Annotated in this window: 53 protein-coding genes, 1 tRNA gene and 1 riboswitch (1 of these 55 cut by a window edge); of the genes, 10 read left to right on the top strand and 44 right to left on the bottom strand. The window is 43.1% G+C overall.

What is annotated here, in order from left to right:
- Nucleotides 1-300 precede the first annotated feature (300 nt).
- Both QQL60_RS11020 and QQL60_RS11015 read left to right on the top strand, forming a co-directional pair.
- Nucleotides 301-2,172: a sulfatase-like hydrolase/transferase gene (locus QQL60_RS11020; protein ID WP_284723319.1), complete on the top strand. Its 1,872-nt coding sequence runs from the start codon at nucleotides 301-303 to the stop codon at nucleotides 2,170-2,172.
- A gap of 188 nt (nucleotides 2,173-2,360) precedes the next feature.
- Nucleotides 2,361-3,116 (top strand): lipopolysaccharide kinase InaA family protein, encoded by a 756-nt coding sequence (locus QQL60_RS11015; RefSeq protein ID WP_284723318.1) that lies wholly within the window; start codon nucleotides 2,361-2,363, stop codon nucleotides 3,114-3,116.
- Between the two features lie 7 nt (nucleotides 3,117-3,123).
- Here the strand turns inward: QQL60_RS11015 and QQL60_RS11010 are convergent, their stop codons facing one another.
- Both QQL60_RS11010 and QQL60_RS11005 read right to left on the bottom strand, forming a co-directional pair.
- Nucleotides 3,124-3,495, bottom strand: coding sequence for a cupin domain-containing protein (locus tag QQL60_RS11010; protein ID WP_284723317.1), 372 nt, complete (start codon nucleotides 3,493-3,495; stop codon nucleotides 3,124-3,126).
- A 1-nt stretch (nucleotide 3,496) separates the two neighbouring features.
- Nucleotides 3,497-4,288: a class I SAM-dependent methyltransferase gene (locus QQL60_RS11005; RefSeq protein ID WP_284723316.1), complete on the bottom strand. Its 792-nt coding sequence runs from the start codon at nucleotides 4,286-4,288 to the stop codon at nucleotides 3,497-3,499.
- Between the two features lie 117 nt (nucleotides 4,289-4,405).
- Between QQL60_RS11005 and QQL60_RS11000 the strand changes: the two genes are divergently transcribed.
- Both QQL60_RS11000 and QQL60_RS10995 read left to right on the top strand, forming a co-directional pair.
- On the top strand, nucleotides 4,406-5,188 hold the full coding sequence (locus QQL60_RS11000; protein ID WP_284723315.1) for a helix-turn-helix transcriptional regulator: 783 nt from the start codon (nucleotides 4,406-4,408) through the stop codon (nucleotides 5,186-5,188).
- 161 nt (nucleotides 5,189-5,349) lie between these two features.
- Nucleotides 5,350-6,078: an alpha/beta fold hydrolase gene (locus QQL60_RS10995; RefSeq protein WP_284723314.1), complete on the top strand. Its 729-nt coding sequence runs from the start codon at nucleotides 5,350-5,352 to the stop codon at nucleotides 6,076-6,078.
- Nucleotides 6,079-6,097: 19 nt separating this feature from the next.
- On the opposite strand, the gene cysK is transcribed toward QQL60_RS10995, so the two are convergent.
- The 24 genes from cysK to QQL60_RS10875 form a co-directional block, all read right to left on the bottom strand.
- A complete protein-coding gene (gene cysK, locus QQL60_RS10990; RefSeq protein WP_007147061.1) occupies nucleotides 6,098-7,054 on the bottom strand; it encodes a cysteine synthase A in 957 nt (318 codons plus the stop codon).
- A gap of 71 nt (nucleotides 7,055-7,125) precedes the next feature.
- Entirely contained in the window at nucleotides 7,126-7,341 is a 216-nt protein-coding gene (locus QQL60_RS10985) for a putative signal transducing protein (protein WP_007147060.1), read from the bottom strand.
- Nucleotides 7,342-7,394: 53 nt separating this feature from the next.
- Nucleotides 7,395-7,856, bottom strand: coding sequence for a CBS domain-containing protein (locus QQL60_RS10980; RefSeq protein WP_007147059.1), 462 nt, complete (start codon nucleotides 7,854-7,856; stop codon nucleotides 7,395-7,397).
- Between the two features lie 22 nt (nucleotides 7,857-7,878).
- On the bottom strand, nucleotides 7,879-8,076 hold the full coding sequence (gene nqrM / locus QQL60_RS10975) for a (Na+)-NQR maturation NqrM (protein WP_284723313.1): 198 nt from the start codon (nucleotides 8,074-8,076) through the stop codon (nucleotides 7,879-7,881).
- Entirely contained in the window at nucleotides 8,077-9,294 is a 1,218-nt protein-coding gene (gene nqrF / locus QQL60_RS10970; protein WP_007147057.1) for an NADH:ubiquinone reductase (Na(+)-transporting) subunit F, read from the bottom strand. It abuts the gene before it with no gap.
- Nucleotides 9,294-9,902, bottom strand: a complete 609-nt coding sequence (gene nqrE / locus QQL60_RS10965; RefSeq protein ID WP_007147056.1) for an NADH:ubiquinone reductase (Na(+)-transporting) subunit E — start codon at nucleotides 9,900-9,902, stop codon at nucleotides 9,294-9,296. The genes nqrF and nqrE overlap by 1 nt, the downstream gene beginning before the upstream one ends.
- A complete protein-coding gene (locus QQL60_RS10960) occupies nucleotides 9,903-10,565 on the bottom strand; it encodes an NADH:ubiquinone reductase (Na(+)-transporting) subunit D (protein WP_007147055.1) in 663 nt (220 codons plus the stop codon).
- A 3-nt stretch (nucleotides 10,566-10,568) separates the two neighbouring features.
- A complete protein-coding gene (locus QQL60_RS10955) occupies nucleotides 10,569-11,393 on the bottom strand; it encodes a Na(+)-translocating NADH-quinone reductase subunit C (protein ID WP_007147054.1) in 825 nt (274 codons plus the stop codon).
- Between the two features lie 4 nt (nucleotides 11,394-11,397).
- Complete coding sequence (locus tag QQL60_RS10950; RefSeq protein WP_284723312.1) at nucleotides 11,398-12,606, bottom strand: NADH:ubiquinone reductase (Na(+)-transporting) subunit B; 1,209 nt, start codon at nucleotides 12,604-12,606, stop codon at nucleotides 11,398-11,400.
- 3 nt (nucleotides 12,607-12,609) lie between these two features.
- Nucleotides 12,610-13,959 (bottom strand): Na(+)-translocating NADH-quinone reductase subunit A, encoded by a 1,350-nt coding sequence (locus tag QQL60_RS10945; RefSeq protein ID WP_284723311.1) that lies wholly within the window; start codon nucleotides 13,957-13,959, stop codon nucleotides 12,610-12,612.
- A gap of 130 nt (nucleotides 13,960-14,089) precedes the next feature.
- A complete protein-coding gene (locus QQL60_RS10940; RefSeq protein WP_284723310.1) occupies nucleotides 14,090-15,247 on the bottom strand; it encodes an MFS transporter in 1,158 nt (385 codons plus the stop codon).
- 9 nt (nucleotides 15,248-15,256) lie between these two features.
- Nucleotides 15,257-16,354 (bottom strand): chorismate synthase, encoded by a 1,098-nt coding sequence (gene aroC, locus QQL60_RS10935; RefSeq protein WP_007147050.1) that lies wholly within the window; start codon nucleotides 16,352-16,354, stop codon nucleotides 15,257-15,259.
- A gap of 25 nt (nucleotides 16,355-16,379) precedes the next feature.
- On the bottom strand, nucleotides 16,380-17,738 hold the full coding sequence (mgtE, locus tag QQL60_RS10930) for a magnesium transporter (RefSeq protein ID WP_284723309.1): 1,359 nt from the start codon (nucleotides 17,736-17,738) through the stop codon (nucleotides 16,380-16,382).
- 180 nt (nucleotides 17,739-17,918) lie between these two features.
- Complete coding sequence (gene ptsP, locus QQL60_RS10925) at nucleotides 17,919-19,667, bottom strand: phosphoenolpyruvate--protein phosphotransferase (protein WP_007147048.1); 1,749 nt, start codon at nucleotides 19,665-19,667, stop codon at nucleotides 17,919-17,921.
- Nucleotides 19,664-19,933, bottom strand: a complete 270-nt coding sequence (locus tag QQL60_RS10920) for an HPr family phosphocarrier protein (RefSeq protein ID WP_007147047.1) — start codon at nucleotides 19,931-19,933, stop codon at nucleotides 19,664-19,666. The genes ptsP and QQL60_RS10920 overlap by 4 nt, the downstream gene beginning before the upstream one ends.
- Entirely contained in the window at nucleotides 19,930-20,337 is a 408-nt protein-coding gene (locus QQL60_RS10915) for a PTS sugar transporter subunit IIA (protein ID WP_284723308.1), read from the bottom strand. The genes QQL60_RS10920 and QQL60_RS10915 overlap by 4 nt, the downstream gene beginning before the upstream one ends.
- A 117-nt stretch (nucleotides 20,338-20,454) precedes the next feature.
- The gene (locus QQL60_RS10910) at nucleotides 20,455-20,973 is read right to left on the bottom strand and encodes an HPr kinase/phosphorylase (protein WP_284723307.1); all 519 of its coding nucleotides are present in this window, start codon (nucleotides 20,971-20,973) and stop codon (nucleotides 20,455-20,457) included.
- Between the two features lie 2 nt (nucleotides 20,974-20,975).
- Nucleotides 20,976-21,437, bottom strand: coding sequence for a PTS sugar transporter subunit IIA (locus QQL60_RS10905; RefSeq protein WP_284723306.1), 462 nt, complete (start codon nucleotides 21,435-21,437; stop codon nucleotides 20,976-20,978).
- Between the two features lie 13 nt (nucleotides 21,438-21,450).
- Nucleotides 21,451-21,777, bottom strand: coding sequence for a ribosome hibernation-promoting factor, HPF/YfiA family (gene hpf / locus QQL60_RS10900; protein ID WP_007147043.1), 327 nt, complete (start codon nucleotides 21,775-21,777; stop codon nucleotides 21,451-21,453).
- A gap of 35 nt (nucleotides 21,778-21,812) precedes the next feature.
- Nucleotides 21,813-23,267 (bottom strand): RNA polymerase factor sigma-54, encoded by a 1,455-nt coding sequence (locus tag QQL60_RS10895; RefSeq protein WP_007147042.1) that lies wholly within the window; start codon nucleotides 23,265-23,267, stop codon nucleotides 21,813-21,815.
- 94 nt (nucleotides 23,268-23,361) lie between these two features.
- Nucleotides 23,362-24,213, bottom strand: a complete 852-nt coding sequence (gene metF, locus QQL60_RS10890; RefSeq protein ID WP_007147041.1) for a methylenetetrahydrofolate reductase [NAD(P)H] — start codon at nucleotides 24,211-24,213, stop codon at nucleotides 23,362-23,364.
- Between the two features lie 62 nt (nucleotides 24,214-24,275).
- Nucleotides 24,276-25,586 carry an adenosylhomocysteinase gene (gene ahcY / locus QQL60_RS10885; protein WP_007147040.1) on the bottom strand — a complete coding sequence of 437 codons (1,311 nt, stop codon included), beginning with the start codon at nucleotides 25,584-25,586 and terminating at the stop codon, nucleotides 24,276-24,278.
- 21 nt (nucleotides 25,587-25,607) lie between these two features.
- Nucleotides 25,608-26,768 carry a methionine adenosyltransferase gene (gene metK, locus QQL60_RS10880; protein ID WP_284723305.1) on the bottom strand — a complete coding sequence of 387 codons (1,161 nt, stop codon included), beginning with the start codon at nucleotides 26,766-26,768 and terminating at the stop codon, nucleotides 25,608-25,610.
- A 91-nt stretch (nucleotides 26,769-26,859) separates the two neighbouring features.
- Nucleotides 26,860-26,939, bottom strand: a riboswitch (S-adenosyl-L-homocysteine riboswitch).
- 71 nt (nucleotides 26,940-27,010) lie between these two features.
- The gene (locus tag QQL60_RS10875) at nucleotides 27,011-27,703 is read right to left on the bottom strand and encodes a M48 family metallopeptidase (RefSeq protein ID WP_284723304.1); all 693 of its coding nucleotides are present in this window, start codon (nucleotides 27,701-27,703) and stop codon (nucleotides 27,011-27,013) included.
- A gap of 72 nt (nucleotides 27,704-27,775) precedes the next feature.
- Here QQL60_RS10875 and dusA point away from each other — a divergent pair, with 72 nt between their 5' ends.
- On the top strand, nucleotides 27,776-28,768 hold the full coding sequence (gene dusA / locus QQL60_RS10870; protein ID WP_273178568.1) for a tRNA dihydrouridine(20/20a) synthase DusA: 993 nt from the start codon (nucleotides 27,776-27,778) through the stop codon (nucleotides 28,766-28,768).
- Here dusA and QQL60_RS10865 read toward each other — a convergent pair.
- Nucleotides 28,765-29,547 carry an ABC transporter permease gene (locus QQL60_RS10865; protein WP_007147036.1) on the bottom strand — a complete coding sequence of 261 codons (783 nt, stop codon included), beginning with the start codon at nucleotides 29,545-29,547 and terminating at the stop codon, nucleotides 28,765-28,767. The genes dusA and QQL60_RS10865 overlap by 4 nt on opposite strands.
- 5 nt (nucleotides 29,548-29,552) lie before the next feature.
- A complete protein-coding gene (locus tag QQL60_RS10860) occupies nucleotides 29,553-30,467 on the bottom strand; it encodes an ABC transporter ATP-binding protein (protein WP_284723303.1) in 915 nt (304 codons plus the stop codon).
- A 70-nt stretch (nucleotides 30,468-30,537) separates the two neighbouring features.
- On the opposite strand from QQL60_RS10860, the gene mutH reads away from it, so the two are divergent.
- Both mutH and QQL60_RS10850 read left to right on the top strand, forming a co-directional pair.
- Nucleotides 30,538-31,209, top strand: coding sequence for a DNA mismatch repair endonuclease MutH (mutH, locus tag QQL60_RS10855; protein ID WP_007147034.1), 672 nt, complete (start codon nucleotides 30,538-30,540; stop codon nucleotides 31,207-31,209).
- Nucleotides 31,210-31,269: 60 nt separating this feature from the next.
- Nucleotides 31,270-32,583, top strand: a complete 1,314-nt coding sequence (locus tag QQL60_RS10850) for a GGDEF domain-containing response regulator (protein WP_007147033.1) — start codon at nucleotides 31,270-31,272, stop codon at nucleotides 32,581-32,583.
- Here the strand turns inward: QQL60_RS10850 and prmB are convergent.
- The 7 genes from prmB to hxlA (QQL60_RS10815) form a co-directional block, all read right to left on the bottom strand.
- The gene (gene prmB / locus QQL60_RS10845; protein ID WP_284723302.1) at nucleotides 32,580-33,506 is read right to left on the bottom strand and encodes a 50S ribosomal protein L3 N(5)-glutamine methyltransferase; all 927 of its coding nucleotides are present in this window, start codon (nucleotides 33,504-33,506) and stop codon (nucleotides 32,580-32,582) included. The two genes, QQL60_RS10850 and prmB, sit on opposite strands and share 4 nt — an antisense overlap.
- On the bottom strand, nucleotides 33,503-34,912 hold the full coding sequence (gene leuC / locus QQL60_RS10840; protein WP_284723301.1) for a 3-isopropylmalate dehydratase large subunit: 1,410 nt from the start codon (nucleotides 34,910-34,912) through the stop codon (nucleotides 33,503-33,505). Before leuC ends, prmB begins: the two co-directional genes overlap by 4 nt.
- Before the next feature lie 144 nt (nucleotides 34,913-35,056).
- Nucleotides 35,057-35,596, bottom strand: coding sequence for a 6-phospho-3-hexuloisomerase (gene hxlB, locus QQL60_RS10835; protein WP_007147030.1), 540 nt, complete (start codon nucleotides 35,594-35,596; stop codon nucleotides 35,057-35,059).
- Nucleotides 35,597-35,607: 11 nt separating this feature from the next.
- The gene (gene hxlA, locus QQL60_RS10830) at nucleotides 35,608-36,243 is read right to left on the bottom strand and encodes a 3-hexulose-6-phosphate synthase (protein ID WP_007147029.1); all 636 of its coding nucleotides are present in this window, start codon (nucleotides 36,241-36,243) and stop codon (nucleotides 35,608-35,610) included.
- Between the two features lie 166 nt (nucleotides 36,244-36,409).
- Nucleotides 36,410-37,393 carry a transaldolase gene (locus QQL60_RS10825; RefSeq protein ID WP_007147028.1) on the bottom strand — a complete coding sequence of 328 codons (984 nt, stop codon included), beginning with the start codon at nucleotides 37,391-37,393 and terminating at the stop codon, nucleotides 36,410-36,412.
- A 144-nt stretch (nucleotides 37,394-37,537) separates the two neighbouring features.
- Nucleotides 37,538-37,852: a hypothetical protein gene (locus QQL60_RS10820; protein WP_284723300.1), complete on the bottom strand. Its 315-nt coding sequence runs from the start codon at nucleotides 37,850-37,852 to the stop codon at nucleotides 37,538-37,540.
- Nucleotides 37,853-38,163: 311 nt separating this feature from the next.
- A complete protein-coding gene (gene hxlA, locus QQL60_RS10815) occupies nucleotides 38,164-38,805 on the bottom strand; it encodes a 3-hexulose-6-phosphate synthase (protein ID WP_007147026.1) in 642 nt (213 codons plus the stop codon).
- Nucleotides 38,806-38,998: 193 nt separating this feature from the next.
- On the opposite strand from hxlA (QQL60_RS10815), the gene QQL60_RS10810 reads away from it, so the two are divergent.
- Together QQL60_RS10810 and dhaK are read left to right on the top strand one after the other, a co-directional pair.
- Nucleotides 38,999-39,844 (top strand): HAD-IIA family hydrolase, encoded by an 846-nt coding sequence (locus QQL60_RS10810; RefSeq protein ID WP_284451675.1) that lies wholly within the window; start codon nucleotides 38,999-39,001, stop codon nucleotides 39,842-39,844.
- A gap of 24 nt (nucleotides 39,845-39,868) precedes the next feature.
- Nucleotides 39,869-40,855, top strand: coding sequence for a dihydroxyacetone kinase subunit DhaK (dhaK, locus tag QQL60_RS10805; RefSeq protein WP_284723299.1), 987 nt, complete (start codon nucleotides 39,869-39,871; stop codon nucleotides 40,853-40,855).
- Here dhaK and dhaL read toward each other — a convergent pair.
- The 9 genes from dhaL to QQL60_RS10760 form a co-directional block, all read right to left on the bottom strand.
- Nucleotides 40,852-41,481, bottom strand: coding sequence for a dihydroxyacetone kinase subunit DhaL (dhaL, locus tag QQL60_RS10800; protein WP_284723298.1), 630 nt, complete (start codon nucleotides 41,479-41,481; stop codon nucleotides 40,852-40,854). The genes dhaK and dhaL overlap by 4 nt on opposite strands.
- A gap of 84 nt (nucleotides 41,482-41,565) precedes the next feature.
- A complete protein-coding gene (nikR, locus tag QQL60_RS10795; protein WP_007147022.1) occupies nucleotides 41,566-42,015 on the bottom strand; it encodes a nickel-responsive transcriptional regulator NikR in 450 nt (149 codons plus the stop codon).
- 86 nt (nucleotides 42,016-42,101) lie between these two features.
- A complete protein-coding gene (glnT, locus tag QQL60_RS10790) occupies nucleotides 42,102-43,472 on the bottom strand; it encodes a type III glutamate--ammonia ligase (protein ID WP_007147021.1) in 1,371 nt (456 codons plus the stop codon).
- A 26-nt stretch (nucleotides 43,473-43,498) separates the two neighbouring features.
- Nucleotides 43,499-44,263, bottom strand: a complete 765-nt coding sequence (locus tag QQL60_RS10785) for a creatininase family protein (RefSeq protein WP_284723297.1) — start codon at nucleotides 44,261-44,263, stop codon at nucleotides 43,499-43,501.
- The gene (locus QQL60_RS10780) at nucleotides 44,263-45,171 is read right to left on the bottom strand and encodes an ABC transporter ATP-binding protein (protein ID WP_284723296.1); all 909 of its coding nucleotides are present in this window, start codon (nucleotides 45,169-45,171) and stop codon (nucleotides 44,263-44,265) included. Before QQL60_RS10780 ends, QQL60_RS10785 begins: the two co-directional genes overlap by 1 nt.
- 9 nt (nucleotides 45,172-45,180) lie before the next feature.
- Complete coding sequence (locus QQL60_RS10775) at nucleotides 45,181-46,128, bottom strand: ABC transporter permease (protein WP_284723295.1); 948 nt, start codon at nucleotides 46,126-46,128, stop codon at nucleotides 45,181-45,183.
- 107 nt (nucleotides 46,129-46,235) lie between these two features.
- A complete protein-coding gene (locus QQL60_RS10770; protein WP_284723294.1) occupies nucleotides 46,236-47,201 on the bottom strand; it encodes an ABC transporter substrate-binding protein in 966 nt (321 codons plus the stop codon).
- A 469-nt stretch (nucleotides 47,202-47,670) separates the two neighbouring features.
- Nucleotides 47,671-48,867, bottom strand: a complete 1,197-nt coding sequence (locus tag QQL60_RS10765) for a porin (RefSeq protein ID WP_284723293.1) — start codon at nucleotides 48,865-48,867, stop codon at nucleotides 47,671-47,673.
- Nucleotides 48,868-49,186: 319 nt separating this feature from the next.
- Nucleotides 49,187-49,262, bottom strand: a tRNA-Phe gene (locus tag QQL60_RS10760).
- 139 nt (nucleotides 49,263-49,401) lie between these two features.
- Between QQL60_RS10760 and QQL60_RS10755 the strand changes: the two genes are divergently transcribed.
- Nucleotides 49,402-50,163 carry the 5' portion of an efflux RND transporter periplasmic adaptor subunit gene (locus tag QQL60_RS10755; RefSeq protein ID WP_284723292.1) on the top strand. 330 nt of this gene lie beyond the right edge of the window, so the window shows 762 of its 1,092 coding nt (coding positions 1-762); it begins with the start codon at nucleotides 49,402-49,404; the stop codon falls past the right edge of the window.

Here is a 50,163-nt window from a genome sequence, read left to right as displayed (position 1 = left end):
ATAAGCATTTTGAATGAGTGAAGTGAAACTGAAGGGGCGCTTACAGGGATATAAGCAATAAAGTAGATCACCGACAGGCTTTTGGATAATAGAAAAGCTCATCCTGTATGTGGCTGGTCATTCTTATTGCCTCGTACTCTGCCAAGCTGATCGGAGACTGCTGCAATATTGCGCCTTTCAGATAATCTGTACTTAGACGATGATAACTGAAAAGGTGCTTTGTTCAGCTCATCTAAACTACTTAATATCTTGTTAAGCAAAGTCGATTATCGTAACGACCATCATTTATGGACTGTTACTATGCTGAATCATGCCCATCAACTTAGATTATTTTTTGTTGTAAGTTATCTGATTTTATTTTCTATCACCTGCTTATTTTGGCCATACGCAAAAACTGATAGCAACTGGTTAAATAGCTATCTATTTTTCTCATCTGCAATCTATGCCTTCTTGTATTTATTGCCAGCATTAGTGATCACAAAACTGATTGATCTCCTGGCATTTTTTAACAACCGTTATGAGAAAAAGTGGTTGCTGGTGAGTAGGCAGGTTGCTTGGATACTGACATCAGTAATATTTCTAGCATTATACGCAGACTATGAAATCTATACGCTTTATGAATATCACTTTAACGGATTTGTGTGGAATCTGATAATAACCCCTGGTGGTATTGATGCCCTAGGCGCCACGATCTCGACCAAGGTGACTATAGCTATTGAAGTTATCGCTATTATTGTATTTACGTATTTATTGATGTGGCTATCTGGTAAATTGGGATATCGAACCCATTTTACAGTTTCACGACGTGTTTACATAAGCGCTTTAGCGATCTTATTACTGCTGGCCCCATTAGAAGAAAGTGTTTACGCCTACAGTATTTATACGGGCAAAGACGACTTTATCCAAGTCTCTAGTGTTATTCCCTTCCATCTCAAATCGAGTGCCCATAGCTTTTTCAAAAACATGGGTATTGAACAAGGTGGGCTTAAAAAGCTGAGACTAGCTCATGGAAAGATACATTATCCATTGGAGACGATTGCAACAGAACAGTTAGCAACATATCCGAACATCATTATGCTTGTTGCAGAGTCATTTCGTTGGGATTTACTTGATCCGGAAATAACACCTAATTTATGGAAATTGTCTCAAAAATCACTCACATTCGATAATCATTACAGCGGTGGTAATCGGACAAGGATGGGATTGCTATCGATGTTTTATGGCATTGATGCACCATACTGGTATGGTTTTCAGCAACAGAAGATTTCGCCTGTGCTGCTGAATGTTTTGCGTGATAAAGGTTATCAGTTTGATTTGCACACAAGCCAGAGTTTTGATTACCCAGAATTACGCGATACGGTTTTTCATAATATGCCTGAATCTGTGATGGAAGAATTAAAAGATGGGGAACCATGGGCACGCGATCATCAGAATATCAGTCATGTCATCAGTAATATCGATACACGTGTGAAAAATAAGCCTTTTTATAGCTTTATGTTTTTTGAGTCCACACATGCCCCTTATGCATTTCCTGAATCAATGGCTATCAGGAAAGATTATCTTAAAGATATGAACTATGCTGATCTCAATCTCAGGGATAATATTGAGCAAATCCATAATCGGTATATCAATGCTGCACACACCATCGATGCTGAAGTAGGGCGTTTGCTGAATTATTTAGAAGAAAACAAGCTATTAGATAATACGATTATTTTATTCACTGGCGATCATGGTGAAGAATTCATGGAAAATGGACATTGGGGCCATGGGCATAATGAAATGTTTCCTGAGCAACAAATCCATGTCCCACTTATATTATCTATTCCAGGTACCAAGCCAGAACATATACGACATACAACCTCTCATATCCAGATTCCTGCCACGTTGATGGAGAAACTGGGTGCGACAACAAATGCTGATAAATATGCGCTTGCAGGCGATTTAAACTCCATACTGCCGTATCTAGTTGTTGGTAACTATAATTATCTTTCTGTTATAGATAACAGCCACAAAATTACCTTTCCTTTTACCTCAACAGATTATTTTCACTATACCGTCTTCACTCGTGATGACCAAAGTGTCAATGCCGATGAAAAGCAGGAGGTAATTAAGCAAATCCAGCCTTTGATAGATGATGTTACAAAGGATTGTCAGCGCTTTGTCAGCCATTAAATAAGGAAAATCACTTTAAATCATCGTAATCTGTTGTATTTATCACAAATAAATAAAAAAAGGTCTCTATCTGATGTAAAATAACAACAAATTCTGTCTGTACGTAAAGCTCATTAATGCCTTTACCTATAACCACTATAAATCAGCAGAATAACGTGTTGATTTAAAGATTAGAGGATTGGCGAGCATTGATTAAAGAAGTCTGGTCTGCGAGTAATACTGAAATCGCGACAAAGTTCTTAGATTATTTCCCAACATTAGAAAGTATATTCGACTATCAAGCGACAATCATTTCTAAGGGAACACAAAGTGAAGTAATGCGATTTAATATAGAGGGTACAGGCTTTTATATTAAACGCTATTTTAGAACCAAGGGTCTTAGAAGTCACTTAGGCTATTCACGTTTGCGGATGGAAATTCGTAATCAAAAGCGTTTCTTAAGATGGGGACTCAATGCTGCAGCTGTGATTGCCTATGGTGAGCGCTATCGCTTTTCACGTACGCTGAAGGGTGCATTAGTTACTTTAGCTGTGAACAACAGTTCTAATCTTGAAGATATTTCCCGTAATTCACCTGAGTTATTTAAAAATAAGGCTTGGCTGAGTCAAGTGATAAAGCAGGTTGCTGAGATGGCACGTATTCTCCATGAGCATCGGTTTTGTCATAACGATTTATTCTTACGAAATTTGCTAATACAGCAGAATAGTGACCAGCCAAAGCTGTTTCTTATTGATTGCCCATCTGGTTGTTTTTGGTTCGGCACTTTTCTTTCAAAACGTAAAGTTAAGGATATTGCTAGTTTGGATAAACATGCATCGCTTTACTTATCCAGAACACAGCGTTTAAGTTTTTTGCTCTATTATCGTCAGAGTAAACGTCTTACAAAAAGTGATAAACGATTCATTAGAGATGTGTTGGCATATTCTCGACGAAAAAATGGATAATCTCTTCCTAGCTCAGCTCAGTATAGTTTGATTCAGTAAACCGTGGTGAGCAGATAGCTAAAAATATCAGATCGTTTTCACCGTTATTACTGATACGCTGCCGTGTTAAAGGGGGAATAATAACTACATCACCAGTTGATACAACTTGTGATAGCTCTTCGCCTATTTCAACGATACCCTGACCTGCGAGAATTACATAACGCTCAGTTGTTTGGTTTAAATGATGCCATTGTGTTGTGACTCCAGGCCTGACTCTGGCTCGAGCAATTGACACATCCGGATCTGATGCATGATTAGATAACTCATTTATATAACATCCCTCAATAAAGAAATACTCTTTATCAGGATCATAGTGCTGGATTATTGGTTTATTGATCATCTTACTTATAACCGTTAGTTGATGGTTTATTGTTTTTTGCCCAGTAAAGTCCAGTTTGTAAGGTAAAGCTAGCATCTTTCTCTATCGATAATGCTCGCTTTACTTCCTGGTTAGCATCTAACTGTAATTGCTTGAGTATGCCCACTTTATCTGCTGGTGTGTTCATTCTGCTTACCCATGAGTCAAATTGTAGCCTGGTTGACCAGCTTTTATATTTTTCAATGGTGAAGCCGGCATTTTCAATTACTTCCCGCCATTCAGTATGATCGCGGTTTCGTACATGTGATGGATCACGTAGATACTCGATAGTTTGTAAGTGCGTGTCGACAATTTTATTTATGTCGCCCTCAATATCGATAATAAGCAAATAGCCACCTTTTCTGACTATATTTCCTATGTGCTCAATCGCAGAATTAAAATCTGACCAGTGATGGGCACTGTAACGGCTACACACCAGATCAATATCAGAGAAATGGTGAGCTAGTTCTTCGGCTCGACATTGTTTTGCTTCAAGATTAATAAATTGTTTTGAGTGAGCCTGTTCCTTGACGATTTTTAGCATTGCAGATGATGAGTCTGTTGCAGTGACATTATCTACTAATGGCGCAAGCATGTAACTAAGATGGCCTGCACCACAGCCAATATCAACGGCTGATTTTATGTCTGTGCGATGATGTTCGATAAGTAATTTTGCAAAAGATAAATCAGGTCCTTGACTATGCACTGGGCTTGTTAAATATTCATTCGCTTGAGGATCGAATTGCTTTCCTACGCTTTGGTAATGTGTAGTCATTTTCTGTCTCCATTTTGTAGAAAGCAAAGCATATACGTCTCATTATAGTGTTACTAGATAGGTATTTATCCTATTATAAGAACTGATAGCTAATGATTTAAATTAACGGGTGGAGCGATGAGCAATAATCGCGATAATAGTTTGGGTGCATTTTTGAAATCGGCAAGAGAAAGAACATCACCTGAGCAATTCGGTATAAAGAAAGGACGAAGACGAACGCCAGGACTTAGAAGAGAAGAAGTTGCACAATTAAGCGATATAAGCACGACTTGGTACACCTGGTTAGAGCAGGGTAGGACAACTTCTGTGTCAGCCCAGTTATTAGCACGATTGGCACAAACATTAAAACTATCTCACGCAGAACGGCATTATTTATTTAAATTAGCCAATCAATTAGATAAAGATGAAATAACACAGCTATCGCCACAACTAGAGCAGCATTTGTTAACGTTAACTGAAACAGTATCAGCACCAACATATGTCATGGATCGTCACTGGGATCTGGTCGCTTGGAATGATGAATGCAAAAAATTGTTTGGTGGATGGCTCAATACCGACAAAAATAAAAATTTACTACGATTTTTATTTTTGGACCCTGTAGCTAAAACACTAATTAGTGATTGGCAACAACGTGCAGAGCGCTTAGTGGCTGAGTACCGGGCAGATAGTGTTGACTGGCATTACGATAAGGTGCATTTGGCATTGGTAGATGAACTCACTGCATTATCTGAAGACTTTAAAACAGCCTGGAGCAAGCAGCATGTATTACCTAGAGAGGGTGGAAAAAGAGGTTTTTTCCAAGATGGTAATGAGTGTTTCTATGAACAATTTACTTTACGAGTTGCCGATAATCTCGATATGAAAATGGTAATATTACGCCCTATAAATGAGAGTGGTTAAGGTCTATGCACTAAAATGTAGCGCATAAGATAAATTGTAACCAATTGATTTAACGGCTTACATCTCTCGACTATAGTCTATATCAGGCTTTCGGTCACTGACTTATAAGCTGGCATCTGTTATGCAAGACATTATCCGACATCTGTCATAGGGAGGCCTCTATGAAACTGTTAATGATAGTTTTGCTTCTACTCAGCTCTAAAATGGCGGTTAGTGATACCTCGGCATCATGGAACCGTATTATTTTATCTGGCGGTGCATATACACTATTGGGCTTAGCCCCACCGGAACTCAGAGCTGCGGACACACTCAATATCTTTCTCGAAGGTGATGGCGCGCCTGGTACAGCATTAGAATTAGCTGAATTCATTGGTGGTAATAGCGTTTATATCGCCAGACCTTGCCAGTATTTTTCGCGTCAACAATTCACCAATTGTGACAAAGCTTTATTGACATCACACCGCTATTCACTGGCTGTGATTGACTCTATCAGTAGAGCCATTACAGCAATGAAAATTCGCTATCAAGCAAGTCGAGTACGGCTTATCGGATTTTCAGGAGGCGGAGCTATTGCAACGATTATTGCTGCACAACGTGATGATATCGACTTGCTTGTTACCGTCGCTGGCAATCTTGATCACAAGCGCTGGACTGAGTTTAATGAGATTGACCCTTTAATCGGCTCATTAAACCCGGTAGATTTCAGCGGCTCTCTTGAGGGTGTGAAACAAATTCACCTCATTGGTGAGCGTGACAATGTGGTGCCTGGCTCTGTACTAAGCTCTTATTTAGCTCACATGCAAAAACTGGATAATGTGAAGAGCTATATTATTTCTGGTGCTGACCATCTTTGTTGCTGGTCAATGGCACTTGCAGATGTCTTGGATTGACGCAGATGTTTTGGCTAGCTTAACCCAAGCTAGCCAGCCACTCATCATCTGAGCCTTCGTTCATCCCCTCAAAAAGGTATGTGGAAAGATAACGTTCTCCCGTATCAGGTAACATGGCCAAAATAGTACTTCCAGGCGTAGCTTTTTCAGCTACCTTCATGGCCGCCGCTAGGGTGCCACCGCATGATAAGCCAACGAAAATACCTTCTTCTCGAGCAAGGCGTTGTGCCCAATTTTTAGCTTCTTCATCTGTCACAGGATAGAGTTCATCATAGATGTCACGATTTAATACATCAGGAATAAAATCTGGTGTCCAACCTTGGATTTTATGTGGCGCCCATGCATTACCTGCCAGCATGGAAGCAGCGGCAGGTTCAGTTGCGATAATTTTTGTTTCTGGGCGTGCAGCTTTAATGATTTCACCTGCACCTGTTAAGGTACCGCCGGTTCCCCAACCCGATACCCAGTAGTCAAGAGGTTTACCTGCAAAATCAGACAGAATTTCTGGTCCTGTAGTATTTCGGTGATAGGCCGGGTTCGCTGGGTTCTCAAATTGTCTGGCTAGAAACCAACCATACTTTTCAGCAAGTTCTTCTGCTTTTTTGACCATGCCTTTGCCACTTTCAGCTGCTGGGGTCAAAATGACCTTAGCTCCAAGGGCCCGCATAATCTTACGACGTTCCACGGAGAAGGTTTCAACCATGGTCGCAACAAAGGGATAGCCTTTCGCCGCACACACCATCGCGAGAGCAATACCGGTATTGCCTGAAGTGGCTTCAACGACTGTTTGACCCGGTTTCAGAACCCCACGTTTTTCTGCATCATTAATAACAGCATATGCCAAGCGATCTTTGACGGAACCCATCGGGTTAAACGACTCAACTTTCACATACATATCAACGTGGGCTGGAGCTATGTTGTTGAGTTTGACTACTGGTGTATTGCCGATGGTATCGAGAATGCTGTTGTAAATCATAATGTGTTTTCGCTTCTTTATGCTGATCAAAAAGCTTACATGAAATCTATCAATCAGAGGCGTGTCGTAAGCTAGAGAATGTTATTTTCGTAATCGTTAATAATTGACTGTGCAAGATTCACTTTACTTTGCTCAACGAACACATGAGCGAAATCAGTGGCTGGAAGATCGCCGACAGCGCCTTGTAAATAGTGGCCACCAACGTGACAGTCAATGTCATGGCTTTTCAACAAGCCAGCTACAATATGAGCTTCTAAAATATTATTAGCACGAAACATCAATTGCATATGTTTCTCCAATGCTGTTGAGGCTTTAGCTAGCAAAATTCGCTGCGTCGTGTTTATTTTGTCGTAACGTGAATCTGTTGTTTAGTTGATTGCTTTGCAGGTTTCTTGCTGCTCTCGATATTTGAGGAGGTTTGCAATGCACGTAGAATATTCTGACGTGTTATTGAACCAACTAAACGATTATCTTTGATGACAGGTAAACACTTATATGCAGTACTGAGAAATGTCTGAGCAACATCGATAATAGAGTCATCAACATCAACTGTTGCACATGTTGTGTTCATAAACTCGCCAACTTGTCCTGCAGCTTCCCCTTGATAAGCTGCATTTAAAGCTACTTTCATACAATCTTTTTCAGATAAAAAGCCAATCAGGTTGCCATGATGATCGATGACAGGAGCACCAGATAACTTGAACTCTACCAATTGATTGATCGCCCGCAGAATATCCATATCCGGTGTGAAGGTAATTTTAGTACCATTCATATGATCTTTGACTTTTAACGGCGCTAACATATTTAGCTCTCCTCAATATGCGTTATTGTTGTTGGGCTTTCCGTTTTGCACATTCATCCCTTTCCTGGGCTGAGCAAGCTCCACCACAACTTCCACTTAAGCCAACTTGATTGAGACCACCACAACTACCTTTAATGGCTGAGCGACCAAACAACACGCCGATTGCCATTGTAGCAACCACGACAAGTAACAGAACAAATGCGGCGATAAAAGTTGTCATCTAACCCCCAAAGTCATCCAGGAATATGTTTTCTCTCTCTACTCCAAGATCTTCTAGCATCCTGATTACTGCAGCGTTCATCATTGGTGGTCCACACATATAGAATTCACAGTCTTCTGGAGCGGGATGATCTTTAAGATAGTTTTCATACAGTACATTATGAATGAAGCCAGTGTAACCCTGCCAGTTATCTTCTGGCAATGGATCCGATAGAGCCACATTCCAAGTAAAGTTCTCATTTTCGGCAGCCAGCTCATCAAAATCTTCAGTGTAGAACATTTCACGCAAGCTACGGGCGCCATACCAGAAACTGATCTTACGGTCGGTTTTAATTCTACGAAGCTGATCGAAAATATGTGAACGCATCGGTGCCATACCTGCACCACCACCGATAAAGACCATTTCTTTATCAGTATCTTTGGCAAAGAATTCACCAAAAGGTCCTGAGATAGTGACTTTATCACCTGGTTTTAAGTTGAATATATATGATGACATTTGACCTGGTGGAATATCATCGTTGTCTGGTGGCGGGGAAGCGATCCGCACATTCAGCATAATAATGCCTTCTTCTTCAGGATAGTTCGCCATAGAATATGCGCGGATAACATCCTCTTTTACTACGGATTTATAACGCCACATATCAAAGCGGTCCCAGTCGCTTCTGTATTCATCTTCTACATCAAAACTTTTGTATTCAACCGTATGAGGTGGGCACTCAATCTGAATAAAACCACCGGCACGGAAATTTACATTTTCACCAACAGGTAATTCCAGTACTAATTCTTTAATAAACGTAGCAACATTGTGGTTAGAGCGAACAGTACAATCCCATTTTTTGACACCGAAAACTTCTTCGGGGACTTCAATTTTCATGTTCTGTTTAACGGCAACCTGACAGGATAACCGGTCACCTTCTGCTGCTTCACGCTTGGTGATATGAGATTCTTCTGTGGGCAGGATTGAGCCACCACCCTCAAAGATTTTAACTTTACACTGCCCACAAGTACCGCCGCCGCCGCAAGCTGATGACACAAATAGATCTGCATCAGCAAGAGCACCTAACAGTTTACTGCCAGCTTTAGTTTTGATGGTTTTTTCCTCATTGATGACAATTTCAATATCACCAGTTGAGACTAATCTTGAACGTGCCCCAAGTATTAAAAATACCAAGGCCATGATGATAAGGGTAAATAGTACGATGCCGAGTACGATTTCCATCACAATTGAATCCCAGAAAATGCCATAAAACCAAGTGCCATGAGACCTGCAGTGATAAAGGTAATCCCTAATCCTTGCAGCCCATCAGGTACATCTGAATATTTGAGTTTTTCACGTATGCCAGCGATAGCGGTAATCGCCATTGCCCAGCCAAGACCACTACCAACACCATAAACAGCACTTTCAGATAGATTGTAGTCACGTTCAACCATGAACAAGGTTCCGCCCAGAATGGCACAGTTCACCGTGATTAATGGCAGGAATATACCCAATGCGTTGTACAAGGCTGGAGCATATTTATCCATGGCCATTTCAAGAATCTGTACCATCGCAGCAATAACACCAATGTAGCTGATAAGACCAAGAAAGCTTAAATCAACATCAGGTAAACCTGCCCAGGCAAGTGCACCATCTTTAAGTAGGTATTGGTAGATTAAGTTATTTGCTGGGACTGTAATGGCTTGAACCATGATGACGGCAATACCAAGACCAAGGGCTGTTTCAATTTTTTTCGACACAGCAAGGAAGGTACACATGCCTAAAAAGAATGATAAAGCCAGGTTCTCAATAAAAATTGAGCGTACGAACAGGCTTAGATAATGTTCCATCTACAATACCTCCGTACGATGAACTTGGTGAATTTGATAGTCTGGCGCTTCGACTTGTTCTTTTTTCCAGCTACGCACAGCCCATATGAGCAGACCAATGACAAAGAAGGCACTTGGTGGTAAGAGCATTAATCCGTTTGGTATATACCATCCACCATCATTGGCGACAGGAATCACTTGGTAGCCAAATAATTTTCCCGCACCTAAGAGTTCACGACAGAAAGCAACCAACATAAGAATGAGACTATAACCTAAGCCATTACCAATCCCATCCAGGAAACTCAGCATGGGCGGGTTTTTCATTGCGTAAGCTTCAGCACGGCCTAACACGATACAGTTGGTGATAATCAAGCCGACGAACACCGACAATTGTTTGCTGGCCTCAAATGCATAGGCTTTGAGAATCTGGTCAACAATAATGACCAGCGAAGCAATGATCGTCATTTGCACAATAATCCGAATACTACTCGGAATATGTTTACGGATAGCACTGATACAGGCACTCGAGAAGGCTGTAACCGTGGTCAAAGCCAATGACATGATAAGTGCGGACATCATATTGGTAGTGACTGCTAATGCAGAACAAATACCAAGAACTTGTAGTGTAATTGGATTGTTATCAATGAGAGGATCGATAACATTATTTTTTGCTTGGCTTGCCATAAGTTATTTCCCCAATTCAGAATGCATTTTTTTCAGGTAAGGCCCAAACCCCTGATCGCCTAACCAGAACTGTAGAAGGTTGGTGACACCATTACTAGTTAAGGTCGCTCCTGATAAGCCATCTACCTTGTATTCGGCGTTAGCCGTATTTGGCTCAACATGACCACGAATCACACGAATTTCGACATTACCATCAGCATCAAAAATTTTCTTGCCAGCCCACTGAGCACGCCATTTAGGGTTATCAACTTCACCACCAAGTCCCGGTGTTTCCGCCTGTTCGTAAAAACGTAAACCACGAACCGTATTGAAGTCACCTTCCAATGCTAAAAATCCATATAACGTGGACCATAGACCATAGCCATGAACGGGCAGTACGACTTGTTTAATCGCATCGCCTTCTTTCAATATATACACAGGTGCATAGTTGGCACGTCGACCGATGCTGGCAATATCATCTTTGTCGTCTATATTGATACTCATTTGTGGATCAGCTGATGCCGCACGCTGGTCATAACTGACAGGGTCGATGTTATTGTCAGCATAATTACCTGTACTCAAGTCGACCAGCTTAACTTCAAACTGACTAAAAATTTCATCAACAGTACCAGCTTGATTACTCATTCCTGTGACAGCAAGAATATTCTTCTTTATATCGTCTTTTTTATTGTCGTCCTGTATGGGACGTAAATAAACAGCCGCTGTCGAAACCATCACTGAACAAATCAGACACAACAGAATAGCAATAAAAAGAGTTTTTTTCGGATCATCATTAGGCAAGTTGAGTAATCCACCTAACAATCCTTTTTTTGTATTAGTTTCAGCCATGATATTAAGTTCGCTTCATTCTGCGTTTGATATTGGCCTGAACAACAAAATAGTCGATCAGGGGCGCGAAAATATTGCCAAATAATATGGCTAGCATAATACCTTCTGGGAAGGCGGGGTTCACAACACGAATCATCACCGCCATAAAACCAATCAATGCACCATATATCCAGCGCCCTTTATTTGTCATCGCTGCAGAGACCGGATCTGTTGCCATAAAGACCATACCGAAGGCGAGGCCGCCCATGGTTAAATGCCAGTACCATGGGACACTGAACATCGGATTAGTATCACTGCCAATCAGGTTGAATAATAATGAGGTAGCAACCATACCAAGGAATACACCCAGAATGATTCTGAAGTTAGCCACTCGGGTATAAATTAGAAATGCTGCACCGATGATTATCGCTAATGTGGATGTCTCACCCAGCGAGCCTGGCATCATTCCAAAGAAGGTTTGTGACCAGCTGTAACCAGCTTCTTTCACCGCCTCGATACCACCTGATGCGGCCAGAGCAAGAGGCGTCGCTCCAGTGTAGCCATCAACTGCAGTCCACACCGCGTCTCCAGACATTGCTGCCGGATACGCAAAATAAAGAAACGCACGCCCAGTCAGGGCAGGGTTCAAGAAGTTTTTACCTGTACCACCGAAGACTTCTTTACCCAGAACAACACCGAAAATGATACCAAGTGCGACCATCCACAGAGGTGTTGATGGTGGCAAGGTCAGGGTGTAAAGCATCGAGCTGACCAAGAAACCTTCATTAACCTCATGGTTTCTTACAGCGGCAAAGATGACTTCAAAAATACCGCCAGCGACCAATGTCGTTATATACATGGGTAAAAAGTAAAGTAAGCCATGAAACATATTGGCGAATAAACTGTTAGGGTCATATGCGATACCCAGCGTACTCATTATCCAGTTACGCCAACCATCCAGGCCTGTCATACCCATTTGGCTGATCGCATTATTCGCCTGAAAACCCGTATTCCAAAGCATCAATAATAAGACGGGGAATGTCGCTACTACGACATAACTCATTACCCGTTTTAGATCGATGGCGTCCCGCACATGTGGAGAACCTCGTGTTACATCAGCGGGTGAATATATAAAGGTATCCACCATCTCATATAACGCGAAATACTTTTCGTATGGGCCGCCTTTTTGAAATTGTGGCTCGATACGATCAAGAAAACGTCTTAAGCGTGCCATCAACTATCCTTCTATCTCAATTTGTGTCAAGTTTGATCTGAGTGCAGGGCCATAGTCATATTTGCCTGAACAGACAAAGGAGCATAATGACAAATCTTCTTCATCAAGCTCTAAACAACCAAGCGCTTGTGCTGTATCGGTATCTTTGACCAGCAACGAACGGAGTAACTGTGTTGGTAAAATATCCAGTGGCATAACGCGTTCAAACACACCGACAGGCACCATTGCCCTGGGGCTACCATTTTGTGATGTAGTCAAGGCCACTTCTTTTTGACGGAAAATGCTGGAAAAGAAAACATTGAGTGAAGAAAATTTACCTTTACCGCCTGGACGAATCCAACCTAATAATTCTCGTTCAATACCTTCTGCGATCACAGAAATTTGATTATGAAATCTGCCTAAGTAGGCTGCCCAGTTATTGGCTGTATGGCCATGCAAAACCGAACCAGAAACAATACGTGATGGAATATTTTGTACTTCACCCAATACAAGATCCTGGGTACTTGCGCCTAAACGTGTACGTATCAATCGTGGTTTATTCACTAAAGGCCCAGCAAAAGCAATAATGCGCTCAACCCAAAGACGACCTGTTGTAAATAGTTTTCCAATAGCTATTACATCCTGATAACCGACCGTCCATACTGATTTACTGGCGTTGACAGGATCAAGCAGATGAATATGTGTTCCAGCTAAACCAGCAGGGTGTGGACCTGAGAAAGTATGAACTTCGATATTACTTTTCTGGTTAACCGGCAGGGCTGTATCAGGGGCCTGACAGACATAGACTTTGCCTTCTGTCAGTTGACTGAGGATGGTTAGACCATGTTTAAAATCTTCAGCGTGTTCGTTGATGATAATGCTTGGGTCAGCAGCAAGAGGATTGGTATCAATGGCTGTGACAAAAATGGCATGTGGTACGGCATCAACAGCTGGAGAGCGACTATACGGGCGGGTGCGGAATGCTAACCATAAACCGGAGTCAATTAAATTTTTGGTGATATCTGATCTTTTCAGATTGTCGAGCTTGTTTAAATCGTACTGCTCGAATGTGATCTCATCGTCACCTTCCAACTCAATGACGACGGATTGTAATGCGCGCTTGGCACCGCGGTTAATGGCTTTCACTGTTCCTGCGCCTGGAGAGGTGAACTGCACGCCAGGGTTTTTCTTATCAGTAAATAATGGTTGTCCGAGTTTGACCTTCTGGCCTTCTTCAACCATCATCGTAGGCCTCATACCTACATATTCATTGCCCAATATGGCTACCGAATTGACTTTATTGCCATCGTAGATAGTTTGTTCGGGTTTCCCCGAAATGGGCAAATCTAGCCCTTTCTTAATCGAGAAATGCATACTTCACCTGGTCAGGAGACAACGGACGTACCTGCTATCTGTGTTACGTTAAATTCCCAGTCTGTAAGTATAAGTATTGTTTTCAATGAAAGAAAGAACAAATCCAGATAAATATTAGCTCAAATCCTACTTATCTCATGATGCTATCCGTTTCTTTTAGCCATCTATAAGCAACAATAAAGCCTAAAAAGCTGAGTACGCTGGCAATGATGAATGTCCAGGCCGCGCCAGGACTATCCCATAAATAGCCGCTGAATAAGCTACCTATAACCCCGCCAATTCCAAAACTTGCGCTGCTATACAGCGCTTGTCCTCTGCCTTGTGTGTTGCCAATAAAATGACGATGAACCCAGGCAATAGCTGAGGCATGAAAACTGCCGTAGCTGGCTGCATGTAAAAACTGAGCCATAATCAGTGCAGGTAGGTTTTGCGGAAAGGCTGCTATCAAGAGCCAGCGAAGTGATGTTAATAATAGACTGACCATAAATACATTACGCAGTCCAAACTTGGGCAGCCAGCGATGCATTACAAGAAAAATAATGACTTCGGACATAACACCCAGTGCCCAAAGTTGGCCTATAACACTACTGCTGTAATCATGCTGCTCTAGATAGATGGAATAAAACGTGTAGTAAGGGCCATGACTAGCCTGCATTAATAAGCAGATCAGTAAAAAAGCAATCACACTGGGCCGCTTCAGTATGGTTTTTAATGAGATGGTGCTGTGCTCTGACGTGTTTGATGATTCAGGCACGCTGAGACTGAATAGCCATATACCAGTAATGCTGATTAATAATGCGATGGGAATAATCTTTGGCTCAAACTGCTCAAGTAAATTACCCAACACCATGACGATGACAATAAAACCGATGGAACCCCATAAACGAATCTTGCTGTAGTGATGACTGTGTTCACCGAGATGTTGCAGTGTGGTGACTTCAACTTGGGGTAGTGATGCGTTCCAAAAGAAGCTAAATAACATCAGAACCAGTGCGACACTGAGATAAGATTGATCAATGAAAATTGCTGCAAAGACAATGATGGTGGCAAAACTGGCGAGTCTTACAATTCGCATGCGACGGCTATAATAATCTGCTAACCAACCCCAGATATTGGGCGCGATAATTCTGGAGGCCATCAGAATGGCGGTTAGTTCACCAATCTGACTTGGGCTAAAGCCTTCCCATTTCAGGTAAAGGCTCCAGTAAGGTACTAATATGCCGAGACAAGCAAAATAAAAAAAATAAAAGCCAGACAGGCGCCAGTATGGCAATTGAGATAAAGGCACCTGAATGAGTTAAGCCTGAGCAGGAATGATCGGGGTATCAGTAGTGACGTCCATATTTTGAGCACGATGTCTCAACACATGATCCATTAAAACTAATGCCAGCATAGCTTCTGCTATAGGTGTCGCTCGAATACCGACACACGGATCATGGCGACCTTTCGTCACAACTTCAATGGCATTACCTTGTGTGTCAACACTTCGGCCTGGTAATCGCAGACTGGAAGTGGGTTTCAGCGCGATGCTGACAAGTAAATCCTGACCACTGGTAATACCACCGAGCGTGCCGCCCGCATGATTACTGAGAAACCCGTCAGCGGTAATTTCATCACGATGTTCAGTGCCTTTTTGTGTGACCGAATCAAAGCCGGCACCAATCTCAACACCTTTGACGGCATTAATGCTCATCATAGCGTGAGCGATATCCGCATCAATACGGTCAAAAATCGGCTCTCCAAGTCCAACCGGTACATGGCGAGCAACAATATTAATTCTGGCACCTACCGAGTTGCCTTCTTTACGTAAGGCATCCATATAGGCCTCGAGTTCAGTTTCTTTGTCTGGATCCGGCGAGAAAAAGGCACTTTTCTCTATGTGTGACCAATCTAGTTTTTCTGTTTTTATAGGACCGAGTTGCGATAAATAAGCATTTATTTCAATACCATAACGCTGACGAAGATATTTCTTTGCAATACCACCAGCGGCGACACGCATGGCCGTCTCTCTGGCAGAAGAGCGACCACCGCCACGATAATCACGCACACCGTATTTTTGGTGATAGGTGTAATCAGCATGAGCAGGTCTGAACTGATGCATGATGTTGCCGTAATCTTTGGAGCGTTGATCAACATTTTCAATCAACATACCAATGGGGGTGCCAGTTGTCTTACCTTCAAAAACCCCAGACAGAATTTTGACCTGATCGGGTTCGCGGCGTTGCGTTTCATGACGAGTTTTACCTGGACGGCGACGATCCAGATCGCTTTGTAAATCTGCTTCAGTTAATTCTAGTCCGGGAGGGCAGCCATCAACGATACAACCTAAAGCCGGGCCATGACTCTCGCCAAAGGTGGTAACAGTGAAGAGTTTTCCAAAGGTATTACCTGACATATCTCGTTCCGCTTTCGAGTGAAGATTAAACAATAAATAATTTGGCGAAGCCTAAAAAGGCCATAAACCCGACCACATCTGTGACAGTGGTGAGTAGTACGCTGCCTGATAAGGCTGGATCAATACCTATTCGCTTCAACCCCAACGGTATAGTTACGCCAGCAAGGGCTGCTGCCACTAAATTAATAATGATGGCAGTACCAATAAGTAGTCCTAAAGACAGGCTATTAAACCAGATCACGGTGACTATCGCGATAGCTGTGGCCCATATCAAGCCATTTGTCGCACCAACCAGCATCTCTTTGCGCAATAACCAGCGTTCATTGTTACTATTCAGTTGGCCCAGAGCCATAGAGCGAATAACCAATGTTAAGGTCTGGCTTCCGGCTATGCCACCCATACTGGCAACAATGGGCATTAGGACTGCAAGGGCCACTTGTTTTTGTATTGTAGTTTCAAATAAACCAATAACCCATGACGCGAGAAATGCTGTCAGTAAGTTTACGGCAAGCCACACCGAGCGGCGATGAACACTGCGTTTGACGGTGGCAAAGGTATCTTCATCTTCACCCAAACCTGCCATGCTCAGCATCGAATGTTCTGCGTCATCACGGATAACGTCAACGACATCATCAATGGTGATACGACCGAGTAGGCGATTATCTTTATCGACAACAGGCGCGGAAATCAAATCATGTTTTTCAAATCGTCTGGCGACATCCCGATCCGTCATATTCGCTGGAATCGGATCGACCTGGTGCGACATAACTTCACTTACCAGAAGTGAACGGTTTCGGCTCACCACTTGTGATAAACGCAATGTGCCCAGGTAATGATCATTATGATCCACCACATACAAACTATCGGTATTTTCTGGCAGTTCTCCCAGCATGCGCAGATAGCGTAGGACAACCTCAAGCGTGATATCTGTGCGTACCGTGGTGACGTCTGTATTCATCAAACCACCGGCACTTTCTTCATCGTAGGCTAAAACAGCCTCAACACGACGCCGGTGTTGAATATCCATCGCACGCAAGACTTCATGGACGACATGATCCGGGAGATCTTGCAGAATATCGGCGATATCATCGGCATCAAGATCTTCGGTGGCATTAATCAGATCGGCGGTGTCCATATCTGTCATCAGATCGGTACGGACTTCCTCACCGATATATGACAAGACTTCACCACGTAAGTCAGGATTAATTAATGGCCAGCAGATTTTCCGCTCGTTAGGCGGTAAAGATTCAAGAAGATGCGCTGTTTCGGCTGGATGTAGTCCTGCTAATAACCTACGCATTCTGACAAAACGTCCACTTTGCAGGGCATCAGATAAAGCATTAATAGATTGATTCAGGGCGTGATCGTGGTCCAGCTCAGACATATCCAGTTCTCAACAACGGAGGTTTTTAGGATTGTGATTAGTGCTTATTCTAGCTTGCTTGCCACTTGCTGAATAGCGTGAAATGCTTCGTGAGCAAAGAAACTAAGGAGATTCAGAGGTTTTATAAGGTGAGTGCTGACACCCATCATATACGATTTGGTGTCAGCACAGGTTCATTATTTAGTGAGACGGACCGTTAATTTTTTCAAGCAATAAATCCAGCTCTAGTGGGTCACTGGTATTCATAATATCCAATGTGTTAACGGGGAGTTCATTCAAGTTAGTTTCATTGATTACCTGTTTTACTTCGAGTATGGCATTGGGATGCATACTGAAGTTTTCCAACCCCATGGCCAGTAGAAGTCTTGTATAACGAGGGTCACCCGCCATTTCACCACACATGGACACATCCACATTATGCAGTTTTCCCGCCTGCAGCGTCATATATATCAGACGTAATACAGCTGGATGCAACGGGTCATAAAGATAGTTAACATGATCATCAATACGGTCAATGGCCAGTGTGTACTGGATTAAGTCATTGGTACCAATAGAGAGAAAATCGACCTGTTGCGCAAATATTTCTGCGCAAACCGCACTTGCCGGAATCTCAATCATGGCGCCCACTTCGATATGATGATCGTATTCAAGATGCTCTTTATCCAGTTCCTGCTTACATTGCTCAAGCAGATTCTTCGCTTGGAGCAGTTCATTCATGGTGGAAATCATCGGGAACATGATTTTGATTTTGCCAAAAGCAGAAGCGCGAAGAATTGCGCGCAGTTGGGTGCGGAACATGGCAGGTTGACTCAGGCATAAGCGAATGGCGCGCATACCTAAAGCGGGGTTAGTCACTACAGTTTGATTGAGGTTACGCCCACCATCAACGGTTTTGTCTGCCCCCAAATCGAAAGTTCGAATTGTCACCGGTTGATTATTCATGCCTTCAACCACATCGCGATAGGCCGATAACTGTTCTTCTTCCTCTGGTGGTGACAGGCGGTTCATGTACAAAAACTCGGTACGATACAGTCCAATACCTTGCGCACCGGCGCTGCTGATTGTGGTTACATCTTCCGGTAACTCAGCATTGGCTAACAATGTGACTGATTTACCATCTCGTGTTTTTGTGGGTTGAGACTTATAACGACTCAGCGATGAGATATGCTCACGAAAAGCAATTAAACGGCCTTCATATTCATACTGTGTGCGTTCATCTGCCCCCAGCAACATAACGCCAGTCTCACCGTCAACAATCAGCGGTTCATTATCCTGAACATAACGACGAACAGATTCGACACCGACGATAGCCGGGATGCCCAGACTTCTTGCCAGAATGGTGGTGTGAGACGTCGCACCACCATGCTCTGTCACGAAGGCAACAATACCTTGGTGCTGCATAAGCACAGTGTCCGCTGGCGTCAGGTCTTCAGCAATAATAATATGGCCTTTTAGCCGACCATCTGGAATTTCATGATCCGCGACTTCCTGATCAGCCAGAATACGGTGAATACGATTGACCACATGATCAACGTCATCTCGACGTGTACGCAGATAAGGATCATCCATCTCATTAAAAACGTTAATCAACGCATCACGTTGCAACTGTAAGGCCCATTCGGCATTACAGCGGCGCTGACGGATCATATCTACTGGAATCTTATTTAGTGATGAGTCATTCAACATCAATAAATGGGTATCAATGAAGGATGTCACGTCAGCAGGCGCATTGGCCGGAATATGATTACGAATGGATTTTAACTGTTGTCTTGCCTGATCAATGGCATCGAGAAAACGGTCGACTTCTTGCTCTATTGCAAAGGCGGGGATTAAATATTCACGGACATCAGGCTGATTGTGAAAAAGAATATGGGCTCGGCCCATAGCAATGCCGCGAGAGACGCCAATTCCTTGTAGCTCAAGCGTCATTCACCTTCTCCAAAGAAATCATTAATAAGGGTATCTAGCGCTTGTAAAGCCTGTTCAGCATCATCACCTTCAGCGGTCACAGTGATTTGTGATCCTTTTGCCGCAGCCAGCATCATCACACCCATGATGCTTTTACCATTGACTGTTCTGTTTTCTCTGGTAACGGTAATCTCAGCATCATAAGCGGAAGCAGTAGTGACAAATTTAGCTGCTGCTCGAGCATGTAAGCCGAGTTTATTAATAATTGTGAATGTTTTTGTCATCATTTTCTTGAGTAGCCTGTGTGATGACAGCGAACTACACCTTCTTGGCCGCCAGTCAAGGCTTTGATTTCAAGTTCTTCTAAGTTTAGGGCTGGGTAGTTTAAAACGCGTATCAACATGGGTAGGTTTAAGCCTGAAACAACACGGATATCTGTTCTGTCAGATACTGCACAGGCTATATTACTTGGCGTTGAGCCGAACATGTCAGTCAGTATGAGAATACCGTGACCTTGATCAAGTTTTTTTAAATCTTCATCCATTTCCAAACGGATTGCTTCAGGATTGTCTTTGGTCTGGATTGAAATCACTTTGGTGGGAAGCGGGCAACAAGATAACATCTGGCGTGCAGTGTTAATCAGCTCTGTCCCGATGTTATTGTGCGAAACAAGTAAAATGCCTACGGTCATATTAGCTCTCTAAAAAAACAGCCAAAGCTGTATATAGACAAATCGGCTCAGCCTCTGTCTTGTATCGGTAATGAATGTAATGGATATACCGCATGTCATCAAGTTAATGTGAAATCATCACTGCTGAATTTGCTGTTGTTGGCGATATTTTAACTGTTCATTGGCATCATTTGTTGACTGTTGTATGTTTAACCAGGTTAACAGGCGAATGAGCACGGGTACCGGATTAGATAACGACAAATGTAGTGTTGGAATATTAATACCAAGAATAGTTTGATTGCTTTGGTTGCCTTCCAACTGACTATCCAGTGTTAATTTTTCATGCAGGATCAGCTGATAGTGAAGCGAAGCATAATCAGTGACATGTGCTGGACCAAACTGGTGTTCGATATTAATGGTGCCAAGTTCACGTGTGTTAAGCAGGCTTTTTAATAGTGAGGGAGAACGACCAATAAGTTGATTTTTTTCAATAGTGAGGTCAATCACATCATCAGCGACTAATTGATGACCTTCAATGATTAACTGCAAAGCCAGACTACTTTTCCCTATGCCGGGGGAACCGCTAATCAATACGCCTGAGCCATTGACACAAACCATTACTCCATAGTGTGAGTTGGTTTGTATTGCTTGGACCATGGTTAATCTTCGTCGATAGAAAGGAGTAGTTCGAAAATTTGTTCGGCGCTTGTTGCGTTACGCAACTTCTTGCAGATATCAGGATCACGAAATAGAGTAACAAGACGTGATAAATGCTGTAGGTGATGATCTGTATCTTCTTCCGGTACGAGTAAACCAAAAGCAATATCGATAGGTTGATTATCGACAGACTCAAACGGCACTGGCGTTTCCAGTGTCAGCATAGCAGCAATGGTATGTGTTAAGCCCGGAACCCGGGCGTGGGGGATAGCCACGCCCTTACCGAGGCCCGTACTTCCGAGCCGTTCACGTTCCAATAAGACCTGGAATATTTTTTCTGCTGTTGTCGCGTTAGTATTACTGGCTAACTTTTGACTTAAGTTTTCCAGTACTTTCTTTTTGCTCGTGGCATTGTCATGAAAGCTGATACTGTCAGCATTAACCAATAATGCGGCAATTAGCATAAAAAAATCTCGTTTAGTTGACGTTGTGCTTCATATCGGCACCGACAGATTGATGATGATCGGTGATTTTATCTTTATGCTTGATGATTTGGCGGTCAAGTTTAGCCACCAAATTCTCAATAGCAGAGTACATGTTTTCATTTTCATCTGAGGCGAACAAATCAGCACCACTTACATGAACAGTGGCTTCTGCTTTCTGACGTTGTTTTTCTACTGATAACACAACATGAACATTGGTCATGTGATCAAAATGGCGAGTCAATTTTTCGAATTTTTTGTTGACGTGATCGCGTAAGCTGTCAGTGATTTCGATATGTTGTCCGCTTAAATTTAACTGCATAATGATGGACTCCTTATTGAGTGATGATAACTGGTTTACACCAGTCGTTTTCGCTCATTCGATGGCGCTATTGCCAACGTTTCACGATATTTTGCAATTGTCCGTCTGGCGACATTAATGCCTTGTTCTCCGAGGATATCGGCAATTTTACTGTCGCTCAATGGTTTCCGTGGATTTTCTGCGGCAACCAGTTTCTTGATGATAGCGCGAATGGCTGTAGCTGAACATTCTCCGCCGGCATCTGTGCTGACATGACTGGAGAAAAAGTATTTCAGTTCAAAAATTCCTCTCGGTGTATGGAGGTATTTGCGGGTTGTTACACGGGAAATTGTGGATTCATGCATTTCTACAGTTTCAGCAATATCAGCTAAAACTAGCGGTTTCATGGCTTCTTCACCAAAGTCGAGAAAATCTTTCTGTCTTTCGATGATCGCTTCGGTCACTTTTAATAGGGTTTCATTGCGACTTTGTAAGCTTTTTAGAAACCAGCGTGCTTCCTGCAGATTATTTTTCAGGTAGGTATTTTCTGCGCTGTTATCGGCTCGATTAATGAGTTGCGCATAATGTTCGGCAATTTGTAAACGCGGTGCATTATCGGGATTGAGTGAGAGCACCCATTGGCCCTTAAGCTTTCTTGCATAGACATCTGGAACAATATATTCCGTGGTATCTGTTTGAATTTGACTGCCAGGACGAGGGTTTAACAGCTGAATGGAACGAACCAATTCGGTGAGTTCATCATCTGAGACTTTCAGAGCACGTTTGATTTGGGCGTAGTCACGTTTGGCCAGAGTATCGAGATGTTTATCGATAAGCTCTTTCATCAGATCAATATGAGGTAAACCTGATTCTTCATAAACACGAAGTTGTATCAGTAAACACTCGCGTAAATCACGGGCTGCCACTCCGACGGGATCAAAGTGCTGAATACGATGCAGCACCGTTTCGATTTCATCCAGCTCTATTTCAGCAAACTCTTCACCTAAACTCGCTTGAATCTCTTCCAATGATGTTTTGAGATAACCATCATCTTCAATCGAGTCAATGATGGTTGTCGCGATGGCTTCTTCAATTTCTGTGAAATGAGTCAGCCGCATTTGCCAGAGCAGATGTTGCTGCAGTGAATCGGTGCTTTCATCCTGATTTTCCCTTTCCATATCACCATCATGGATAACATTGCTGTTATTAGTGCTGATAGGCTGATAATCGTAGGTATCTTCCCATTGACTATCGACGGGCAGATCTTCAGGAATGTTTTGATTTTCAAGTTCACTGATTTCACGACTTGTTTGATCTTCAGTGCTTGGTTTACGTGCGTTCTCATCGAAGTCAAAGTCTTCTTCCACTTCGAGTAAAGGATTGCTCTCCAGCGCTTCCTGAATTTCTGTCTGTAACTCAAGCGACGACAATTGCAGCAAACGAATGGCTTGCTGTAATTGCGGAGTCATCGATAGACTCTGGCCTACACGCAGCTGTAATGAGGGTTTCACGAGAATTCTTTATGTGTTTTTACGACCATGTAAATATGTTACCGCAAGTCTTGTGCCATTGCCTACAGCTACATACAAAATCTTAACTCAAGATTTATTTAATCAGCCCTAAACGATCACAAATAGTCAGAGTCGGGTCAACTTTATTCATCGTGTAAAAATGAATGCCGGGTACACCGAGCTCGATTAGCTGCTGAGTAAAGTCAGTCAAAAAATCAACAGTGAAAGCATTCATTGAAGCGCTATCATCATAAAATGCTTCAAGTTTTTTACGTAACCAACGCGGGATTTCTGCACCACAATTTGCTGAAAATCGAGCTAGTTGGGTGAAATTATTAATGGGCATAATCCCTGGAATAATCGGGATGTCTATGCCATGTTTCTGACAGTTATCAACAAAATAGCGGTAAGCATCAATATTGTAAAAATACTGTGTGATAGCACTATTTGCGCCTGCATCGACTTTTCGCTTGAAATTAATCAGGTCATCCTCTGCAGATTGAGCTTGCGGATGAACTTCAGGGTAGGCAGCTACTTCAATGGTGAAAAAGTCTCCCGTCTCTGCACGAATAAACTCAACCAGCTCATTGGCATAACGAAAGTCACCAGGTGCTTGCATACCTGAAGGCAAATCACCACGAAGTGCGACGATACGATGGATATTATTATTGCGATAGGTATCAAGGAGAGCACGGATACGTTCAGCGGAAGAGCCCACACAAGAAAGATGGGGTGCTGCATCAATATTAGTCACTGCATGCTGTTTTTGGATGTCTATTACCGCATCCATAGTATTGTCTTGTGTTGAACCTCCAGCACCAAAGGTGACGGAAAAAAACTCAGGCTTCAGTGGCACAAGCTTTTCTCTGACAGCGCTTAAATTAGCAATGCCTTTTTCAGTTTTGGGCGGGAAGAATTCGCAACTCAGTGTGAGATTTTTTGCCATATCAGTAACTTAAATTAGAAAACTGGGCTGATAAACCAGCCCAGTTTTACATTGACTAAAGATTAATATCTGTAATGTTCAGGCTTGAACGGACCTGTTTTTTCGAGTCCCAGATATTTCGCTTGTGCATCAGTCAGAGTGGTGAGGTTGGCACCAATTCGACCTAAGTGCAGTTGTGCGACTTTTTCATCCAGTTTCTTCGGTAAAACGTAGACTTTATTTTCATAATTGTCAGCATTCTGCCAGAGTTCAATTTGTGCCATGACCTGATTGGTGAATGAAGCAGACATCACAAAACTTGGATGACCCGTTGCACAACCGAGGTTAACCAGACGACCTTCTGCAAGCAGGATAATACGTTTGCCGTCAGGGAAAATGACATGGTCTACCTGAGGTTTAATATTTTCCCATTCGTATTTACGTAATGAAGCGACATCAATTTCAGAATCAAAGTGACCGATGTTACAAACGATCGCTTCGTTTTTCATCTTCAGCATATGACCGTGATTGATAACGTCGATATTACCGGTAGTGGTGACAAAGATATCACCCATAGCAGCGACATCATCCATAGAGACTATACGGTAGCCTTCCATGCTGGCTTGAAGCGCACAGATGGGATCAATTTCAGTGACAAAAACGGTCGCACCCATTCCACGGAACGCTTGAGCACAGCCTTTACCCACATCACCGTAACCTAAAACAACACAGATTTTACCGGCGATCATCACGTCAGTAGCACGTTTAATACCATCCAGTAATGACTCACGACAGCCGTATAAATTATCAAATTTAGATTTGGTCACTGAGTCGTTCACATTGATGGCTGGCACTTTTAATGTACCGGCTTTCATCATTTCATACAGACGGTGAACACCTGTAGTGGTTTCTTCCGACAGACCTTTAACGTCTTTTAATAATTCTGGATATTTATCATGCATGATTTGGGTTAAGTCACCACCATCATCCAGAATCAGGTTGGGACGCCAGTTGTCTGGACCCATAATCGTTTGTTCGATACACCAGATGGCTTCTTCTTCTGTTTCACCTTTCCAGGCAAATACCGGAATACCCTGATCAGCAATAGCCGCTGCAGCATGATCCTGTGTGGAGAAAATATTGCACGATGACCAGCGAACTTCAGCGCCGAGTTCGACCAGTGTTTCAATTAACACAGCGGTCTGGATTGTCATGTGTAAACAACCAGCAATGCGTGCACCTTTCAGTGGTGCTTGGCCTGCATATTCTTCACGTAATGCCATTAATCCTGGCATTTCGCTTTCAGCAATTTTAATTTCTTGATGACCCCATTTAGCCAGGCTTATGTCTGCAACTTTGTAGTCAGGGGTTAAGTTTTCTATTGGTGATTCCATCGTTCATTTCCTCAAATTCTTTTATAAACCAGCAGCATCGCGCAATACATCTGCCATATCCGTTCTTTCCCAACTAAAATCAACATCTTCACGACCAAAGTGACCGTATGCTGCTGTTGGTTGATAGATCGGTTTGATCAAATCAAGCATCTTAATTAAGCCAACTGGACGTAAATCAAAGTGTTCACGTACCAGCGCGACCAGCTTCTCTTGAGAAATTTTTCCAGTACCGAATGTCTCAACACTAATTGATGTTGGGTCGGCAACACCAATTGCATAAGACACCTGAATCTCACAGCGATCTGCTAAACCGGCGGCAACGATATTTTTCGCCACATAACGGCCTGCATAAGCGGCACTACGATCGACTTTTGATGGATCTTTACCAGAGAAAGCCCCACCACCATGACGAGCCATGCCGCCGTAGGTATCGACAATGATTTTTCTTCCTGTCAGACCACAGTCACCGACAGGACCACCGATAATGAATTGGCCGGTAGGATTGATATGGATTTTTGTATTGGCAGACAACCATTCAGCAGGCAGCGTCGGTTTGATAATGCTTTCCATGACGGCTTCATGCAGATCCGCTTGTGAAATATCCGGACTATGCTGTGTTGATAAGACAACAGCATCAATACCGACTGGCTTACCATCTTGGTAAACAAATGTGACCTGACTTTTCGCATCCGGACGTAACCAGCTCAATTCGCCATTTTTGCGAACTTCAGATTGGCGTTTGACCAAACGATGTGCATAGGTAATGGGCGCGGGCATTAAGACGTCGGTTTCGTTACTGGCATAACCAAACATCAGGCCCTGATCGCCGGCACCCTGATTTTCTTCGGTGTCTCTGTCTACACCCATCGCGATGTCAGAGGATTGTTTACCGATCAATGACATAACAGCACAAGTTTGGCCATCGAAACCAACATCGGAGCTGTTATAACCGATATCTGTGATCGTTTTACGAACGACATCTTCCAGATCGACCCATGCCGATGTACTGATTTCACCTGCAACAATGGCGGTGCCAGTTTTTACTAAGGTTTCGCAAGCAACGCGAGCATGGGGATCCTGACGAAGAATTTCATCCAGGATAGCATCTGAAATTTGATCGGCAACTTTGTCTGGATGCCCTTCCGATACAGATTCAGAAGTGAAAAGATAATTGCTACTCATAGTCAACTTCCTCATTACAATGAGATTGTGGTAATGATAGTTGTGCTATTTGAGGGGGAATAAATCTCGCTCATTACTATCAGTTACCTGTTAATAATGAACGCAGTTTAAATAATTAAGTATTGAATAAGCCTAGCAGGTGAATGACCTGTTGCAGCGTTCCTTATTCGAAAGGACATATTAATCTATATAGAGAATTTTTCAAGCTTATTTATCTTCACAAAATCGTCACAGCGCGCGGCCTAGAGGGTTAATCTGTCTCCATTTTGTCTCAGCCACAGCTTGTGCTCTCTAAATGTTGGACAAACATCAGCCACCAACTGCCAAAAAGACGCTGAATGATTGTGATGATGAAGGTGACAAAGCTCATGCAGGATGACGTACTCGATCACTTTCTCAGGCGCCATGACGAGCTTCCAATTGAGCTGAATCTCACCCGAACGGCAGCAGCTCCCCCAGCGGGCTTTGTATGTTTTGACGATAAGACTTTTAGGCGAGAATTGATGAGCTTCAGCCAATTGAAAAAATCGTGATGTCAGGATTGTATTGGCTTGCTGTCGGTACCACTTTTCCAGCTGGCGTTTAATGCCATCTGCTGTCATATCTTTTTTCTTTGTATAGAGTTGTATCAGATTGTCTTCTTGCTTAATTGTATTTTCAGCGCTGGAGTTATGAATTTTTAATTCATAGGTTTCGCCTAAAAACAAAAAAGACTCGCCATTGGCATAAACTTTTTCTTGTGTTACTGGCCGTTGCTGAAGCTTTTGTTTTATCCAGTAACTTTTTTTGTCTACAAAATGCTGTGCGGTGCTGACTGCAAGTTTCGCTGGTATCCGCACAATGACCTCACCTTGCTCGATAACAAGCGCCATACTCTTTCGGCGTGAACTGCGAATAATGGTGTAATGAAAGCCATCAGGATGTGTGTGTGTCATAAATAATCGTTATAAGCAGATTTTTGCGTGCTGATTTGAGAAAATGTCCCATTAATCTACGTTAATTGAATCATGTCATCATCATTATCTTTTATAGAATCTAGAAAATTATCTGTTGCGCCGATGCTGGATTGGACCGACCGTGATTTTCGTTATCTGTTACGGCTCATTTCGAAACATACCTTGCTTTATACGGAAATGGTGACTACTGGGGCGTTGATTCATGGCGATAGACAACGATTTTTAGCTCATGATGCAACGGAATATCCTCTCGCTTTGCAACTTGGTGGTTCTGATCCTGCTGCTTTAGCTGAGTGTGCAAAAATGGGAGAGGATGCGGGTTATAGTGAAATTAATCTGAATGTTGGTTGCCCAAGCGACCGTGTCCAGTCAGGCAGTTTTGGCGCGTGTTTAATGGCTGAACCTCAATTAGTGGCGGAGGGTGTGGCAGCGATGAAAAACGCCGTGAATATTCCTGTCACTGTTAAAACCCGACTCGGGATTGATGAACAGGATAGTTATCAATTTCTGACCGATTTTATTGATGCTGTGTCAGCAGCCGGTTGTGAAACTTTCATTCTGCATGCGCGCAAGGCATGGCTCAAAGGATTAAGTCCAAAAGAAAATCGTGATGTGCCGCCACTGGATTATGAGCGCGTTTATCAAATCAAAAAGGACTACCCCGAGCTACATATTGATATCAATGGTGGTATTCATAGTTTGGTGGAGGTTCAGGAACATCTGAAACATGTCGATGGCACAATGGTTGGACGGGCGATTTACCATGATCCCTATCTGCTAGCTGACGTGGATAACGTTATTTTTAACCAGCGTTCTGACTATATATTGAGCAGACATGAAGTGATTGAGGCGATGTTGCCGTATATCGAGCAAAGAATGAAACAGGGCCGACCACTGAAATCCATCACCCGACATTTATTGGGTTTATTTCAGGGCCAGCCTGGAGCCCGTCGCTGGCGGCGGCACTTAAGTGAGAATGCCCATTTGCCCGATGCGGGCATCCATACACTTCAACAAGCGCTAAGCCTGGTCGATAAGGTCTAGTTTCTAAGCCCGGTGCCTTTTTTCAACAGATATAAAGCATATGCGGTTAAGGCCACTATAAACAACATAATAATGCTAAATGCCGCCATGATAGGGATATCTGAAATACCTAACATGCCGTAGCGGAAAGCATTCACCATGTACAAAATAGGATTTAGCAGTGACACGTTTTGCCAAAAGTCGGGTAATAAATCAATCGAATAAAATACCCCGCCCAAATAGGTTAATGGGGTCAGAATGAATGTTGGGATGATGGCAATTTCATCAAAACTGCGTGCATAAACGGCATTGATAAAACCGCCCAGCGCAAATAAAACCGCACTCAGAAATACCATGCTGATGGTAATAAAAATATGCTCTACCGGTAGATGCGTAAAGAAAAGCGACACTAGCGTCACTATCATCCCCACACATAAGCCCCGTGCTGTACCACCGGCTACATAACCCGCGAGAATTAAATAATTTGGGATAGGGGCGACAATCAGCTCTTCAATATGATTTTGGAATTTGGCACTGAAGAATGAAGAGGCCACATTTGAATAGGCATTATTGATAACGGCCATCATGATGATACCCGGTACGATATATTCCATATAGCTAAAGCCACCCATTTCCCCAATTCGACTCCCGATCAGATTACCGAAAATGATGAAATACAGGGTCATGGTGATGGCCGGTGGCAGAATCGTTTGCGGCCAGATTCTGAAGAAGCGGCGGATTTCACGAAATAGCAAGGTTGAAAACGCGACCCAGTGTCTTTGGTGACGAGTTGGTGTCATAGGTTTTACTCCGACTTCTCAACAAGGTTGAGAAATAATTCTTCCAGACGGTTCACTTTATTTTTCATACTGGTGACTTCGATATCTTTTTGAGTCAGTTGTTCAAAAACCGTGTTCAGTGATTCACCTCGGTGGATTTCGATTTCCAGCGTGGTGTTATCAATCTGATGATAATCAAAGCCATCAAGCTCAAAGGGGTGTTGAAGCGAGTGTTTGAGATCCAAAACAAAGGTTTCTTTATCCAGCCGATTTAATAGAGACTTCATATCGGTATTTTCGATTATCTGGCCTTTATCAATGATCGCAATATTACGGCATAAGCTTTCGGCTTCTTCCAAATAGTGGGTGGTCAGAATGATGGTGGTGCCTTCGGCATTAATCTTTCTGAGAAATGTCCACATGGAGCGACGCAGTTCAATATCAACACCTGCGGTCGGTTCATCCAGAATCAACAGACGTGGATTGTGAACCAGAGCGCGGGCTATCATCAGGCGACGTTTCATACCGCCAGACAGTGATCGAGATGGTGTGTGTCTCTTTTCCCATAGTCCAAGTTGTTTGAGTAGTTCATCCGCTCTGGGTTCTGCCTCGCTGGCGGGCATCCCATAATAACCTGCTTGCGCAACCAGAATATGCTTTACCTGCTCAAAGCCATTGAAATTGAATTCTTGCGGCACAAGTCCTATATAACTTTTGGCTTGCTCAGCATCGATATCCAAATCGGTGTCAAAGACTTGAATGGTGCCACTGGTTTTTGTGACTAGCGAAGTAACTACGCCAATAGTGGTTGACTTGCCCGCACCGTTGGGACCGAGTAATGCAAAAAAATCACCCTGTTCTACATCGAGATTAATGTTCTTTAATGCATGCAATCCGTTACGATACGTTTTACTTAGATTCTTGATAGATAATGCTTTCACTGTCTCTCTCAAGCGTGATAAAGGTGGCTAGGTTATCATGCCTGCAGCAAGATGAAAATTTGGTAAAACGATGGTTAGAAATTCTGCTCCACAATCAATCGATGACCTGATGCAACGTTGTCATCACATAGCTGGAAAAAGCCTAGGACAGATTGCTCAAGAGGTGGGGTGCCGGGTGCCTGCAGATTTGTTGAGAAATAAAGGCTGGGTTGGTCAGCTATTAGAATCCTATCTTGGTGCTGATGCGGGCAATCAGGCGGAGCCAGACTTTATTTCACTAGGTATTGAGCTGAAAACATTACCATTGAACGCGCATGGTGAACCTAAAGAGTCGACGTATGTTTGTACGGTATCATTGAGCGAATACGAAGCGCTGACATGGCAGGAGAGCTGGGTTAAACGAAAACTATCACATGTGCTTTGGCTTCCGGTTGAGGCGGAGTCGTCCATTCCACTCGCTGAACGCTATATCGGCGCGGGTTGGTTATGGCAGCCAGATCAGATTGAAGAAGAAATTTTAAAGGCTGACTGGGAAGAGTTAATGGACCGGTTAGCGCTAGGTGAACAGTCAGAGCTAACGGCAAGGGAAGGCCAGTATTTACAGGTGAGACCGAAAGCGGCTCATAGTCGTATATTGGCAAAAAGCTCCGATATTTCAGGTGAAACTATTTTGATGAATCCAAGAGGGTTTTATCTGAGAACAACTTTTACTAAGCGCTTACTCGCGAAGGCGTGCATTTGATGGTAACGTTGCATAAAAAATTAATGGATTAATTTGTATTACTCGGGAAATTAGAGAAATATGCTAAACGCGTTAGTTATAGATAGCTCACCAATGTTTTGTGAGCATATGATCGATTTATTAGAGTCTGCTGGTTTTAATGTTGAGACAGCAGAGAGTGGAGCTGATGGTTTAGGCAAGGCTGCTCAAGCGAGGTATCGTTTAGTTTGTTGCTCTGATAACTTACCCGACTATGCCAGCAGTGAATTCTGTAGTCAGCTAAGAGCTCTAAGTGGTTATGATTTTGCCACCTTGTTGGTCTTAACAGAACATGACAATTCTAAAATTCTCAAACAAGCCTTATTGGCTGGTGCTACCGATATTTTCAGCAAAAATGATATGGCTGAAATGGATACTTATCTATCTCGTCTGAGCCAGCGAGAGTCGCGACAATTAAGTGGTCGGGTGTTATTTATTGAAGATTCCCGGGTTTTGCAAACCATTATCATCGACTTATTAACAGATATGGGGCTTGATGTAGACGCTTATAACTATGCTGAGAGTGCATGGGAAGCGTTTAAAGGTGGGGACTACGATCTGGTTATCACTGACATTATGCTTGAAGGCAGTATGAGTGGTATCACCTTAGTGCGTAAAATCCGGCGTATGCAGAGTGAATATAGCAATGTGCCGATTATCGCTACATCAGGTTTCGATAATATGTCCCGTAAGATCGAATTATTCCATCTCGGTGTTAATGATTATGTGTCGAAACCGATTGTGCGAGAAGAATTGAGACAGCGCGTTTTCAATCATATAACCAGTTATCAAACAACGCAGGAGCTTCGTACACAACAAAAGTCTTTGCATAGTCTTGCCATGCTGGATGAAACGACGGGATTGTTTAATCGGCACGCTCTGAGAGAGTTCGCGAGTAAATATTTCAGTGAAGCTTATCGGTTTAATCGTTGCTTATCTCTTGCTGTCATTGATATTGATCATCTGAAAGATATTAATGAGCGTCATGGATTTGAGCGGGGAGACCAGATGTTATCTGAGCTGGGTTCGTGGATGAAACGCCATGTACGTGACGTGGATCTGGTTGCCAGATGGGCAGGAGATGAGTTGGTGCTTTTATTGCCGGAGTGTGATCTGGTATCGGCAAAAAATATGATGGAACGAATGGTACAGCGCCTCAATAAGTTAAAACCTGCCAATTTGGAAGTAACGGTAAGTATTGGCATTGCCCAATTAAGGCAGGCAGACAATGATAATCTTAATAGCTTATTCGAGTTAGCAGATAAAGCCATGTATCAGGCTAAAATGGCGGGTCGAAATTGTGTCAGAGTTTATGTTGAGTCTGAGGTCGTGCCTGAATTAAGTGATAATGATTAGCCATAACGCTGCTTAAATAGATCACATGCGGCTTTATCCAGCATAAATATGCCATGACCACCGTTTTCTAATTCCAGCCATGTAAACGCGATATCAGGCCATTTATCATCGACCGCCAAATCGGTATTGCCCACTTCGACGAATAATAAACCTTGGTCGGTCATGTGCTCTGCGGCCCCAAGCAGGATTTTTTCTACTAAGGCCAGTCCATTATCCTCTGCTTCGAGAGCTGAGGCCGGTTCATGCCGGTACTCCTCTGGAATAGATGCCATTTCATCAGCCCCGACGTAAGGGGGATTGCTCACAATCAAATCGTATTTTGCGTCAGCTGGAAAAGCTTGCCAGATATCTGATTGAATAAGGTGTAAGTGTTCTTCTAATCCATGTTTCTTGCGGTTTATTTCTGCTACAGCAAGGGCATCTGTGCTGATATCACTCGCTGTCACTTCCGCTTGTTCAAAAGCCATAGCTAACGCAATAGCAATACAAGCACTTCCTGTACACATATCCAAAATAGTGAATACCGAGTCAGGCTCACTAAGCCATGGTTTGAATTGCGCTTCTATCAACTCTGCAAAAGGCGATCGGGGGATAAGAACTCGCTCATCGACAAAGAATGGTAAGCCAGCAAACCAGGCTTCATTTGTCAGGTAAGGTAAGGGAATACGCTTTTCAACGCGTTTTTCAATGGCAATAAGCAATGCACGCTTTTCATCTTGGGTCAGTCTGGCATCTAAAAAGACTTCAGGTAAGGCGTCTACAGGCAAGTGTAAAACACTCAGTATGAGCTGCGATGCCTCATTAAAAGCGTCTTCATTACCATGGCCAAAAAATAATCCCGCTTCATTGAAGCGGGATGTTGACCATCGTAAAAAATCACGAAAAGTGTTTAATTCAGATTGAACAGCCAAATAATCAATCATAGGTTTTGTGTGATATCAACAAAGTGACCTGCGATTGCAGCTGCCGCAGCCATTGCTGGACTGACCAGATGCGTTCTGCCACCTTGACCCTGACGTCCTTCAAAATTACGGTTAGATGTCGAGGCACAATGTTCACCAGCTTCAAGACGATCCGCATTCATGGCCAGGCACATTGAACAGCCAGGATCACGCCATTCAAACCCCGCTTCGATAAAGATTTTATCTAAACCTTCTTGCTCAGCTTGTTGTTTGACTAAACCTGAGCCTGGAACAACCATGGCTTGTTTAACGCTGGCAGCGACCTTTCCACCTTGGATGGCCTCAGCTGCCTCACGTAAGTCTTCGATACGTGAATTTGTGCAAGAACCAATAAATACACGGTCCAGATAAATGTCAGTAATCGCTTGGTTGGCTTGTAGGCCCATATATTTAAGTGCTTTTTCCATGCCATTGCGTTTTACTGCATCTGATTCCTTGACGGGATCAGGAATAGCCGAATCAACCGATACAACCATTTCCGGCGACGTGCCCCATGTGACTTGAGGTTTGATATCTTCTGCTTTCAGTACGACGACTTTATCAAAATGGGCGCCATCATCAGAGTGTAATTCACGCCATGCTTTAACCGCTTTCTCCCAGTTTTCACCAGATGGCGAGAAAGGACGATCTTTCAGGTAGTTGATGGTGGTATCGTCAACCGCAATCATGCCTGCGCGGGCGCCAGCTTCAATGGTCATATTACAGACGGTCATGCGACCTTCCATACTTAAGGCCTGAATCGCTTCACCGGCAAATTCGATGGCATAGCCTGTTCCACCTGCAGTGCCAATCTCTCCAATGATAGCAAGGACAATGTCTTTGGCTGTGATGCCGGCTTTAACCTGACCTTCAACGCGCACTTGCATATTTTTGGACTTACGTTGAATCAGACATTGGGTGGCCATAACGTGCTCAACTTCGGAAGTACCAATACCAAAAGCTAAAGCACCAAAAGCACCGTGTGTTGAAGTGTGAGAGTCACCACAAACTACCGTCATACCAGGCAGTGTTGCGCCTTGCTCGGGGCCAACAACATGCACAATACCTTGTCGTAAATCATTTAATCCAAATTCAGTGATACCAAATTCGACACAGTTGCTATCGAGCGTATCTACTTGTAAACGTGAAATAGGATCAGCAATACCTTGCTCGCGATGTGAAGTAGGAACATTATGATCCGGTGTCGCTAAAATAGAGTTTAGGCGATAGGGTTTACGGTCAGCTAAACGCAGGCCTTCAAAGGCTTGCGGTGATGTCACTTCATGAACAAGATGGCGATCGATATACAGTAAAGCTGTAGTGCCATCTGACTCAGAGCGAACGACATGTTGTTCCCAAAGCTTATCGTAAAGTGTTTTTGCTGACATATCTCTATTAAAACCGATTAGTGAGTTATAAGTATCAGAGCATTATACAGCGTCAGAGATGTAAGCTCTATCTGAACTGTAGACATAAAAAAACGGGTAACCCGAAAGTTACCCGTTTCTTTTTTTACTGCTAAGGAAAAGTGATTATTCCATATTAGCGTGTCTGTATCGCATTTCTTCCTCAGGAATACCTTTCTCATGGATAAGATGAGAAACGATGGCTTCCAAGAAAATCAATGTCGATAATTCAAACATAGTACCCATAGGCATGCCCTTAGTAGGAGCAAAGCTATCGTCGTTACCAATTTGAATTGTTTTGTCCGCTATATCACCAATCGTTGAACTTGCTTTTGAGCAGATTAATACTACTTTAGCGTTCTCTGATTTAGCTTTGTTCGCGAATGAAACCAACTGAGTTGTTTCACCTGAACCTGAGATAACGATTAATAAATCGCCTTCACGGATACTAGGTGTGCTGATTTCACCTTGAACGTATACGGTGTAACCACTATGCATCAACCTCATACCCAGGAAGTTACCAACAAGACGTGAACGTCCGGCACCAGTAATGAAGATGCGTTTAGCATCATCACACATAGCAACGAATTCAGCTTCAAGAGAACTGTCAGTAGCCCCTAAAATATCAGTGATTTTGTTTACAACTAGATCACGATGCATTGTCATTTTTCTAATCCTTATGCTGCGTCAACTAATGCACGCAGTTCTTTTGCAGATTCAGCTGGAGATGGAGCGCCGTAGATAGCCGCACCAACAACAACGATGTCAGCACCAGCTTGAACTGTGCTTTGGATTGTATCTTTGTTGATACCACCAGCAACAGAAACTTTAACGTTCAGACCTAAACCAGCGATAGTTTTCAGATCTTCAAAAGGTGTTTGACCTGCAGCTTGTGCGTCAAGACCAGTGTGAACACCGATGATGTGTGCACCGTTAGCAGCAGCTTCTTTAGCTACAGCAGCTTTATCTTCAACACCGATTAAATCGATTTGAGCTTCAGCGTTGTTAGCGTTAGCTGCTTTGATAACGCCTTTCATTGTAGCCATGTCAGAAGCACCTAAAACTGTAGTGATGTCACCACCAGCTTCAAAGAAAGGAGTTGCTTCGTATTCACCAGCGTCCATTGTTTTCAGGTCAACCAGAATTTTTTTGTCTGGGTGAGCTGCTTTCAATGCTTTAACCAGTTTCAAACCGTTGTATTTAATACAAGGTGTACCGATTTCAAGGATATCGACATATGGCGCTACTTGTTCAGCCAGAGCCATTGTTGCGTCAAAGTCCAATGAGTCAAGAGCCATTTGGATTTCAGCCATGTTACATACTCCTAATTTATAGTAAAAATTATTGTTATCACGCTTGCTTAGGTGAAGCGGGACTATATGCAGAAATCAGTGACAAGTCAATTTCACTGACCCTGCTGCATTCGGGCCCACTCACAAATGGAGTGGGCTGAATACGGGGAAATTTAATTCTGATGAATTAGCTTTCCAGTTCTGCAAGACGGTTAGCCAGCAACTCTTCAAGAGTTTCAAGTGCTTTAGCAAAACCATCAATACCTTCTTGTAACTTTTCAGTTGCCATGCGATCTGCTGCGTGCATAGCTTTGAATGTTTCTTCAGTCATATCGATGCGTTCAACATCTGATGCTTTGGCATCTTCAACATTTAACTTACGTGGTAAGTCACCTTCAGTTGAGTGTAATTCGTCCAGTAAAGCAGGAGAAATAGTCAGAAGATCAACACCTGCTAATTCAGTGATTTCACCAACGTTACGGAAGCTCGCACCCATTACTTCAGTTTCTAAACCAAATTTCTTGAAGTAGTTGTAGATGTGAGTAACAGAAACAACACCTGGATCTTCTGCAGGTTCATAAGAATCACGACCAGTGTCTTTTTTGTACCAGTCAAGAATACGACCTACGAAAGGTGAAATCAGTTGGATACCATTTTCACCACAAGCAACAGCTTGGTGCAGACCAAATACCAGAGTCAGGTTAGTGTGAATACCTTCCTCTTCCAGTACTTTAGCAGCCATAACACCTTCCCAGGTTGCTGCGATTTTGATCAGGATACGCTCACGTGAAACACCAGCTGCTTCGTATTGAGCAATCAGGTCACGGCCTTTAGCAATGGTCGCTTCGGTGTCAAAAGACAGACGAGCATCAACTTCTGTAGATACACGACCTGGAACGATATCCAGAATTTTCAGACCAAATGAAACTGCTAAACGATCAAATGCGAGTGAAACCACTTCTGATGCAGGCGCGTCAGCACCTAATGTTTCACGAGCTGCTTTCAATGTGTCATCAACAATACCTTGGTATTGTGGCATTTGAGCTGCAGCAGTAATCAGTGAAGGGTTAGTTGTAGCATCACGAGGTGTAAATTTTTCGATAGCTTGAATATCACCAGTATCGGCGACAACAACGGTCATTTCCTTAAGCTGATCAAGTAAAGTAGCCATGTTTCGTACCTTTAATTTTTAAGTTAAAAATTAACAGCCATCGCATCTAACGCTGACTGTATGGTTGATTTTATTGGTTATTATGTCGGCAAAGCCGGGATGTTGCCCGGCTTTGCCATAAATCTTTAGTGTGTAAAGTCAGGTTTAACCTTTGTTTTGAATATAACGTTCAACACCTGTCATTGGTTTTGCTTGTGCTTTATTACGAATATATTGCTCAACACCTGTTAACACTTTTACAGATGTGGTTTTATTTCTAATATATTTTTCAACACCAGTCAGTTTTGAACCGCTATTTGCTTGATTTCTGATATAGCGTTCAACACCTGTCAAACCATCATTTGCTGTTTTTGCTGCTGGGCTTTGCTTAGCGCTGCTGGTTGGAGCAGAACTAGGACTTGATGAAAACAGGCTTTTAAAAAATCCACAAACTGATGCAAAGAAACCTTTATCACTCATAATATTATACCCCTGTTACATTTTAACCCCATCTGCCCAACATAACGAGGTTGGTGCAACGGGTAAATTACTATTTTAGATTAATCGTGGCAAGTCGGAAAAACTCAAGCAAAAATGCCAGAAGTCGACATGCAATACGATTAATCCGTTTGAATTTGAGATTGGTCAATTAAAATCATAATTATTATCAATGACCAATAACCACTATCTTACCTGATTATTTAAATTAATAAATTAATCAGGTGAGCATGAAAAAAAACGAGTGGTCAACGACCACTCGTTTCATTTTCTGCTTAACGCAATGCTAGTGCTTATGCTGCGTCAACTAAAGCACGTAATTCTTTAGCTGCTTCAGCTGGAGAATCCGCACCGTAGATTGCTGCACCAACAACAACAATTGTCGCGCCAGCGCGAACAGTGTCTTGAATAGTGTTTTTGTTCAAACCACCAGCAACTGAAATGCGAACACCTAAGTTTAAGCTAGCGATGTCTTTCAGATCAGCGAATGGTGTTTGACCTGCTGCTTGAGCGTCAAGACCAGTGTGAACACCGATGATTTGAGCACCGTTACGAGCTGCTTCAGTTGCAACTGCTTTTTTGTCTTTAACACTGATTAAGTCGATTTGAGCTTCAGCGTTGTTAGCGTTAGCTGCTTTGATTACGCCGCCCATTGTCGCTTTGTCAGAAACACCTAATACTGTACAGATGTCAGCACCTGCTTCGTAGAATGGAGTTGCTTCGTATTCACCAGCGTCCATTGTTTTCAGGTCAACCAGGATCAGGTTGTTAGGGAATTTGCTTTTCAGTGCAGTAACCAGTTCAAGACCGTTGTACTTGATGCATGGTGTACCAATTTCTAAGATATCGACGTAAGGAGCAACTTGCTCTGCAAGCGCGATTGTTTGATCGAAATCCAGAGAATCCAGTGCCATTTGAATAAGTGCTTTTGCCATGCTGACATGCTCCTAATTAATTTAATTTATGAGTTATTACGTTGAAAATACGCTCGCAGACTATAAAGCAGATCAACAGATGCTGTCAATTTTTGACTCAATCTCGACATTTATCATCATTTTTATCACTAGACACAATGATTTGCAGTATGCGACTCTCTGTGACCAGATTGTATAGTTGCGAGGATATATTTTGAATACAGAATCTGCGGTCTATTTAGATAACGTGGCTGGTCTAATTATCGATATGGATGGGGTGCTATGGCATGGTAATAAAGCGATGCCCGGATTAGGGGACTTTTTTCAGTTACTGAGGAAAAAGAAGCTACCTTTTGTATTAGCGACGAACAATGCCAGTTTGACTCAGCAGCAATATATCGAAAAATTATCCTCAATGAATATTGAGGTCGAGGCTAAGGAAATTCTGACTTCCAGTATGGCCACGGTAAGTTATTTATGCGAACACTTACCCGCTGATAAAAAACGTGTATTTGTTATTGGTGAAGACGGGTTAAAACAACCCTTATTGGAAAATGATTTTGTACTGACCGATTTGTATGAAGTAGACCAGCCTGAAAAAGGAATCACGGGTCGAACAGCGGATATTGTTGTATCCGGACTTGATCGCACATTAACGTGGGATAAGTTGGCAACAGCGACATTAAATATTAATGCAGGCGCTGCTTTTTATGCGACAAATTCGGACTCCACTTTGCCTACCGAGCTTGGTGAAGTGATGGGTAATGGTGGCGTGTTAGCAGCGCTGGAGTCAGTCACCGGCGTGAAACCGATATCTATTGGTAAGCCTGAACCTATCTTGTATGAACAGGCATTAAAAATTTTAGGCACGACAAAAGACACCACCATTGCCATTGGTGACCGTCTTAATACCGATATTCTGGGAGCCGTTAATGCGGGAATCCGTAGCGTGCTGGTTTTAACCGGCGTGTCTTCGGCTGAGGATGTTAAGCAGGTTGATTATGAGCCAACATGGATTTTGGATGATTTGGCAGCATTAACAAAAGCCCTGGAAAATTAAAGAAAACAAAAAAGGAAGCGAGAGATGAAAAAATTGATTAATGGTGTGGAAAGTGTTCTTGAAGAAAGTTTGAATGGTTTTGCCAGAGCGCATAGCAATATTATTCAACTCAATCATCAGCCCCATTATGTCACTCGAAAAAATAAGCCTGAAAACAAAGTGGCTTTAATCTCTGGCGGTGGCGCTGGCCATGAACCATTGCATACTGGGTTGGTAGGAAAAGGCATGTTAGATGCCGCTTGTCCTGGGCAAGTATTTACCTCTCCAACACCCGACCAAATGCTGATGGCGGCACAAGAAGTGGAAAATGGCGCGGGTGTTTTATTTATCGTTAAAAATTATGCTGGCGATGTGATGAACTTTGAGATTGCCGCTGAAATGTTGGATTGTCCACACGAAACGGTTCTGGTGAATGATGATGTGTCTTTACCTAAGAATCATAGTACTGGACGCCGAGGTGTGGCTGGCACGTTGATTGTTGAAAAAATCGTGGGTGCTGCAGCAGAAGCCGGCGCAGATTTAGCTGCCTGTAAACAGCTTGGTGACAAAGTCGTCAATTCAACTGCCTCAATGGGAGTGGCTTTGACCAGTTGTACCGTGCCAGCGTTAGGACAGCCTACATTTGATATCTCGGATAATGAAGTCGAAATGGGCGTTGGCATCCATGGAGAACGAGGTAGAGAAGTCATGAGCCTGACTACAGCTGATGATCTTGTTCAGATACTCGCTAAAGCGATTGATGAGGAGTTAAAACCAACAAAAGATCAACGCGTTTTACTGCATATCAATGGTTTTGGTGCGACACCATTAATGGAGCTTTATCTGGTTTATGATTTGGCGGCACAGTTTTTTGAAGAGCGTGGTATAAAAATTGTTCGATCACTGGTGGGAAATTACACTACATCACTGGATATGGCGGGTTGTTCAATTACCTTAACGCTGATGGATGACGAAATGCTGCAATATTGGGATGCGCCTGTTCATACTGCAGCATTGCGTTGGGGTATTTAAATTTTGCTGAGTTCGTCAGCAATAACACAGAGAATTAACTGAGAGGTACGAGCGCCTGCGTCTATGTGGCCGCGGGCACGCTCACCCAAAAATGATGCTCTTCCTTTGGTTGCCAGCATATCTTTGGTCGATTGCATGCCTTGTATAGCGGCTGTTTTAATATTGCTTAAAACAGTCGTTTTATCTGCATTTTGTTCGGCATCACTTTGCAATGATTGCATGACTGGAATCAGGGTATCCAGCATGGTTTTTTCACCGATATCGGCCTTGCCTCGGGCTTTTATGGATTCAACACCCGCCGAATAAATAGTTGTCATTCCATTTAGGTCCAGTTCCTGCTCTTTGGCCGCTTTTCCCATACTGACAAACATTGAGCCGAGTAAAGAACCTGAGGCTCCGCCCATGGTGGACATGAGTGTCATGCCAATTTTCATCAAGGCGGCTGACCAATCAAGCTGAACCAGTTCATCATTCAGTTTAGCAACAGCTTCAAGTCCACGTAACAGATTGGTGACATGGTCACCATCACCTATTGCACGATCCAGTGCGGAGATTTCTGCTTCATTGTTAATAATTTCAGATTGAATCGCTGCGATGAGCGGTGGGAGAAAGCTTGTATCAGTCATGTTTTGGCCAGTGATTTTATTGCAAAATATAAAACTACTGAATCCATAGCATTCGGTCAACTGACAACGAGAGTAACAATAGCTTTAAGTTTGTTTGGGCGGTAGAGGGTGGATCGGGGGAATAATATCGGCGTTCAATAATAGTCGGCCGTAGACAACACCACGTAGCGTAATCATTTTGTCAGCGATCATGTTCAGGCGATTAGCTGGACCTTGTACCAGAATGACCGACAGTGTGTTGGTATGGGTTAAATTGACATTGAGGTTGCTAATCACTTCATCAATATATTCGTATTGGAGATCATGAAGGCGCTTTTGCAAACCTGGGACTGAATGGTTATAAACCAGATTAACCGTACCCGTCATCACGGTATCGCCTTGTTGAGCACGGTGCTCATTAATTTGTAAATTGATCATGTCACAAATGGCTTGAGAGCGACTTTCAAAACCACGCTTGCTGACCATCTCATCCAAACCTTCTAACAGACTTTCTGGTAAGGATATGCTGATACGGCTGACTTTTTCTTTGCTCATACGAACTCCTGGCGTATGTCATCATTATTGTTTAGTGATATAAGGCTATCACCCCAGCTTTTGGCTGGGGTGATACCTTTCTCTGTCTAAAATAAATGACTGTAGCGTTCAACTTCCCATGCGCTAACCACCGTGTGATATTCATTCCACTCGGCTTGTTTATAGCGAATAAACTCGTTTCTCAACTCACTACCCAATACTTCTTCTACAAAGGGATCGGCAGCGAATGCCTGAATCGCTTCATCAAGCGTTCTTGGTAAGAACTGAATACCTAATTCTTCACGCTCCGCTTCGGTTAATTCATACAGATTACGTTCCTGAGGTTTGCCGGGATCAAGCCCTTCTTTAATGCCTTCCAGGCCAGCAGCTAAAACTAAGGCAGCTGCAAGGTATGGATTGACAGCGCCATCCGCATTACGAGATTCACAACGGCCACCACCCATAGGAACGCGAACCGAATTAGTGCGGTTATTTGAACCAAATGAGTTAAAGACCGGTGCCCAAGTGAAGTAAGGCATATCACCTTGGCGAACCAAACGTTTGTATGAATTCACTGTGGGGGCAAACACTGCACACAAAGCAGGACCATGTTTTAAAACACCGGCGATGAATTGATAACCTAATTTGGTTAAGCCCAAGCCATGCTCATCTTCTTCAGGTTTGCACTGGAACAGATTGGCTCCTGTTTCCAGATCATAAAGCGACATATTGAAGTGGGCGCCCGTGCCTGTTTTGTTCGAGAAAGGTTTAGGCATGAATGTGGCTAACAGATCTTCCTGTTTGGCATATTCTTTTGCCATCATCTTCAAGAAAGTAAAGCGGTCGCAACTGGTAACGGCATCAGCATAGTTAAAATCGAACTCGAACTGAGCGTTGGCATCTTCATGATCGAAGGAATAAAGTCCCCAACCGAGATCGTCAATGCTGGTGGCCATTTTATCTAACCAACTGAAATTACTTAAAAAAGCACGAGTGTCGTAACATGGCTTTTTCAATTTGTCATCAGGATCGGGAACGGATAAAGTCCCGTCGGCATTTTTCTTCACCAGATAAACTTCTGCTTCAATACCCAGATTCATGCCATAACCCAGCTCTTTTGCTTGCTCGAGTACCGACTTAAGTAACACACGAGTACTCAGCATATACGGCTTTTTGTAAAGCGTATTATCGGCTGGCATCCAGGCTATTTCAGGCTGCCATGGCATTTGAATGATGTGATCAAGATCCGGCACAGAAGCGATTTCATCGTCATTAGGTTGTTGGCCCAAGCCATCCACGGCATAACCAGTGTAGAGTTCTGAGCCATGCGCCATATGATGTAAATGAGAGAGCGGCACGACTTTACCTTTAGGAACACCGTGGATATCCACATAGGTGCCCATGCAGTATTTCACGCCTTTGCTTTTTAACTCTTCTTGTATTTTTTTGATTTCATCATCAGTTTTGATGTTAATCATGAGATTACCCTTCTTTGGTTAACGGTTTATAAGAGAGACTGGTGGTAGCTTTGATCAAGCGGCGGTTGTTCCTTAATTGCTCTCATCACCAGTTGAGATAAGTCTTCACACATCCATGAAAAAAGTGCTTCACCATCCGCTTTAGTTGCTGTGGATGGTTTGCCTGTCACACCATTTAAACTGGTGCGATTGACAGGGTGGCTGAACACGCAGCCATCGGTTCGGTCCGGATCGTCAGCGTCGAGTAATTTATCCTCACGCACTAACTCGGGATGTAAAGCCATCATCAAGGCTGTTTCAGCCTGATTGGCATGCCAGTCTTCCGCATCGTCATGATGGGCTTTACGTACCCGTTCTGAAATTTGAGCGGTATGCACAAGGCCGATCATTAAGTCGTCATGACGTGCTCTGAGCATTTCCAGCGCACAGCGAAGCGGTGCAGCATTTGTCACATGGCCATTGATAAGTAACAACCGTTTAATACCTGAAGACGCCACCCAATCACCGATATCTGAAATAACATCAATCAGTGTTTTAGGATTAAGCGCCATGGTGCCGGGCCAGCGTTTTGAGTGGCCGATTGAGCAACCATAGGGTTGTGTCGGTAGTAAAATGATAGGCGTCTGTTTTGCTACTTCTTTACACAAGGTGTCAGCAATGGCTGAGTCCATACCGCAACCCATATGTGGTCCATGCTGTTCAGTTGCGCCAACTGGAAGTAAAGCCGTATCCACGCCACTTTTGACAGCTTCTGCGACTTCTTCCCAGGTCATTTGTGCTAATTCATACATTAGAAAACACTCCCAACTTCATCATTTACCGGCACCATTCGCACAAGATTCAGATGATCGTCATCATCATCCTGTTTGGGAGGATGAATCAGTTCTTCCAGGCGTTTTTTGGTAGCGATAAATTCAGGGGATAAAAATTGTTCCGGATGCCTCGGTTGTGGAACGGCGACTTCAATGACTTCTTGTACTTCGCCTGGATTCGCTTTCAGCACCAGAATGCGATCAGCCAAGTAAATGGCTTCATCTAAATCATGGGTGATAAAAAACACCGTGACATCGATGTTTTTCCATATCTCCATCAGGTAAGCCTGCATTTTGCTGCGTGTTTGTGCATCAAGTGCACCAAAGGGCTCATCCATCAACAGCACTTTGGGTTTATTGGCTAATGCTCTGGCAATGGCCACCCGTTGTTTCATACCGCCAGAGAGTTGATGTGGATAACTGTTTTCAAAGCGTGACAAGCCAATTAACTCGATCCACTGTCTGGCTTCCGCTTCTGCCGTGCCTTTGTCATAGCCAGACTCAATCAGACCAAACATGATGTTTTTCTTGACGGTTAGCCATGGGAATAAAGTGTAACCCTGGAATACCATGCCTCGCTCTGGCCCCGGTTTATCAACCACTTTTCCATCCAGTCTTACTTCGCCTTCGGTGGCTTGTTCAAGGCCCGCCAGAATTCGAATTAAAGTCGATTTACCACAGCCTGATGGTCCTATGACGCAGACGAATTCACGTTTATGGATAGTCAGGTTAATGTCTTTCAGGGCAGTAACAGTGCCATGTCGGCTTTGGAATGTTTTGCTTAATCCAGCAACTTCCATCGTCACCGGACGCTTTTTGATGCGGGCGAAACGATCCCGGACAGCCTCTGACTGAATGCGATAATCGGGTAAGTTTGATTCACTCATATCGTGCTCCTAATTCGCTTTTTGCCAAGGAAAAAGACGACGTCCAAACCAGGCAAGCAATAAATCAATGGTCAGGCCTAAGATGCCGATCATCATGATGGCGGCGAAGACATTGTCGAAGTTTTTGTAACGTGCCTGTTGGGTGATAAACCAAGTGATGCCTGAGCTGGTACCAATCAATTCGGCAACAATCAGGTAGGTCCATGCCCAGCCAAGCAGAATGCGGGTATCGCGGTATAGATCCGGCAAAATCCCTGGTAGAACGATACGAAATAGCATGGAGCGATTATTAGCTCCCAGTGTTTGCCCGGCTTCCAATAAGGCGGGGTCCAGCTTTCGGGTTGTATTAGCTACAATCAGTACCTGCTGGAAAAATGTACCGATAAAAATGATGGCAATTTTTGGGGCCTGGTATATGCCAAGAACAGCGACTGCCAACGCACCAAATGCTGGTGCTGGAAGGTAGCGAAAGAATTCAATAAAAGGCTCGAATAAGCGAGAGAAGAAGTCATAGGTACCAGCCAATACGCCTAGCGGAATGCCAATGATCGATGATAAAAGGAAGCCATAAAAAATAACCTGAATACTGCTCCAAAGACTTTCATGTAACCAAAGCTCACTGCTACGTTTAGGTTCGGTGGTAAATGACGTATAGAAAGCGGTTAATACCTCATGAGGTGCAGGTAAATAAATCGGGTTAGCAGGTATGCCTTCAGGCACAGCTTTACCTGCTGCAGAAGCTTTGTCGCTTTCTGTATTAAAAACCGGTTTATCGACCAACATACCTTCACGAAAGTAGTTCACAGAGCCGGGCGAAGTGATTTCTACTTCCGGATGCCAGATGAACGGTACATAACTGACCAGACACCAGAGAAGAATTGGTAATACAAAACTGCTGATAGTCACTAATTGTCGACTACGCGGTTCAAGCGGTTTATTAACTGAAAAGAGTGACATAAACAGTACCTTTGCTATTTTCAGACAACACGATCCCCTGCCTGTAAATGACATAAAAAATCAGGAGGAGAGAGGTACCGACAGAAATGCCGGTACCCGTTAACGGTTTACTCGCCTAGTAAAAGGGAGGGATCAATATAATTTTCGACAGTCTGCTTATCTGCATAAACTTTATTGTCGACATTAAACTTGTCCGCAATTTCAGTTGAACCATACAAAGAACCGAAACCATCCGCTTTTTTCATAAAGGCCTGTGCTTCTTCTTTGGTCAAAATCTTTGTGCCATCGATAAAGGCTTTATAAACCTCAGGTTCGACACCAACTCGCGCAGCCATGATGCTGATGGCATCATCACGTGTTTTAGGGTCATTTAAGTAATCAACGGCCATATACCAGGCTTCAATGACTTTTTTCCATTCATCTTTGTGAGCCGCTAAGCTTGATGGTGATACCGCGAGCACATCATAGATCAGGCCTGGTTCATCAGCACTGGTGTAGATAGGTTTAGAGCCTGGAACCAGTTGCAAAGCCTGTCCGGAGTTTGGTTGCCAAGCACCGATGGCATCAACTTGGCCTGATGCCAATACTTGTGGTGTTTCATTGGTCGGGACATTGACTAACTCAACATCACTTTCTGTCATACCGGCTTTTTCCAAGCCATTTAAAAGCAATAAATGATCAACAAAGCCCAGTTCAACACCGACTTTTTTACCTTTCAGATCGGTGATGGAATTAATGCCAGGTGCGCCAACAATCATATCGTTGCCATTGCTGTAATCATTAATCAAAATCATCACATTCTGTGCACCAGTTGCGCCTGTTACCAGAGCATCACCATTGGTCATGGTGACCGCATCTAACTGACCTGCAGCAAAAGCATCCATACTGGCCACATAATCAAACCATTCAAATTGCACATCCACGCCGACTTTTTCGAACATGTGCTTTTCAATAGCAATTTCCCAAGCAACCCAGCCTGGCCAGTCACTGTAGCCAATTTTCAATGGTTCAGCGTTAGCATTTCCTGCGAGTAAGAAACCTGCAAAAAGAGAGAGAAATAGTCTTTTTTTCATTTTTAGATACCCCGGTTAGTATTACGATTTACCAATTTGGTAATACTGACAGTTGCACTATGTATGCCAGTACGATGGTAATGGAGTGTAAGAGGAGAATATTTACTTTTTCATGAATTAACAGAATGACTGGGTAAGCCTGATAGAAGGTGCTTTGCGCAAAGCGAATAGGCTATTAAAAGAATAAAAAGATGATTGGAGACGGTTAATTTTTTATTTTGAAGGCGATGCAAAAAGAAGGTTGGTTTTATTCTTTTGCACTAAAAAGAATCATCAGCGCATCAATAAGCCCCAAAATTGGGCGAGTTAATCTTCATCTGATGAAGTTAATAGCCCGAATACCCCAGCAGAAATAGGGCAGGATGTATTGAATAATTAAGAATGATAGCGATAAAAAAAGCCCCAACCCGAAGGTTGAGGCTCTTTTATTAAGCTTTGAATCAATTCAAATGAATTGTTTCAGATTAGCTTACCAGCTGATGAAACCACCAACTGAGAACACATCTGTGTCAGCATCTGATGTGTTGTCATGGAATTCAGTTTCCATTTGTGAGTATTCAGCAACCAGTTTCAGGTTAGCTGTCACATCATGATAAATACCAACAGTTGTCATGCTACGTGTGTCGATATTGTAGGCTGCTGCTACTGAACCATTTTTCTCAGCAGAAGTTTGTTCGAGTGTTGACTCACCGTAAGAGGCTTTCAACCAAGTGCTTCCACCAAAGTTGTAACCAGCTTGTACGTAGTAACCATCACCATCACGTTCATCACCGTTTAAGTCAGTTGCTGAACCGTAAGATAGACCACCTAAGTCACCTACACCAGTGTTGTCATAGTATGCTGCAACGACTTCAAAGCCAGAGAATAATACTTGACCACCAACTGTGTATGCGTGTGAATCAACAGAGCGTGTGTTACCACCGAACGTTGCGTCCACAGATTGTGACATACCATCTAACCACAATTTAGCGCTGCCACCATCAAATGCAGCTGCATAGCTTAAAGATGCTTCATAGCGAGGATCTTGTTCACCAGCGTCAACTAAGTCAAAGTCATTATTACCAGCGCCAACTTTGTCAGCATCCATTACTGCTACAGCTAATTTGAAGCCATTCATATCGTTAGAAGTCCAACGAATTTGTGAACGCCAGTTAGCATAGTCATAACCGTAACCGATACGACCTAATGTTGTGATACCGCTGTCACCACCAGTTGCACCCACACCGTATAAAGTTTGGTCTAATAAGATGTTGTTAGCAGAGTATACGCCTAACGCTTTACCTAATAAGATTTGACCAAATGAGCCATCTACAGTAGCAAACGCTTCACGTTGTTCCATTGAACTACCTTGATCACCACCTTGGTAGCTACCACCATTGGTTGATGGAGAGATAGAAACACGCGCTGCTACTTTCAAGCCATTGATTTCAGGCGCTGCTACGTTAAAACCAAAGAATGTTGGTAAAAGACCGTTTTCAACGCCAGAGTTGTCTGCGCCGCCATTGTCTGAATCAGCATATGTAAAGAATTGGTTGATGTTACCGTCAACGCTGAATTCGTAGCCGTTTTCACCACCGACAACGATTGTCGCGTTAGCTGCACCAGCAGCTGTTAATGCTGCTGCACCGACTAATGTAGCCAGTGTTGATTTTTTTAATAATTTCATTCTGTTTCACCTTCTAATTGTTAACAGATTACTTTAAGTCTCTCTCGTAACCGGAGTTTGTCTCGGTTGTTAGCTATTTTGCATATAAAAAAATCTATTGCAACACTTTTACAACAATTTTTTTTATTTTGACGAGAAAATCACATTTCTGTGTTTTTTTTACCACAGATATTATGGTATCTGTTAACGAATGTATTGATACATTGCGGTCTGAGGGGCTGGGGCCAAAACGATAATTTGCTGTGGAAATTATGCAACAGAAATAACAGGCAATAAAAAACCCAGCTTCTTTTCAGAATTCTGGGTTCTTTAAAATCCATGGTGGCTCGACCTGGAATCGAACCAGGGACACAGGGATTTTCAATCCCTTGCTCTACCAACTGAGCTATCGAGCCGATAAGGGTGCGTATTAAACCCTCTGACAGTAATGATGTCAAGGGGAAATCATCATTAATTCTATTCCGGACTTGTCCGGTGAAGAGGGGCATGCTCTAATGACCAGCTATTTTTATTGATTATTCAATGGATAACTGAATGTCGGCATCAAGTAAAAAGTGGTTCTGGTCGTTGATAATTCTGGCTGCTCTTGCATTTATTGTAGTGGGGATTTTATCGGATACATCCTGGACTGAGCGATTTAAAACGTTTATTTCCAGTCAGCACCAGGCGGATAGTGATGACGACGATGACGAGATTGAACAAGACGATGATGTAAATCGACCTCTGATTGTCAAACTAGATGAGGAAACAGCCCCTTATACCGGTATTCAAACGCTTAAGCTGACTAAGAGCTTATTGTTCCCTGAATTTAAAGCCTATGCCGAAGTGGTGGATATTCGTGAGCTGATTCAATGGCGCTCACGACTCAATCAGCTTCGTTCGGCTGTCACCATCGCAAAGGTGACTGAAAATGCAGATCGACTCGAGTGGGAAAGGTTGAAAAAGTTGGCTAAGGGCACCGGAAGTGTAGCCAGTAAAAATGTGATTTATGCAGAAACTAGTTGGCGTGAGGCAAAAGCCAATCTCGACTCTGCGGAGTTTCAACTGGAAGATGCAAAAACAGAGCTGATACAAAGTTGGGGCGAATCCATAGCTAACTGGGTCATGGATAAATCGTCCAAAGAGCTGGAGAGACTAATCAATCGTCATGACACATTATTGATGGTAACCCTGCCGATGGAATCGTCTTTACCAGCCGATGTGAATGTGATTCGGGTTTCACGTGCCGGCGACCGTGCATCAGCAAGAAAAGCCTATTTCGTTTCCCCAGCCTATATCAGTGCAAAACAAATCCAG

Origin of the sequence: Methylophaga thalassica, assembly GCF_030159795.1 — a bacterium.
Classification (GTDB): Bacteria; Pseudomonadota; Gammaproteobacteria; order Nitrosococcales; family Methylophagaceae; genus Methylophaga; species Methylophaga thalassica.
This window is presented reverse-complemented; position numbering and strand designations above follow the sequence as displayed.

Coding starts and splice junctions, on each gene's coding strand:
- QQL60_RS10865 (WP_007147036.1), bottom strand. CDS start 29,547: ATGACACCAACTCGTCACCAAAGACACTGGGTCGCGTTTTCAACCTTG.
- aroC (WP_007147050.1), bottom strand. CDS start 16,354: ATGTCAGGTAATACCTTTGGAAAACTCTTCACTGTTACCACCTTTGGC.
- dhaL (WP_284723298.1), bottom strand. CDS start 41,481: ATGACTGATACAAGCTTTCTCCCACCGCTCATCGCAGCGATTCAATCT.
- QQL60_RS11010 (WP_284723317.1), bottom strand. CDS start 3,495: ATGATCAATAAACCAATAATCCAGCACTATGATCCTGATAAAGAGTAT.
- QQL60_RS10945 (WP_284723311.1), bottom strand. CDS start 13,959: ATGCATTTCTCGATTAAGAAAGGGCTAGATTTGCCCATTTCGGGGAAA.
- hpf (WP_007147043.1), bottom strand. CDS start 21,777: ATGCAGTTAAATTTAAGCGGACAACATATCGAAATCACTGACAGCTTA.
- QQL60_RS11005 (WP_284723316.1), bottom strand. CDS start 4,288: ATGACTACACATTACCAAAGCGTAGGAAAGCAATTCGATCCTCAAGCG.
- nqrF (WP_007147057.1), bottom strand. CDS start 9,294: ATGGAAATCGTACTCGGCATCGTACTATTTACCCTTATCATCATGGCC.
- ptsP (WP_007147048.1), bottom strand. CDS start 19,667: ATGACGCTTGAGCTACAAGGAATTGGCGTCTCTCGCGGCATTGCTATG.
- leuC (WP_284723301.1), bottom strand. CDS start 34,912: ATGTCAGCAAAAACACTTTACGATAAGCTTTGGGAACAACATGTCGTT.
- QQL60_RS10905 (WP_284723306.1), bottom strand. CDS start 21,437: ATGCTAATTGCCGCATTATTGGTTAATGCTGACAGTATCAGCTTTCAT.
- mutH (WP_007147034.1), top strand. CDS start 30,538: ATGGTTAGAAATTCTGCTCCACAATCAATCGATGACCTGATGCAACGT.
- glnT (WP_007147021.1), bottom strand. CDS start 43,472: ATGATTAACATCAAAACTGATGATGAAATCAAAAAAATACAAGAAGAG.
- hxlB (WP_007147030.1), bottom strand. CDS start 35,596: ATGACAATGCATCGTGATCTAGTTGTAAACAAAATCACTGATATTTTA.
- QQL60_RS10910 (WP_284723307.1), bottom strand. CDS start 20,973: ATGGTCCAAGCAATACAAACCAACTCACACTATGGAGTAATGGTTTGT.
- QQL60_RS11000 (WP_284723315.1), top strand. CDS start 4,406: ATGAGCAATAATCGCGATAATAGTTTGGGTGCATTTTTGAAATCGGCA.
- QQL60_RS10995 (WP_284723314.1), top strand. CDS start 5,350: ATGAAACTGTTAATGATAGTTTTGCTTCTACTCAGCTCTAAAATGGCG.
- cysK (WP_007147061.1), bottom strand. CDS start 7,054: ATGATTTACAACAGCATTCTCGATACCATCGGCAATACACCAGTAGTC.
- QQL60_RS10950 (WP_284723312.1), bottom strand. CDS start 12,606: ATGGCACGCTTAAGACGTTTTCTTGATCGTATCGAGCCACAATTTCAA.
- QQL60_RS10775 (WP_284723295.1), bottom strand. CDS start 46,128: ATGTCACTCTTTTCAGTTAATAAACCGCTTGAACCGCGTAGTCGACAA.
- metK (WP_284723305.1), bottom strand. CDS start 26,768: ATGAGTAGCAATTATCTTTTCACTTCTGAATCTGTATCGGAAGGGCAT.
- QQL60_RS10980 (WP_007147059.1), bottom strand. CDS start 7,856: ATGTTAGCGCCGTTAAAAGTCAAAGATCATATGAATGGTACTAAAATT.
- QQL60_RS10780 (WP_284723296.1), bottom strand. CDS start 45,171: ATGAGTGAATCAAACTTACCCGATTATCGCATTCAGTCAGAGGCTGTC.
- QQL60_RS10765 (WP_284723293.1), bottom strand. CDS start 48,867: ATGAAATTATTAAAAAAATCAACACTGGCTACATTAGTCGGTGCAGCA.
- QQL60_RS10875 (WP_284723304.1), bottom strand. CDS start 27,703: ATGACACACACACATCCTGATGGCTTTCATTACACCATTATTCGCAGT.
- QQL60_RS10770 (WP_284723294.1), bottom strand. CDS start 47,201: ATGAAAAAAAGACTATTTCTCTCTCTTTTTGCAGGTTTCTTACTCGCA.
- nikR (WP_007147022.1), bottom strand. CDS start 42,015: ATGAGCAAAGAAAAAGTCAGCCGTATCAGCATATCCTTACCAGAAAGT.
- dusA (WP_273178568.1), top strand. CDS start 27,776: ATGTCATCATCATTATCTTTTATAGAATCTAGAAAATTATCTGTTGCG.
- dhaK (WP_284723299.1), top strand. CDS start 39,869: ATGAAAAAATTGATTAATGGTGTGGAAAGTGTTCTTGAAGAAAGTTTG.
- QQL60_RS10825 (WP_007147028.1), bottom strand. CDS start 37,393: ATGGCTACTTTACTTGATCAGCTTAAGGAAATGACCGTTGTTGTCGCC.
- QQL60_RS10920 (WP_007147047.1), bottom strand. CDS start 19,933: ATGATGACAAAAACATTCACAATTATTAATAAACTCGGCTTACATGCT.
- mgtE (WP_284723309.1), bottom strand. CDS start 17,738: ATGTCTGAGCTGGACCACGATCACGCCCTGAATCAATCTATTAATGCT.
- nqrM (WP_284723313.1), bottom strand. CDS start 8,076: ATGACAACTTTTATCGCCGCATTTGTTCTGTTACTTGTCGTGGTTGCT.
- QQL60_RS10955 (WP_007147054.1), bottom strand. CDS start 11,393: ATGGCTGAAACTAATACAAAAAAAGGATTGTTAGGTGGATTACTCAAC.
- QQL60_RS10960 (WP_007147055.1), bottom strand. CDS start 10,565: ATGGCAAGCCAAGCAAAAAATAATGTTATCGATCCTCTCATTGATAAC.
- ahcY (WP_007147040.1), bottom strand. CDS start 25,586: ATGGAATCACCAATAGAAAACTTAACCCCTGACTACAAAGTTGCAGAC.
- QQL60_RS11020 (WP_284723319.1), top strand. CDS start 301: ATGCTGAATCATGCCCATCAACTTAGATTATTTTTTGTTGTAAGTTAT.
- QQL60_RS10850 (WP_007147033.1), top strand. CDS start 31,270: ATGCTAAACGCGTTAGTTATAGATAGCTCACCAATGTTTTGTGAGCAT.
- QQL60_RS10985 (WP_007147060.1), bottom strand. CDS start 7,341: ATGCAATTGATGTTTCGTGCTAATAATATTTTAGAAGCTCATATTGTA.
- QQL60_RS10915 (WP_284723308.1), bottom strand. CDS start 20,337: ATGACCGTAGGCATTTTACTTGTTTCGCACAATAACATCGGGACAGAG.
- QQL60_RS10785 (WP_284723297.1), bottom strand. CDS start 44,263: ATGTATGAATTAGCACAAATGACCTGGGAAGAAGTCGCAGAAGCTGTC.
- hxlA (WP_007147026.1), bottom strand. CDS start 38,805: ATGGCAAAAGCACTTATTCAAATGGCACTGGATTCTCTGGATTTCGAT.
- hxlA (WP_007147029.1), bottom strand. CDS start 36,243: ATGGCTGAAATCCAAATGGCTCTTGACTCATTGGACTTTGACGCAACA.
- nqrE (WP_007147056.1), bottom strand. CDS start 9,902: ATGGAACATTATCTAAGCCTGTTCGTACGCTCAATTTTTATTGAGAAC.
- QQL60_RS10820 (WP_284723300.1), bottom strand. CDS start 37,852: ATGAGTGATAAAGGTTTCTTTGCATCAGTTTGTGGATTTTTTAAAAGC.
- metF (WP_007147041.1), bottom strand. CDS start 24,213: ATGGCAAAAAATCTCACACTGAGTTGCGAATTCTTCCCGCCCAAAACT.
- prmB (WP_284723302.1), bottom strand. CDS start 33,506: ATGATTGATTATTTGGCTGTTCAATCTGAATTAAACACTTTTCGTGAT.